At 43.0% G+C, this 57,671-nt stretch carries 52 protein-coding genes (1 of these 52 running past the window's edge); 22 read left to right on the forward strand and 30 right to left on the reverse strand.

Annotated elements, in window-relative coordinates; translation table 11 throughout:
- The first annotated feature begins 272 nt into the window (after positions 1 to 272).
- Positions 273 to 1,406 carry an ADP-ribosylglycohydrolase family protein gene (locus ABKW31_RS17550; protein ID WP_348617880.1) on the forward strand — a complete coding sequence of 378 codons (1,134 nt, stop codon included), beginning with the start codon at positions 273 to 275 and terminating at the stop codon, positions 1,404 to 1,406.
- Here ABKW31_RS17550 and ovoA read toward each other — a convergent pair.
- The 3 genes from ovoA to ABKW31_RS17565 all read right to left on the reverse strand — a co-directional run bounded on the left by ovoA (position 1,375) and on the right by ABKW31_RS17565 (position 5,045).
- Positions 1,375 to 3,540 carry a 5-histidylcysteine sulfoxide synthase gene (ovoA, locus tag ABKW31_RS17555; RefSeq protein WP_348617881.1) on the reverse strand — a complete coding sequence of 722 codons (2,166 nt, stop codon included), beginning with the start codon at positions 3,538 to 3,540 and terminating at the stop codon, positions 1,375 to 1,377. The genes ABKW31_RS17550 and ovoA overlap by 32 nt on opposite strands.
- Positions 3,541 to 3,668: 128 nt before the next feature.
- Positions 3,669 to 4,793: a PatB family C-S lyase gene (locus tag ABKW31_RS17560; RefSeq protein WP_348617882.1), complete on the reverse strand. Its 1,125-nt coding sequence runs from the start codon at positions 4,791 to 4,793 to the stop codon at positions 3,669 to 3,671.
- A 120-nt stretch (positions 4,794 to 4,913) separates the two neighbouring features.
- Positions 4,914 to 5,045, reverse strand: a complete 132-nt coding sequence (locus ABKW31_RS17565) for a hypothetical protein (protein WP_348617883.1) — start codon at positions 5,043 to 5,045, stop codon at positions 4,914 to 4,916.
- Between the two features lie 251 nt (positions 5,046 to 5,296).
- Here ABKW31_RS17565 and ABKW31_RS17570 point away from each other — a divergent pair, with 251 nt between their 5' ends.
- Positions 5,297 to 6,091: a glucosaminidase domain-containing protein gene (locus ABKW31_RS17570; protein WP_348617884.1), complete on the forward strand. Its 795-nt coding sequence runs from the start codon at positions 5,297 to 5,299 to the stop codon at positions 6,089 to 6,091.
- A 296-nt stretch (positions 6,092 to 6,387) separates the two neighbouring features.
- Here the strand turns inward: ABKW31_RS17570 and ABKW31_RS17575 are convergent, their stop codons facing one another.
- The 3 genes from ABKW31_RS17575 to ABKW31_RS17585 form a co-directional block, all read right to left on the reverse strand.
- Positions 6,388 to 6,948, reverse strand: coding sequence for a demethoxyubiquinone hydroxylase family protein (locus tag ABKW31_RS17575; RefSeq protein ID WP_348617885.1), 561 nt, complete (start codon positions 6,946 to 6,948; stop codon positions 6,388 to 6,390).
- Positions 6,941 to 7,081 (reverse strand): hypothetical protein, encoded by a 141-nt coding sequence (locus ABKW31_RS17580; protein WP_348617886.1) that lies wholly within the window; start codon positions 7,079 to 7,081, stop codon positions 6,941 to 6,943. The genes ABKW31_RS17575 and ABKW31_RS17580 overlap by 8 nt, the downstream gene beginning before the upstream one ends.
- 378 nt (positions 7,082 to 7,459) lie before the next feature.
- Complete coding sequence (locus ABKW31_RS17585; protein ID WP_348617887.1) at positions 7,460 to 9,139, reverse strand: response regulator; 1,680 nt, start codon at positions 9,137 to 9,139, stop codon at positions 7,460 to 7,462.
- A 242-nt stretch (positions 9,140 to 9,381) separates the two neighbouring features.
- On the opposite strand from ABKW31_RS17585, the gene ABKW31_RS17590 reads away from it, so the two are divergent.
- The 5 genes from ABKW31_RS17590 to ABKW31_RS17610 are packed head-to-tail and all read left to right on the forward strand — an operon-like array spanning position 9,382 to position 14,906.
- Complete coding sequence (locus tag ABKW31_RS17590; protein WP_348617888.1) at positions 9,382 to 10,875, forward strand: CoA-acylating methylmalonate-semialdehyde dehydrogenase; 1,494 nt, start codon at positions 9,382 to 9,384, stop codon at positions 10,873 to 10,875.
- 17 nt (positions 10,876 to 10,892) lie between these two features.
- Complete coding sequence (locus tag ABKW31_RS17595; RefSeq protein WP_348617889.1) at positions 10,893 to 12,050, forward strand: acyl-CoA dehydrogenase family protein; 1,158 nt, start codon at positions 10,893 to 10,895, stop codon at positions 12,048 to 12,050.
- Between the two features lie 19 nt (positions 12,051 to 12,069).
- Positions 12,070 to 13,221 carry an enoyl-CoA hydratase/isomerase family protein gene (locus ABKW31_RS17600; RefSeq protein ID WP_348617890.1) on the forward strand — a complete coding sequence of 384 codons (1,152 nt, stop codon included), beginning with the start codon at positions 12,070 to 12,072 and terminating at the stop codon, positions 13,219 to 13,221.
- Positions 13,222 to 13,223: 2 nt separating this feature from the next.
- Entirely contained in the window at positions 13,224 to 14,141 is a 918-nt protein-coding gene (gene mmsB, locus ABKW31_RS17605; protein WP_348617891.1) for a 3-hydroxyisobutyrate dehydrogenase, read from the forward strand.
- A gap of 3 nt (positions 14,142 to 14,144) precedes the next feature.
- Entirely contained in the window at positions 14,145 to 14,906 is a 762-nt protein-coding gene (locus ABKW31_RS17610) for an SDR family oxidoreductase (RefSeq protein ID WP_348617892.1), read from the forward strand.
- A 452-nt stretch (positions 14,907 to 15,358) separates the two neighbouring features.
- Here ABKW31_RS17610 and ABKW31_RS17615 read toward each other — a convergent pair whose 3' ends face one another.
- Together ABKW31_RS17615 and ABKW31_RS17620 are read right to left on the reverse strand one after the other, a co-directional pair.
- Positions 15,359 to 16,132 carry a hypothetical protein gene (locus ABKW31_RS17615; protein WP_348617893.1) on the reverse strand — a complete coding sequence of 258 codons (774 nt, stop codon included), beginning with the start codon at positions 16,130 to 16,132 and terminating at the stop codon, positions 15,359 to 15,361.
- Between the two features lie 283 nt (positions 16,133 to 16,415).
- The gene (locus ABKW31_RS17620) at positions 16,416 to 16,661 is read right to left on the reverse strand and encodes a hypothetical protein (protein ID WP_348617894.1); all 246 of its coding nucleotides are present in this window, start codon (positions 16,659 to 16,661) and stop codon (positions 16,416 to 16,418) included.
- 201 nt (positions 16,662 to 16,862) lie between these two features.
- On the opposite strand from ABKW31_RS17620, the gene ABKW31_RS17625 reads away from it, so the two are divergent.
- On the forward strand, positions 16,863 to 17,531 hold the full coding sequence (locus tag ABKW31_RS17625) for a hypothetical protein (RefSeq protein WP_348617895.1): 669 nt from the start codon (positions 16,863 to 16,865) through the stop codon (positions 17,529 to 17,531).
- A gap of 85 nt (positions 17,532 to 17,616) precedes the next feature.
- Here ABKW31_RS17625 and ABKW31_RS17630 read toward each other — a convergent pair whose 3' ends face one another.
- Positions 17,617 to 18,294 carry a hypothetical protein gene (locus ABKW31_RS17630; RefSeq protein ID WP_348617896.1) on the reverse strand — a complete coding sequence of 226 codons (678 nt, stop codon included), beginning with the start codon at positions 18,292 to 18,294 and terminating at the stop codon, positions 17,617 to 17,619.
- Positions 18,295 to 18,680: 386 nt separating this feature from the next.
- Here ABKW31_RS17630 and ABKW31_RS17635 point away from each other — a divergent pair, with 386 nt between their 5' ends.
- Together ABKW31_RS17635 and katG are read left to right on the forward strand one after the other, a co-directional pair.
- Positions 18,681 to 19,853 (forward strand): extracellular solute-binding protein, encoded by a 1,173-nt coding sequence (locus tag ABKW31_RS17635; RefSeq protein ID WP_348617897.1) that lies wholly within the window; start codon positions 18,681 to 18,683, stop codon positions 19,851 to 19,853.
- Between the two features lie 195 nt (positions 19,854 to 20,048).
- Entirely contained in the window at positions 20,049 to 22,277 is a 2,229-nt protein-coding gene (gene katG, locus ABKW31_RS17640; RefSeq protein ID WP_348617898.1) for a catalase/peroxidase HPI, read from the forward strand.
- A gap of 492 nt (positions 22,278 to 22,769) precedes the next feature.
- Here katG and ABKW31_RS17645 read toward each other — a convergent pair whose 3' ends face one another.
- From ABKW31_RS17645 to ABKW31_RS17670, 6 genes are all read right to left on the reverse strand, one after another.
- The gene (locus tag ABKW31_RS17645) at positions 22,770 to 22,928 is read right to left on the reverse strand and encodes a hypothetical protein (RefSeq protein WP_348617899.1); all 159 of its coding nucleotides are present in this window, start codon (positions 22,926 to 22,928) and stop codon (positions 22,770 to 22,772) included.
- A gap of 16 nt (positions 22,929 to 22,944) precedes the next feature.
- Positions 22,945 to 23,799 (reverse strand): hypothetical protein, encoded by an 855-nt coding sequence (locus ABKW31_RS17650; protein ID WP_348617900.1) that lies wholly within the window; start codon positions 23,797 to 23,799, stop codon positions 22,945 to 22,947.
- Between the two features lie 44 nt (positions 23,800 to 23,843).
- On the reverse strand, positions 23,844 to 24,611 hold the full coding sequence (locus ABKW31_RS17655) for a hypothetical protein (protein WP_348617901.1): 768 nt from the start codon (positions 24,609 to 24,611) through the stop codon (positions 23,844 to 23,846).
- On the reverse strand, positions 24,608 to 25,435 hold the full coding sequence (locus tag ABKW31_RS17660; protein WP_348617902.1) for a hypothetical protein: 828 nt from the start codon (positions 25,433 to 25,435) through the stop codon (positions 24,608 to 24,610). The genes ABKW31_RS17655 and ABKW31_RS17660 overlap by 4 nt, the downstream gene beginning before the upstream one ends.
- Positions 25,432 to 26,199 carry a DUF6090 family protein gene (locus ABKW31_RS17665; RefSeq protein WP_348617903.1) on the reverse strand — a complete coding sequence of 256 codons (768 nt, stop codon included), beginning with the start codon at positions 26,197 to 26,199 and terminating at the stop codon, positions 25,432 to 25,434. Before ABKW31_RS17665 ends, ABKW31_RS17660 begins: the two co-directional genes overlap by 4 nt.
- A 226-nt stretch (positions 26,200 to 26,425) precedes the next feature.
- Positions 26,426 to 29,797 carry a S41 family peptidase gene (locus ABKW31_RS17670; protein ID WP_348617904.1) on the reverse strand — a complete coding sequence of 1,124 codons (3,372 nt, stop codon included), beginning with the start codon at positions 29,795 to 29,797 and terminating at the stop codon, positions 26,426 to 26,428.
- Positions 29,798 to 29,980: 183 nt separating this feature from the next.
- On the opposite strand from ABKW31_RS17670, the gene ABKW31_RS17675 reads away from it, so the two are divergent.
- The gene (locus tag ABKW31_RS17675) at positions 29,981 to 30,853 is read left to right on the forward strand and encodes a putative RNA methyltransferase (protein ID WP_348617905.1); all 873 of its coding nucleotides are present in this window, start codon (positions 29,981 to 29,983) and stop codon (positions 30,851 to 30,853) included.
- Between the two features lie 28 nt (positions 30,854 to 30,881).
- Here ABKW31_RS17675 and ABKW31_RS17680 read toward each other — a convergent pair whose 3' ends face one another.
- The 5 genes from ABKW31_RS17680 to ABKW31_RS17700 form a co-directional block, all read right to left on the reverse strand.
- Positions 30,882 to 31,373 carry a RidA family protein gene (locus ABKW31_RS17680; protein ID WP_348617906.1) on the reverse strand — a complete coding sequence of 164 codons (492 nt, stop codon included), beginning with the start codon at positions 31,371 to 31,373 and terminating at the stop codon, positions 30,882 to 30,884.
- Entirely contained in the window at positions 31,370 to 31,963 is a 594-nt protein-coding gene (locus tag ABKW31_RS17685) for a c-type cytochrome (RefSeq protein WP_348617907.1), read from the reverse strand. The genes ABKW31_RS17680 and ABKW31_RS17685 overlap by 4 nt, the downstream gene beginning before the upstream one ends.
- Positions 31,960 to 33,546 carry an FAD-dependent oxidoreductase gene (locus ABKW31_RS17690; RefSeq protein WP_348617908.1) on the reverse strand — a complete coding sequence of 529 codons (1,587 nt, stop codon included), beginning with the start codon at positions 33,544 to 33,546 and terminating at the stop codon, positions 31,960 to 31,962. Before ABKW31_RS17690 ends, ABKW31_RS17685 begins: the two co-directional genes overlap by 4 nt.
- 423 nt (positions 33,547 to 33,969) lie before the next feature.
- On the reverse strand, positions 33,970 to 35,514 hold the full coding sequence (locus ABKW31_RS17695) for a DUF3413 domain-containing protein (protein ID WP_348617909.1): 1,545 nt from the start codon (positions 35,512 to 35,514) through the stop codon (positions 33,970 to 33,972).
- 9 nt (positions 35,515 to 35,523) lie between these two features.
- Complete coding sequence (locus tag ABKW31_RS17700; RefSeq protein ID WP_348617911.1) at positions 35,524 to 35,742, reverse strand: DUF1414 domain-containing protein; 219 nt, start codon at positions 35,740 to 35,742, stop codon at positions 35,524 to 35,526.
- A 147-nt stretch (positions 35,743 to 35,889) separates the two neighbouring features.
- Between ABKW31_RS17700 and yejK the strand changes: the two genes are divergently transcribed.
- The 4 genes from yejK (at position 35,890) to ABKW31_RS17720 (ending at position 39,766) form a co-directional block, all read left to right on the forward strand.
- Positions 35,890 to 36,912 carry a nucleoid-associated protein YejK gene (gene yejK / locus ABKW31_RS17705; protein WP_348617912.1) on the forward strand — a complete coding sequence of 341 codons (1,023 nt, stop codon included), beginning with the start codon at positions 35,890 to 35,892 and terminating at the stop codon, positions 36,910 to 36,912.
- A gap of 58 nt (positions 36,913 to 36,970) precedes the next feature.
- On the forward strand, positions 36,971 to 37,846 hold the full coding sequence (locus ABKW31_RS17710; protein WP_348617913.1) for a 6-carboxytetrahydropterin synthase: 876 nt from the start codon (positions 36,971 to 36,973) through the stop codon (positions 37,844 to 37,846).
- Positions 37,839 to 38,645, forward strand: coding sequence for a M23 family metallopeptidase (locus ABKW31_RS17715; RefSeq protein WP_348617915.1), 807 nt, complete (start codon positions 37,839 to 37,841; stop codon positions 38,643 to 38,645). Before ABKW31_RS17710 ends, ABKW31_RS17715 begins: the two co-directional genes overlap by 8 nt.
- Before the next feature lie 617 nt (positions 38,646 to 39,262).
- Positions 39,263 to 39,766 (forward strand): VC2046/SO_2500 family protein, encoded by a 504-nt coding sequence (locus ABKW31_RS17720; RefSeq protein ID WP_348617972.1) that lies wholly within the window; start codon positions 39,263 to 39,265, stop codon positions 39,764 to 39,766.
- A gap of 47 nt (positions 39,767 to 39,813) precedes the next feature.
- On the opposite strand, the gene ABKW31_RS17725 is transcribed toward ABKW31_RS17720, so the two are convergent.
- Complete coding sequence (locus tag ABKW31_RS17725) at positions 39,814 to 40,401, reverse strand: CBS domain-containing protein (RefSeq protein ID WP_348617917.1); 588 nt, start codon at positions 40,399 to 40,401, stop codon at positions 39,814 to 39,816.
- Between the two features lie 50 nt (positions 40,402 to 40,451).
- A complete protein-coding gene (locus ABKW31_RS17730; RefSeq protein WP_348617919.1) occupies positions 40,452 to 40,772 on the reverse strand; it encodes a hypothetical protein in 321 nt (106 codons plus the stop codon).
- Positions 40,773 to 41,072: 300 nt separating this feature from the next.
- Between ABKW31_RS17730 and ABKW31_RS17735 the strand changes: the two genes are divergently transcribed.
- The gene (locus tag ABKW31_RS17735) at positions 41,073 to 42,068 is read left to right on the forward strand and encodes a rhodanese-related sulfurtransferase (RefSeq protein WP_348617921.1); all 996 of its coding nucleotides are present in this window, start codon (positions 41,073 to 41,075) and stop codon (positions 42,066 to 42,068) included.
- A gap of 161 nt (positions 42,069 to 42,229) precedes the next feature.
- The gene (locus ABKW31_RS17740; protein WP_348617923.1) at positions 42,230 to 42,478 is read left to right on the forward strand and encodes an EF-hand domain-containing protein; all 249 of its coding nucleotides are present in this window, start codon (positions 42,230 to 42,232) and stop codon (positions 42,476 to 42,478) included.
- Between the two features lie 76 nt (positions 42,479 to 42,554).
- Here the strand turns inward: ABKW31_RS17740 and ABKW31_RS17745 are convergent, their stop codons facing one another.
- The 3 genes from ABKW31_RS17745 to ABKW31_RS17755 form a co-directional block, all read right to left on the reverse strand.
- A complete protein-coding gene (locus tag ABKW31_RS17745; RefSeq protein WP_348617925.1) occupies positions 42,555 to 43,730 on the reverse strand; it encodes a saccharopine dehydrogenase NADP-binding domain-containing protein in 1,176 nt (391 codons plus the stop codon).
- A 157-nt stretch (positions 43,731 to 43,887) separates the two neighbouring features.
- Positions 43,888 to 45,321, reverse strand: a complete 1,434-nt coding sequence (gene pyk, locus ABKW31_RS17750) for a pyruvate kinase (RefSeq protein ID WP_348617927.1) — start codon at positions 45,319 to 45,321, stop codon at positions 43,888 to 43,890.
- A gap of 215 nt (positions 45,322 to 45,536) precedes the next feature.
- Complete coding sequence (locus ABKW31_RS17755) at positions 45,537 to 46,388, reverse strand: MurR/RpiR family transcriptional regulator (RefSeq protein ID WP_348617973.1); 852 nt, start codon at positions 46,386 to 46,388, stop codon at positions 45,537 to 45,539.
- Between the two features lie 280 nt (positions 46,389 to 46,668).
- Here ABKW31_RS17755 and zwf point away from each other — a divergent pair, with 280 nt between their 5' ends.
- From zwf to ABKW31_RS17780, 5 genes are read left to right on the forward strand one after another with little or no spacing between them, the layout of a single operon-like run.
- Positions 46,669 to 48,159 (forward strand): glucose-6-phosphate dehydrogenase, encoded by a 1,491-nt coding sequence (gene zwf, locus ABKW31_RS17760; protein ID WP_348617928.1) that lies wholly within the window; start codon positions 46,669 to 46,671, stop codon positions 48,157 to 48,159.
- A complete protein-coding gene (gene pgl / locus ABKW31_RS17765) occupies positions 48,159 to 48,851 on the forward strand; it encodes a 6-phosphogluconolactonase (protein WP_348617929.1) in 693 nt (230 codons plus the stop codon). Before zwf ends, pgl begins: the two co-directional genes overlap by 1 nt.
- Positions 48,852 to 48,860: 9 nt before the next feature.
- Positions 48,861 to 50,687, forward strand: coding sequence for a phosphogluconate dehydratase (gene edd, locus ABKW31_RS17770; RefSeq protein WP_348617930.1), 1,827 nt, complete (start codon positions 48,861 to 48,863; stop codon positions 50,685 to 50,687).
- 13 nt (positions 50,688 to 50,700) lie between these two features.
- Positions 50,701 to 51,654, forward strand: coding sequence for a glucokinase (locus ABKW31_RS17775; RefSeq protein ID WP_348617931.1), 954 nt, complete (start codon positions 50,701 to 50,703; stop codon positions 51,652 to 51,654).
- Positions 51,655 to 51,659: 5 nt separating this feature from the next.
- A complete protein-coding gene (locus ABKW31_RS17780) occupies positions 51,660 to 52,301 on the forward strand; it encodes a bifunctional 4-hydroxy-2-oxoglutarate aldolase/2-dehydro-3-deoxy-phosphogluconate aldolase (protein WP_348617932.1) in 642 nt (213 codons plus the stop codon).
- Positions 52,302 to 52,377: 76 nt separating this feature from the next.
- On the opposite strand, the gene ABKW31_RS17785 is transcribed toward ABKW31_RS17780, so the two are convergent.
- The 5 genes from ABKW31_RS17785 to ABKW31_RS17805 all read right to left on the reverse strand — a co-directional run.
- A complete protein-coding gene (locus tag ABKW31_RS17785) occupies positions 52,378 to 52,725 on the reverse strand; it encodes a HopJ type III effector protein (RefSeq protein WP_348617933.1) in 348 nt (115 codons plus the stop codon).
- 92 nt (positions 52,726 to 52,817) lie between these two features.
- A complete protein-coding gene (gene argA / locus ABKW31_RS17790) occupies positions 52,818 to 54,128 on the reverse strand; it encodes an amino-acid N-acetyltransferase (protein WP_348617934.1) in 1,311 nt (436 codons plus the stop codon).
- Between the two features lie 31 nt (positions 54,129 to 54,159).
- The gene (argH, locus tag ABKW31_RS17795; RefSeq protein ID WP_348617935.1) at positions 54,160 to 55,536 is read right to left on the reverse strand and encodes an argininosuccinate lyase; all 1,377 of its coding nucleotides are present in this window, start codon (positions 55,534 to 55,536) and stop codon (positions 54,160 to 54,162) included.
- Positions 55,536 to 56,774, reverse strand: coding sequence for an argininosuccinate synthase (locus ABKW31_RS17800; RefSeq protein WP_348617936.1), 1,239 nt, complete (start codon positions 56,772 to 56,774; stop codon positions 55,536 to 55,538). The genes argH and ABKW31_RS17800 overlap by 1 nt, the downstream gene beginning before the upstream one ends.
- A gap of 45 nt (positions 56,775 to 56,819) precedes the next feature.
- Positions 56,820 to 57,671: the 3' portion of an ornithine carbamoyltransferase gene (locus tag ABKW31_RS17805; protein WP_348617937.1), read on the reverse strand. Its footprint extends 78 nt past the window's final position; only the last 852 of its 930 coding nucleotides appear in the window; its start codon lies off the right edge, out of view; the stop codon is at positions 56,820 to 56,822.

Consider the following 57,671-nt stretch of genomic DNA (forward strand, 5'->3'; position numbering starts at 1 on the left):
CTCTGTAAGCTCCTCTTGAATACGAAGCGGCTTCGTCATTTTTCTAATTATTTAAATACTTTTTAAGAGATTAGGACTGAGGTGGAATGGATTACAGCTTGTAAGGTTAATTTGCTGTAAAAAAAATCCAGTTTGCTTAGTTCACGTATCTACTATCTCAATTCAGTTCTAATCAATATTCACAGCCAAAGAAATAACGGGTCAAGTAGCCATTGCTGGGTTAACTGATGTGATTGCTAGTTATTTTTTTACGAGGTGATAGAGGCATACTCATGAACCACAATTCTTCACCATCACTTCGCGTAAACTTTGCGCTCAGAACAAGTTTTATTGCTGATGCTTTGGCTATGCCGGTACATTGGTATTATCAACCAATGGAAATAGAGCTTGCCTTTGCTGGTGGTATCCAGCGCTTTGAGGCCGCGCCTGAGTTTCACCCCTCATCTATTATGTCCTTGCACTCCAAACACAAAGGGGGGAGGCAGTCGAATGATAGGTCATCCAACGGACATTCATCGAAAGATAAGCCGCCGCAAGTGGTAGGTGATGTTATTTTAAAAGATAAGGCGCAGTTTTGGGACAGACCGAATGTGCATTATCATCAAGGCATGCAGGCTGGTGAAAACACCCTCAACGCACATTGTGCACGTGTGCTGATGCGCACCTTGGCGAGCTCGCCACAAGGCTATGACCGACAGGCATTTGTTAATGCCTACATTGACTTTATGACAATGGTCCCCCCAGCTCACCCCGATACTTACGCCGAATCCTATCATCGAGGATATTTTGCTAACTTGGTGCAGGGACGCAAGCCCGAAAACTGTGGAATGATAACTCACGACACGGCATCTATTGGCGCATTGGTGACAATAGCGCCTTTGGTTTTTTCAGAACGACTTAGGGGCGCCAGCGTAGCCGAGATAAAGATAGCCTGTCGAGCCCATCTGGCCCTGACCCATCCTGATGAATCCTTAATGCAGGTCTGTGATCGTTATGTGCAACTGCTGTGTGGTCTGATGGATGGGCCTGACGAGGCTGGCGTTAAGGCACTTTTACTTGAAGCAAGTAAGGGCTCAGCGAGCACTGATTTAGCCGGTCTGCTTAAACGTAACTTGCCCGACAATCAGGTAGTCGGGCAGATTTTTTCAAGAGCATGTTATATTTCAGATTCTTGGCCTGTCGTCTTGTATCTGGCCAGTAAATACCAAAATGATCCTTGGCAAGCGTTGCGAGTAAATACCAACCTAGGGGGAGACAACGTACACCGCGGCATGGTGCTGGGAACCTTGCTTGGATTACAAAGTGATACTGTGACCACCAGTTGGTTTGAACAACTGGCAGACCACAAATTGATTGCTCAGGAAATTGAGGCGCTTATCCCCGTGGCAAGCGCTCCCACACTGTAAGTTCAGACAAGGTATGTTGAAACTTATGCTGAGTTTCACGGATCACAAAGGGAACTTTACGCGGCTCACCTACCAACTTAAAGTGGCTTGATAGTTGATCTTTCAAGCCATCTAATGTGCTGTAGTTTTCGCCATCTTTTTTGAAGCCACCTATCCATTCTTCTTTGGGTGTATGTGCTTCCAGCCAAGTGTAGGGCGATGCAATAATAAGCAAGCCGCCATCATTGATACGCTGTGCCATATCAGCCAGAAAACGACTCGGTTGGTAGAGTCGGTCAATCAAATTAGCCGCCAGAACTAAATCATACGCAGTGAATTGGGGTTTTAGGTTACAGGCGTCGCCTTGATGAAATCCAACACGGTTTGCGTAAGTTTCTAAGCCTAGTTCTTGAAGGGTTCGAGTATGATAGCTAACCAATTCGCCCTCTTCGGCGCGGGCGTAACGCACTGCGCCTTGCTGTGCCATTTTAGTCGCTAGGCGGGTAAAGTTTGCTGAGAAATCAATACCGTCTACTTCATCGAACTGACGGGCCAACTCAAAACTTGCTCGACCACAGGCACAGCCTAAATCAAGCGCTTTGCCGGTGGGTTTGCCCTTCATCGCCTCAAGTGCAATATCCGCTAAAGCTTTGGGGAAATTCTCTACGCCATACCAGGTGTCACCAAAGTGAAACTCTGCATATTCTGACAATAACTGATCACTTTCGTAGTAAGCCTTAGGAGACGTCGCCTCAACTTCAGAGGCAATGTAGCGAAATCCGGCGTGCTGCGAAAAGTGACGCCTAAATGCATAACGCGCCCCAAGACGTGCTTCGTTGCCACTTGAAATCCATGAACCACCTTTGATCAGATTGTGTTTACCATCAAAAGTTGGGGTGGTGAAATCGTCGTACAGCGGATGTACTTTAAAGTTGTCGAAGGGATAAATAGGCGTTTCAGTCCATTGCCACACATTGCCCACCACATCATACCAATTGCCATGTTGATAGCGCGTTACGGGGCAGCATGATGCAAAATGATCCAGATGCAAATTAGCATTGGCGGCACTATTACCCAGCTCCTTAACGCCAGCTTGCGAGCAAAGGCGATGCCACTCGTCTTCAGTTGGCATGCGAATCTGTTGTCCAGTTTCGACCGTTTTCCATTCACAAAAAGCTTTCGCTTCATGATAGTTAACTTCAGCTGGCCAGTCCCAAGCCATATCAATTTCTTCAGTCATTAGGCGCAAACGCCAGCCATTATGCCAACGCCAAAAAGCCGGGTGCTTCGCCTCAGTAAACTGTCGCCATGCACGACCTTCATCACTCCAAAGCTGGTTTTTTTCATAACCACCATCCTCAACAAATTCAAGGAATTCTTGATTGCTGGCTAAATATTGGCTGGCTTTAAATTCGGCCACCTCTGCCTTATGTTGGCCGTATTCGTTGTCCCAGCCATAGAAGGCACTATCAAAGGATTTCCCAAGGCTAACTGAACCGGCGGGCACGCTTATAAGTTTGTTTTTTGGCGCTTGGCCTGTATCTTTGCAAGCAGGCCATTGAGGTAAGGGCTGGACCTTAGCCAGTTCATGTTGACGAATAAGTACAGACGACGTTTCAAGGTGAATACGCTCGTGTTCAATGCCCATGACGATTGGCCACCAAGTATTCTCCCAATCAATGGGTAGGGCAAGATCCAAAGTGTTGATTAGTTTTAATACTTTGGCACGCACCAAAGTGCGGTAATGTTTTACTGCAGAAACACTGGGCCAGTCGTAATTATCTTCGGACAAATCATCCCAGCTCATTTCATCAACACCCACTGCAAAAATTGATTCCATATGAGCGTCAATCCGCCCAGGTATCCGTTTTGCCAATAGTAGCTTGTTGATGAAAAAAGTTGCAGTATGCCCAAGATAGAAAATAAGCGGGTGGCGCAAGGGGATAGGTTTTTGATAGAAACCAGCATCGTCGCGCAAACAATCAAAAAGTCCCGTATAGGTATCAAAGGTGTTGGTGAAGTAAAGCGCTATTTCTTTGCGCTTATCATCTACAGTGCCACTGGTCAGTTTAGGGGGTCTGCGCAATGCTCTAGAGTCAACGAAAGTAGCAGATTGTTGAGCTATTTCTTGAGCATTTTCTATAGGTAATGTCATCGTGAAACACGTTCCTTTAATTTTTAATCTACAGTCATACGGATAAATACTGGATAAAGGCTTAACCTTTTTACCTTAATTAGATTTTATTTGCCAAAAAACCACTGTTTAGCCAAAAGTTTAAGGTCTTAGCCCTGCAGCTTTTTGATTGCTTCAACTAAATAATCTCGTGAGCAACCAAAGTTCAGGCGAAAAAAGTCTTTCTCACCAAAATCTCTGCCCGCTGATGGACCAATACCTTTGGCTTCACACCACGCTTGCGTATCTGTTACTTGCAAACCGCTAGCATCTACCCACAGTAAAAAAGTTGCGGCAGGTGAGATAGCTTTTAAACCTTCGATTTTGTTGATTTCAGTGACTAAATAATCACGATTTTCTCTTAAATAAGCCACTTGTTGTTGATGCCAATCATCGCAATGTCTAAAGGCTGCATTTGTGGCGGTCAGGCCTGTCACAGTTACCCATGGCACAATTCCGCGGGAGGCATGGTTAAAGGCTGCTCTTAATTTTGCGTTTGGAATAATGGCAAATGACGTACCTAAGCCAGCGACATTAAAAGTTTTACTGGCGGCCATTAGTGTTACTGAATGCTCTGCCAATTCAGGGTGGGCACTGGCGGGTAAATGAGGTAGGTCATCTAAAATCAAATCACAGTGTATTTCATCAGAGCACAGCATAACGCCGTGTTTTCTGCATATTGTTGCAATTCTGTTTAGCTCTTCCTGATTTAATACTGAGCCAAGCGGATTCATCGGATTACACATAATAAATAAGCTTGCTTTAGGATCTGCGGCGGCCTCTTCTAAGGCATTGAAATCAAGTGTCCATCGACCATCTACTTCAACTGTGCCTATACAAGTTCGATTTAGCTTATTAATTGCTGGTGCGGCTAATAAGGGCGGATAGTTGGGGGTTTGTACGATCACAGTATCACCCGCTTGACAATAAGCTTGAATAGCCACATTAAACGCAGGCACTACACCAGGAGTCCAGACTAGCCAACTTGGATCAATCTTCCAGTTATACTGACGTTGACACCACGCCACTACAGCCTCAGTGGCATCTGTATCGTGAGCCGGTAAGGTATAGCCAAATAGACCGTCTTCAATACGCTGATGTAAGGCAGATAAAATAGGCTCAGCACAGCGAAATTCGGTATCAGCAATCCACATAGGCAGGATATCTGTACCCTTATATTTTTCCCATTTATAAGCTTTTGAAGATGTGCGGTCAGGTTTATCACTGAAGTTCATTGGGAATCCTTTGATCATTAATTTGGCAGTCTGCAGAAAACAGACAACTTTGCCTGTTACTATCAACCTTTGTATTAGGTTAAAACACAAGTCGAAATAACCCAAGAACTTGTGGGAATATTACATGCTTTGTTTGTCTGCTGCGGCTGATAAGCAAATATCATGGTCAGCCTCAACAAATGAAGGATTGCCGTCATCCAAATTAACACTTTGCTGATAACATCCGTACTGATATGGGGTGAAATTTAACATGTATTGCTTATTACTCTGGGCTTGTTTTGGAGTTGACGGCCAGACACAGTGACTCAGGTGGATTTTGATCTTAACATTGAGTTGCTAGGTATAAACAAACTATATATTTATACCCTGTCTTTACTTGTCATATTTGAAGAAAGAACCAAAGTCGGTTAGTTTATGTACATGATTGTGTCAAACCTAGTGTTGTTATGAACAAGGTGTGCAATGCCATAATAAGACAAACAACCATGACCAAGGAGCGTTTAATGTACAAGATTAAAATTGTCTCGATATCTCTTATAGTGTTATTAGCCCTAGTATTTGGGCTTATCTACATGCAAGCAACTACCAATACCGTTAAAAACTTCCCTACCTTAGAATATGCAAGTGAGCCAGTACCAGACTTTAACCAATATGAGAGAGTGCAAGAGAAAAAACGCGCTTTTTTTGATTATTTAAAGCCAGCCATTGCCGCCCAGAATGAATATATAGCAACTGTTCGTTCGTTAATATTTGATTTTCAAGCTTTACACTTAGCTGACCAAGAGTTATCAGCAGCGCAACAAGAAGAGTTGGATTGGTTGATTACCGAATACCGAGTTAAAAATATTGAAGAGCCTGAAGCGGTATACACCGAATTACTGCGTAAAGTTGACGTAATTCCCGCAGACTTAGTCTTGGCTCAAACAGCTAACGAGTCTGCCTGGGGGACATCTAGATTTGCCCGCAAAGGCTATAATTTCTTCGGCATATGGTGTTTTGAAGAAGGTTGTGGATTTGTACCTAAACAGCGAAATGACGGCGCGGCTCACGAAGTTGCTAAGTTTGATGACCTGAGTGAGGGTATGTATTCATATATGCGAAATTTGAATAGCCATCCAGCTTATAAAGATTTACGTCTTATTCGTTTAGAACTGACTGAGGATGACAAAGAGGTGACTGGACATGCATTGGCTGAAGGCTTAATTAAATATTCTGAGCGAGGTGAAGAATATATTGAAGAGCTCCGCCAAATGATCAGAGTGAATAAGACTTTTATGGCTTCAGACACTGCCTCTTAACAAGCAATTTCTGTTGCTGAGAGCTTGCGCAACCATCGTTGCGCAGGTTCACTTTTGATTTTACCTGTAAACGCTATTGGCCTCCCCCTTAATTTCGCTTTTTGTACTTCCAAGTACCACCATATTGGTAGTATGTTTGGCTTTTTGCTTTCGATTGACATGCCGAACAAAGAAAAATCCAAGGTGAGAGTGCTTCCACTCTCACTCTATACAATAGTGGCTGCGACTTTTTGCACTGTTCACACTGTTTGAGTACTCGCTGTCTTTTCGCTTTTCCCATTACTAGCAATTTATTTTTAGAGTAACTTTGCAATCACAACAGCTCCATGGGAGCCGGCAGCGACAAGTTGACCCCAAATCCTCATCGCAAAATTGGGTTTGCCTACGATGGCATGCAGCGCTTCGTCTCTATGAGCTTGCTCATCGGCATTACAAGATGCCATCATTTGTATAATTTCAGTTTTGTCGGCAAAGTTAAGTTGTGTCAAGGTGCTTATTTGTCGCCGATAATGAACATCAACAAAAGTTTCTACTTTATAAATCGTATAATAAACCCAATTTCTACCCAGCATCATTGATAATGCTCCCGTCACAAACCCAGCTATTATCCAGAGCAAAAGTAGGCCACTGCCTCTAAATCGATGAATAAGGTTTTCAAAGCGAATGAGATGGTTTTTCTCTGTGGCTAAATGATGCTGGGCAAATTTTTCGATGGTACAATCACGCCTGAAACAATTGACCAACAAAATGCCCCGATATATCCAAACTGCACCTGTTTCTCCAGCATGGCTGGCACGAAGCTCAGCGCAGACAGAATGACTATACCGTATGTTATTTATGGCAGTTAGTTTATGCATCTTTATGTTGGCATTGCTCGTCAACCCTGGCTTGGGTATTTTTACGAGATAGTGACATTAGAACGATACCGAGACTTGCTATCATCGATACTGCCAGCCCAACAACTATATAGGCCACCCAAGCTTCACTCACAAACAACTCCTACTAACTAAACTGTATATAAAGGAAATTACGAAGTTTGATTAAAGAGGATCATTCAAATAATTTAGCTTGTTTATTTATTCAGCAGAAGACTGGAGTGTTATAAGTTTTTTGCCCAAAAAAAGGACTTGCGAGTCTTACCTTCGGTCAATATAACCTGATATTAAAATGTGCCAAGAAATGAAAACCACGCACTTTTTACATCAATATTAGATTTGACCACGCGATATTATTGTCTGCAAAAATGGATGCAAATGATTCGGCTACTTATAAACACGCTATTGCATATATTAAAGCCGGCTTCGATCAACGAAAATAAAATTGCATTAAGCAGGCAAAGGGTCAGCTACTGCAGATGATGACTGAAGCTTATTCGCCTTTGGAAACTGGGAGAGGTGAACCAACATTTGGCTTGGTCTGCTGTGGTGTTTTTTGCGCGGCTTTTTGCTTTTTATGCAAATTACGCAGAATTTCATCTAATCGTTTTTTATTGCCTGTATTTAGTTTGCGATTTTGTAATTCGTTGAGCAATTCTTGTGTTTCGATCTCTTTGAATTTTTCAATTTCAGCTTCGACCAGACTCTGCAGTATATTTAAACTAAAGGCTATTTCACGGGGAAATAATGAGTAGGCGCGATAAAACTCTTCTAGGGCTGCGACATAATTTTTTGCTGCGTATTTTTCTAAACCGCGTTTATTAATTTCTAAAGCTGTAGGCTTATGATCACCAATAGTTTCTTGGTTTTTGACCAGCAAAATTTTGGAAACAGTCTTCTCGTTTCCTTCTTCACTGGCTTTAAATTTACGCAGGCTTTGTTCTAATAAGGCTTGGGCCCGTTCGGTATTACCCACTATATGATTGGCATTAATGGCATCAAATAAGGTTGAAATCTCAGCATCATCGAGTTTATCCATGCCTGGACGTGCCAAACACTCGATTAATTTTTTGTGGTTGCCTTCTAAATGAGCAACGGTAGCATACATGTAGTTTTTTTGAATGGTCAGGCGGGCATCAACAGTTTTTCGACCTACAGAGCCAATCAGAAATTTGGCGATATGCAATTCGTTGGCTCTTTCATCGCTGGCTTTCTCTTCTGCCTCAAATAAGTAGCAGCGGGCTAAATCTAGGGTAATTTCCTCAAAGCGGTCACGCACTGTTCGGTTTGATTCGCGTTTGCGCTCAAGTAAGGATATCGCATCTTTGGGTCGCTCTAAAGCTTGGTAAATATAGGCTTTGAGCCTAGCGGCAGAAAGTGACAACTCTCCTTCACGAATTTGCTGCATATAAGTTTCGGCGCGACTGTAGTGATTAGCATTGACGCAAATTCGCGCCAACCATTCACTTGCACGGTTACTGGTTAATTGAGATTTGGTTAATTGGTGTAACAAGCTTTGGCTTTCTTCGATTTGGTTATCGAGAAAAAGATTTTGAATTAAGCCCCACTTGGCCCAAATAACTTTGTCTGAGCCTTGCAATATGTCGCGATACAATTTGCTTGCTTCTGCATAGCGTTCGAGTTTACTTAACAGTCTTGCCCGTAGTTTGATTAATGAATTTTGCTTGCGTGGATCTTCGTTGGAACTGAATAAGGTTTCAGCCATACTCAAGGCTTGAGCAAAATTATTTTGGTCCATCAATTCATAAATAGGGCGCAAGTAAAGATGTAATTTAACGCAGTTGCGCACATTTTTTGTGAAGTTACCAATAGTGTAGGGTTTAACAATTAACGCTTCTGGCTGAAGGTCAACAATTTGTCCAATGATAAGTGGCAGTCGGTCGGAGGTAACAAACATTACGCAGGTAATGTGCTTGAGCAAATGTAAGTGTCGTAAGTCTTGTACGACTTCCACGCCATTTTTATTTTGACCCAGATGGAAATCCATTAGCAGTAAATCAAATTTTCGTGTTTTGAGATTGGCTTTTAATTCTCGACCATTGGAGAACGTGGCTATCTCAGAAAATCCCATGTCGAGAAGATGATTGCGGATGTTGGCACGGGCCAATTCGTTATCTTCAACTACCGCAGCTTTTAGTTTTTGGGGCAACATAGTGACAGCGAAAAAATCCTTCCATATTCACGAGCATATCAGGCTAACACAAATAAACTAACACAAAGTTATATCAATTAAATCTCGGGTGTTAATTGTGCCTTCTGTATACAGAAGTTGGCAGTGAAATCGTTAAAATTTGGCACTTAACGTTAACGTAAAGGTAAAAAGTTTGCTACAGTTGCTAACAAATTTTTAACGAGCCATGTTTGCCTGGCTATTTATTCAATTGAAGGATTTTTATGCATCACGTTCCATTGCTTATTAATGGCGATTTTATTGCCTCTGAATCAACTCAATTTATTGAGGTTACAAATCCAAACAATAACTCAGTTATTGCTAAAGCTCCCTGTGCAACAGATGCAGAACTTGCCGCTGCTGTAGAGGCCGCTAAACAAGCTTTTTTAACATGGCGAGAAGTACCTGCATCAGAAAGAGCCCGCGTAATGATGCGCTACCAACAACTACTTAAAGATCACCATGATGAGATTGCGACCCTTTTAAGTCAGGAAACCGGTAAAACCTTGGCTGATGCTAAAGGCGATGTATGGCGTGGTATCGAAGTGGTTGAACAGGCGATGAATGTACCATCATTAATGATGGGCGAAACAGCCGAAAACGTGGCCCGTGGTATTGATACTTACAGCTATATTCAACCATTAGGTGTGTGTTTGGGTATCACGCCCTTTAATTTTCCAGCCATGATACCACTGTGGATGTTTCCCTTGGCCATAGCCTGTGGTAATACTTTTATTCTCAAACCTTCTGAGCAAGACCCGCTTACGCCTATGAAGTTGGCAGAGTTATTTATGCAAGCCGGCGCGCCCAAAGGCGTTTTGAACGTGATCCATGGTGGCAAAGACCAAGTGAATAAGTTACTCGCTGAGCCTGAAATCCGGGCGGTATCTTTTGTAGGCTCTGTGCCTGTTGGTCAGCATATATACAAAACAGCGACCGATAATATGAAACGCGCTCAGTGTTTTGCAGGTGCCAAAAATCATTCGGTTATAATGCCTGATGCCAGTAAAAATCAAGTGCTGAATAATTTGGTTGGCGCTTCAGTCGGTGCTGCAGGTCAGCGCTGTATGGCGATTTCTGTCGCGGTATTTGTAGGTGAAGCTAAAGAGTGGATCCCAGAATTAGCCGAGCTATTAAAGGCAGTTAAACCAGGCTTGTGGAATGATCCTGAAGCTGGTTTTGGTCCCTTAATTAGCCCGCAAGCGAAGCAGCGTGTATTGGCGTTAATTCAACAAGGAAAAGACCAAGGCGCCGAATGTTTAGTTGATGGCTCTGAGTTTAGTTTACCTGGTTACGAAGATGGTAATTGGGTGGGGCCGACCGTATTTACTAATGTTGATGAAAGCATGACGATATACCAGCAAGAAATTTTTGGCCCAGTGTTGTGCTGCATGGCAGTGGATACTATTGATGAAGCGATTGCACTGGTAAATCGTAATCCTTACGGTAATGGTACCTCAATCTTCACCAATAGTGGCGGCGCAGCGCGTAAATATCAACATGAAATAGAAGTAGGGCAAGTAGGTATTAATGTGCCGATTCCGGTGCCTTTACCGTTCTTTTCTTTTACAGGTTGGAAAAACTCCTTCTATGGTGATTTACATGCCTATGGCAAACAAGCTATTCGTTTTTACACCGAAACTAAAACGGTCACAGCACGTTGGTTTGATGAAGATGCGCAAGCCGGTGGCGCAAATATGACTATTTCATTGCGCTAATCCGGGAGCTTAAAACGATGAATTTCAATTTAACTGAAGATCAAATTGCTTTTTCTGACACCGCGAAACAGTTTGCTGAACAAGAATTAGCGCCGTATGCGGCCCTGTGGGACAAAGAGCATATCTTTCCTAAAGACACCATCCAAAAAGCCGGAGAGCTTGGATTTTGCTCTTTGTATACACCTGAAGATGTGGGTGGTTTAGGCTTAAGTCGTTTAGATTCTTCGATTATATTCGAGCAATTGGCTATGGGTTGCACAGCGACTACAGCCATGATGACGATTCATAATATGGCTACATGGATGATAGCTACTTGGGGTACTGACAGTGCCAAAGCCCACTACTGCCCGAGTTTGGTCACAGGTGAGCAACTAGCCTCGTATTGTTTAACCGAGCCGGGCTCTGGCTCAGATGCTGCTGCAATGCGTTCGACAGCCAAGTTAGATGGCGACAACTATGTGTTGAACGGCTCTAAAATGTTTATTTCTGGCGCCGGTGAAACAGACGTCTTAGTGGTAATGGCACGTACTGGTGCCGCTGGGCCTAAAGGCATTTCAGCCTTTGTGGTGCCTGCTAATGCTGCTGGAGTTATTTATGGTAAGGCAGAAGAAAAAATGGGTTGGAATGCCCAGCCTACGCGTTTAATTACGTTTGATAATGTGCAGGTTCCCAAAGAGCACTTATTAGGTGAAGAAGGGCAGGGTTTTACTCTCGCAATGAAAGGTTTGGATGGTGGACGTATTAATATTGCTACCTGCTCTATTGGTACTGCGCAAATGGCACTCAACACCGCAAAAAATTACATGCAAGAACGCACACAATTTGGCAAACCTTTAGCCGCATTTCAGGCCCTACAATTTAAGTTAGCTGATATGGCGACAGAGCTTGTGGCTGCGCGGCAGATGGTAAGATTAGCGGCTTTTAAATTGGATCAACAAGACTCAGAATGCAGTGCCTATTGTGCCATGGCCAAACGATTTGCGACTGATGTGGGTTTTGAAGTATGCAATCAAGCCTTACAGATCCACGGCGGTTATGGTTATATTAAAGAATATCCTCTTGAGCGTTATGTGCGCGATGTGCGAGTGCACCAAATACTTGAAGGGACAAACGAAATTATGCGCATGATCATCGGTCGCAGGCTGCTGACAGCGGGAGCCGGTGATATTCTTTAAATAAATGAGTGAAGGCAACATGACAGAACAAAACAAAGTCTTATTTTCTCTATTGCCTAGCCAAAACGGCTACAGTATAGGGCTTGCTACACTAAATAAACCCCAGGCATTAAATGCCTTAGACCGAGATATGATCGACTTGCTGAGTCCTCAATTATTGGCATGGCAGGCCGATCCTTTGGTTTGCATGGTGATCTTAGATAGTCAGTTGGATAAGGCGTTTTGTGCTGGTGGCGACGTAGTGGCTATGTATCAGGCCATGGTAACAAATAAGAGTGAAGGCGCACCCGCTGACTTGCAGGACTTTTTTAGCAAGGAATATCAACTTGATTATTTGATCCATAACTACCAAAAGCCCTTTTTGGTATGGGGTAATGGCATTGTGATGGGGGGCGGATTGGGTTTAATGAGTGGCGCCAGTCACCGCATTGTGACAGAAACCTCGCGTATCGCGATGCCAGAAATAAGTATCGGTTTATATCCTGATGTAGGTGGTAGTTACTTTTTAAATCTTATGCCTGCGGGCTGTGGCCTATTTTTAGGCCTAACCGGTGCCAGCATTAATGCTGCCGATGCGCTGTATTGTCAGTTGGCTGATTATATTATTCCCCATGCAAGTAAGGCTCAATTTATTGAAAAGTTGCAACAGATCGAGTGGCAAATGGATGAACAAGTCAATCATTTGTTGTTATATGCCCAGTGCCAAGCCTACGAAGATAAAAGCGTATTACCCCCAGAAAACATAGTCAATTATCAAGCCCTGTGCAACGAACTGGCCACTTGTAAACGAGTAGAAGACGTTGAAGAGCGTATTCTGGCCCTTGATAGTCAGCAAGACCCTTGGTTGGCCAAGGCCCAAAAAACCCTAAAAGCTGGTTCTAATATTACTAAGCACCTCGTTTTCGAACAGCTGAAAAAAGGTGTGGGCTTGTCTCTGGCGGAGTGTTTCAGAATGGAGTTGGTGATGTCTTGCCATTGCGGCACCGTGGGTGAATTTCAGGAAGGGGTGAGAGCGCTGCTGGTCGACAAAGATTATCAGCCTAATTGGTTATATACCCATATTGATGCGGTTCCATCTGAAGTCATCGAGGCATTTTTTGTCTCCCCTTGGCCGAGTGAAGCGCATCCACTGGTCTCCTTAGATAACAGTCCTCAACCATTAGAAGGTTAATAATGCAAAACAATCTAAAAATCGCATTTATCGGTTTAGGTAATATGGGGGGCCCTATGGCGCTCAACTTACTTAAAGCTAAATTTAAGCTCACTGTGTTTGATCTTATGCCTCAAGCAGTTGCAACATTAGTGGCACAAGGTGCGACTAGCGCCAAAACAGCAATTGAAGCTGTCTCAGGCGCCGATGTAGTTATATCTATGTTACCCGCAGGAAAACATGTTGATGCGCTGTATTTAGGCAGTGAAAACCAAGCAGGTTTGATAAGTGTGTTAGATAAAAAGTGCTTGGTTATTGACTCAAGTACTATTGATACTGCCACCGCGCAAAAAGTCGGTAAGGCTCTGGCTGAACAAGGTATTGCCTCTATTGATGCGCCAGTGTCTGGTGGTGTCGGTGGGGCAACAGCGGGTACCCTGACCTTTATCGTTGGCGGCGAAAAAGTTCATTTTGAACAGGCACTGCCAGTGCTGAATAAAATGGGTAAAAATATCTTTCTTGCTGGCCCCTTAGGTGCAGGCCAAACCGCTAAAATATGTAATAACATGTTGTTATCAGTGTTAATGGCGGGCACCTCTGAAGCCTTACAATTAGCCATAGATAACGGCCTTGATCCTAAAGTCGTCTCAGACATTATGCTGCAAAGTTCAGGGCGTAACTGGACATTAGAACTTTACAATCCTTGCCCTGATGTCATGCCAAACGTGCCGTCATCTAAAGGATATAAAGGTGGTTTTATGGTTGACCTGATGAAAAAAGACTTAGGCTTAGCCATGGATACTGCCACTAAAAGTCACTCTAGCACGCCTATGGGGGAGCTAGCCCAGCGTTTGTATTCCCAGCATAGTGAGCAGGGCAATGGCCAGCTCGATTTTTCCAGTATATTTACCTTATTTTCTAATCAATCTAAAAAGAGTTAAACCATGCAATTAAAAGATTCTGTTATTGCCATTACGGGCGCCGCCCAAGGTTTAGGTAAGGCCATGGCCCTAGAGTTTGCTGCTCAGGGTGCACATATTGCGCTACTAGATATGCAAGCTGAAGCACTTGATGCCACCGCCGCCGAACTCATCGCCTTAGACGTAAAAGCCAAAGGGTTTGTAGTTAACGTGACCGATGAGACGCAGGTAGAAAAAACCTTTGCCGCTATTGTCGCCGAATTTGGCCAACTCAATGGCTTAATTAATAGCGCGGGTATTATGCGCGATGGCATGCTGCTTAAAGTTAAAGAAGGCAAAGTAGTGGATAAAATGTCGCGTCAACAGTTTCAGTCAGTGCTCGACGTTAACGTTACCGGTACCTTTTTGTGCAGCCGCGAAGCGGCTGCACAAATGGTCGAAACCAAGAGTAAAGGCGTAATTATTAATCTGTCTTCAGTATCGCGTGCAGGTAACATGGGGCAAACCAATTATTCTGCCTCTAAAGCTGCTGTAGCTACCATGACAGTCAGCTGGGGAAAAGAGCTAGCCCGCTTTGGCATACGCACAGGTTGTATTGCACCAGGCTTAGTCGATACCGCCATGGCCCAACAAATGCGCCCCGAAATGCGCGAACTATTTATTAAAAGCGTACCTGCTGGACGATTAGCCGATGTCAGTGAATTAGCCCACGCCGCCAAGTTTATCTTCGAAAACGACTACTTCACCGGCCGCACCTTAGAACTGGATGGTGGTACAAGGGTGTAAACTCATCGAAACAAAATGCGAAGCGCAGCGACAACTGATTTTTGAGATGAGGTTTACACCGTCTTTGCCTTTGTTGTTGTTGCTCTGCAAACAGCTTCGCGGCTAAACCCGCTCCTACAATCGTAGGATCGGGTTTAGCTGAATAATCTACTCAGCGCTGCATCTGCCTGCAACAACAATGTAATAAGCAAAGAAATCGAGTAATGAAATAAAAATCATACTCTTGAAGACAATACCTCAGCCTGATACGAAGATGGGGTAAAATAGCGTGCCGATGATCAGTATGTTGCACTCGTAGGAGCGGCTTTAGCCGCGAATGGTTTAACAGGATAATCTGCTTACTATTGCCCCCCCCCCCAACATATTTTTAAATAACGCATTACTTTTAATCAATTTTTTTGGTACTCACAGTGCTGCCTCTACCTGCAATAACTTAGAATAAATCCCGTCGCTTATTTTTTACTATACAAGCTATCCATTCCTAGGGTGCGTAAGGCCGATTCGATATCGTATACTCTGCCTGCATTTTGTGCATTGCGAAGTTTTAAAGCGCGTAACAAGTTTCGATCGGCTCTTAAGGCTTCAACTTCTTTTTTTACTATTTCTTGGCTAAGCGCAGTTTCACATGCATATGACAGGGTCAATATATTGAGATTTTTACCGCCTGGATCGACTTCACGGTCCCCACACGTCTGACGCAAACTCTCGTGTGAAGCGGGTGTGAGCGTTTCACGAAATAGTTTGCGATAGTCAGAAGACTCTCCTTCCAAACGCATTAAATCAAAGATTGGCGTGCTATACATACCAATCGCAGCTTCTCTGAGTTGGGTATTAGTAATAAGCGAAAGTGCTCCCGAGCCGACAATTTCATCAAAAGCAGAGCGACGTCGCTCAAACCAATTGTATTGACTTGCTCTAAACGCATTGATGAGGATGATGTCGTCATTCAGTGGCTTTTCACCACTTAAACCTAAGTAAGCTATATTACCGGCTTCTAGTGTAGCGAGATGGTAATCGTAAAGTGACTTGGCATAATCATATTCAATCTTCAACTCTTCGAACAGGCGCTGCGAGTAAGTGTTGGCACGTTCTTGCTGTTGTTTTTCGGTATTCCAGTTGGATACCTGAAGTCCAATAAATACCCCCATGACTACGATGACAAAATCAATGCCAATAGATGTCCATTCTTGTTGACGGAAATGTTGGATAACACGGCGTAGGAGCATAATTTCTTCCTTGGGCGGGTGTGTCAATGGTGAAGAATGCTTTCAGCATCATCGACACTATCTGCGAATAATTTAAGCCTATCGTTAGCTTTACTGATTGGCAATATCTGATTAGTAGGTAAGCAGCTTCAGAGTTAAAAGTATCGCTTGCGGCAACTGTCATCCCGAAGGACCGCAGCGACGAGGGAGCTGGTGTTTTGTCTCGACGGTAAAGCAAGCTTTCTCACTTCGTTTCGGGACGAAAGGTGCATTACTTTGTATTGCGAATCAGCAATAGCAAAACTTAACCTCTTTCTGTACCACTGGTTTTGCGCCTAAGGCTTGGCAATTTACCGACAATAACAACGTAATAAGCAAAAAAACCGAGTAATGAAAAAATAATCATACTGATTGAAACGTACTGCCATCCAGTGAAGAACAGGGTATAAAACAGCATGCCTATCACCATTAACGTTGGGGTCGCGACTAGGGCTATCATCACTCTCACGTTGGCAGGTATCGGCGCTTTATTAGTATTTGATTGGTTCAATGTTAGGTTCTTTTTTCAGTTGTGATAATGAATACTCTGCAAGCTAAGCTTGCAACAATACTTTCAGTATAGTGACAAAGCTAGACTTTATTACTCTTTTCAATATTGCATATGGCTGATTAACTATTGTTAGCAAAGATTTAATTGAAATGATGGAAAAAATGCGATTGAATCAGCGCCCGCTCAAAGAGATGAAATATAATGAACTCAGTTTCAACTAATAAATTAGATAAGCTTCCAGATATAGAGGGCTTGAAAAGACTACTGCAATCTTTAGCCGTGTTGGATTTAATCATGTGTCCTGAGTGGGATAACAGGTATTACTCTTTTGATGCGCATTGGGGAGAAGGTGAGTCAATGGGTTCAATGCGTAATGGTTGCGGAGATTCTTTCACTGTTTTATTTAACGCCAGTGGTTGTTTTTTCAAAGGTTTTGCCCACGAATCAACATTATCTTCGTTGCATAAAGGCAAGCTAGAAGGTTGGAAAATAGCGCTCAGTAAAGTGCCTGCTGAATTCTCTAGTGCATTGTCTGAACCCGCTTTTGATATGAACAATATATCTTTTTGTTTTTGGCGTTTATATGCTCAAACAGAGTGGTCGTTTGCGACTTTAAAAACAACTGAAACCGATGATCCTGATGGTTCTTCGTTTTTGTTAGGCTGCCTAAATGGCGAACCCAAAGCTTATCAAGATTTTGCCGAAGATTATTATGAAACTGATATACCCTTATCAGCCATTCGCTTTGTTTACCATCATATGCCTTTGACTCAGGCAATTATTGAGCAACTGAATCCTGAGGTTGAACTAGACGAGATATATGATGATTTATTAGATATTGGTTATCCTCTAGAAAAATTACAGAGCTAAACCTATCCCTAAATTAGTCGGCAAGAATTAAACTCTGTACAGAGCTTGTATTACAGTGGCTTGAATCATCAATCAAAAATTTGCTTTACAGTTTTTTTGCTAAAAATATCGTGTGTTTACTGCCTTTACCGGGTCGAGAACGTACAATTCGCGTTTCTACTTTAAAGCCTATGTTTTTTAAGCGCACGCTAAATAAATAGTCGGGTCCAGCAGACCAAATAGCGAGTCTGCCATTGGCTTGTAGCATATTAAAAATAGCCTCTAATCCTGCCACAGAATAAAGCCAATTGTTGTCAGAATGGGTAAGGCCTTCAGGACCATTATCCACATCAAGTAAGATGGCGTCAAAAGTGGGGGTATTGCAAACTAATAATTGTTTTACATCGCCGATATGTACTTTGGTGCGAGGATCTTTCAGAGGGTTTTTTGCACAATTACCTAAGGGGCCTTCATTCCAAGTAACTACTTCGGGAATAAGTTCCGCCACTGTGACTTGTGAAGCGCTGTTTAATGCTTTTAGAGCGGCTGCCAAAGTGTAACCCATACCTAAACCGCCCACTAAGACTTGGGCATTATCTTTATTTGCAATGTGAGCACAGCCCAATTCGGAAAGTACTTTTTCTGAATTGAATACTCGACTATTCATCAACTCTCCACGTATACCCGAAAGACGAATAGAAAACTCATCTCCTCGTTGTGAGAATTTTAACTCACCACCATTATTGGGAATTTGTGCTGTACCTAATAGGGTCCAGGGGATCATATTTTGACCTGCTAACTAATTGAATGTAGGACGAACAATAAACGGAGCGCACATTAGCATATTTGATGCTTCAAGCCTTGGTAAAAATATTAAATTAGTAATTGCTCACTTGTTGTTGCTTTATTTTGAGCAAGTTTGTTCGACCTGATTTTACAAGCAGGATTGAAATCGCTGTTGTTACGATAATGTAAAATTGTTAAGTTGAAAAAAAATAACTATGATGAAGATAGCGCTTACATTAGGGCAGACTTGTGCCATAAGTGAGCCGGTAAATTTCTAGCCGATTTAAATCACTGAGGTTTGCACTTTTGTTGCGATTGATTTACTCAACTTTACTAATTGCTGTTGTTGGCCTTGTTGTAAACTTATTTTTAAGTACGAAGGCATTGAGCCTGACCATTGCAGTCGTGCACGATAATGTGACTGAACGTTACAATTTTATTGAAATTGAGCGCACCTTTAATCAGCAATTCCCCGGTATTCCAATTGATTTTATTGGTTTATCCTCTGTCAAATATAAACCGCAAATCATTGAATGGTTAGAGAGTGAAACGGGCCCTGACGTTTTGTTTTGGCATGGCGGTGAGCGCTTGATGCAATTTGTCCGGCAAGGTTATGTTGAAAATTTGGACGATTTAGTCAAACGATATGAATGGCAGAAAGAATTTTCAGCAGCAACTTTAGATACTGTCAGTTACCAGCAATCGATTTTTGCTATTCCACTATCTATTTATCAGTGGGGCATTTTTTATAATAAACCTCTACTCGAGAAATTTAATATTAGCCCCCCGCGTAATTGGCAAGATTTTGTTGCTGCCTGTCACGCCTTAAAAAGTAATGGAATTGAACCTATTGCTATCGGTAGTAATGAACCTTGGATACTAGGCGCTTGGTTTGACTATATTAACTTGCGCTTGAACGGCCTAGATTTTCATCAAAGTTTGTTAAAAGGCCATATAGCCTTTACTGATCAACGGGTGATTAAGCTATTTGAGTTTTGGGCAGAACTCGTGAATGGACGATACTTTTTATCGGGTCATGAGCAGCTAAATTGGAGTTCAGCTATGCCGTATTTATTGCGTAAACTTTCGGCTTTTACCCTGATTGGTAATTTCTTTTCAACCAGAATCCCGGCCAACCTAGAACAAACCATTGAGTTTATGCCCTTCCCAGAAATTGTGCCCAAAAATACAGCTTATGAAGATGCACCAATGGATGTCTTTTTTATCAGGGCAAGCAGCAAGAATAAAGACGATGCTAGAAAGTTTATTACCTACTTATCTCAAGCCGAAGTGCAAACGAACTACAACAAATATGCCGGTGGATTTCCACCAAATAAAGCAGGTACCACTTCTGATAATAAGTTTAATCGAGCAGGCTTGAGTTTGTTACAAAATGCTAAGGGCTTTAGTCAGTTTTTTGATAGAGACTCAGTGGAGGATTTTTCTAGTTTAGCTTTGGAAGTATTAGCGGAGTTTATGCAAAACTCAGATATTGACTCAACGGTAAAAAAATTAGAGCAACTGAGACAATCTAAACTGGTTAATAAAGCACATTAAACCTTGGCATAAGCAATGAGGTCTTATGTGCAACTAATCTTCCCTCATAAGCCTCAAACCAGTTTATTTTATTTTGTGAAATTACAATTGATTAACATTTTCGATTGAAGCAATCTGTTTTTCTCACTGCGGGTAATAGCTGCTTGGGTCTATAGTCTTGTTGTACATTTGGTGCAACACAACAGGACAAAGACTATGTTGAAAAAACGATTATACATGCTAACTGCCTTGTCACTGGCAATGGCCCCTTTACTCACCTCACATTCTGCTTTTGCTGAGGGTACGCCTAAAACCAATCAATTTTGGTGGCCTCAGCAGCTTAATTTACAACCTTTGCGACAAAATGATGCTAGTTCAAACCCTTTGGGTGAGTCTTTTGATTACGCAGAGGCGTTCAGTAAGCTTGATCTTGAAGCGATTAAAAAAGATATAACTACAACCTTAACAAGCTCACAAGATTGGTGGCCAGCTGACTACGGTCACTATGGTCCATTTTTTGTCCGTATGGCATGGCATAGCACCGGTACCTATCGTATGTCTGATGGAAGGGGCGGCGGTGCCGGTGGTCAGCAACGTTTTGAACCTCTCAATAGTTGGCCCGATAACGTCAATTTAGATAAAGCTCGCCGTTTATTGTGGCCAATCAAACAAAAATACGGCCGCAGTATTTCTTGGGCTGATTTGATGGTGCTCACCGGTAATGTCGCGATGGAGTCAATGGGCTTTAAAATATTTGGCTTTGCTGGTGGCCGTGAAGATGATTTTGAACCAGATCTTGTCTACTGGGGACCAGAAAGCGAATGGTTAGGCGGTGACAAACGCTACAGTGGTGAGAGAACTCTTGAAAAGCCTTTAGCAGCTGTACAAATGGGCTTGATATACGTTAACCCAGAAGGGCCAAATGGGAATCACGATCCTCTGTCGGCTGCTGCCGATATTCGTGAAACTTTTGGGCGCATGGCCATGAATGACGAAGAAACCGTAGCTTTGATTGCTGGTGGACATACCTTTGGTAAGGCTCATGGTGCGCATAAACCCGAAGAGTGTGTTGGTTACGCACCAGCTGCAGCAGGCGTAGAAGAGCAAGGGTTTGGTTGGAAAAACAAATGTGGTAAAGGCAACGCTGAAGATACAGTCACCAGTGGCTTAGAGGGCGCCTGGTCTGTGAGCCCTACTCAATGGACCATGCAATACTTAGATAACCTTTTTGGCTTTGAATGGGTAAAAACTAAGAGTCCTGCTGGCGCTACCCAGTGGATCCCCAAAGATGGTGCTGGAGCTAATTTGGTGCCTGATGCCCATGTAAGTGGCAAACGTCATGCACCCATCATGTTTACCACGGATATAGCCTTAAGAGAGGATCCTAGTTACAAGGCTATAGCTAAACGTTTTCATGAAGATCCTAATGAGTTTGAACTGGCGTTTTCCAAAGCGTGGTTTAAGTTGACTCATCGCGATATGGGACCAAGAGCACGTTATATTGGTAAGGATGCGCCAAAAGTTGATTTACTGTGGCAAGATCCTATCCCCGCAGTTGATTACAAATTGGTAAGTACTAAAGACATTGAACAGCTTAAAAAAGCTATTTTAAAGTCTGATATAACTGGCCCTGAAATGATTAGAACAGCATGGTCTGCAGCTGCGAGCTTCCGTGGTACCGATATGCGTGGTGGCGCCAATGGCGCACGCTTAGCCTTAGCACCGCAAAAAGATTGGGCCGCCAATAACCCACAAGAAGTCGCGAAGGTACTTGGTGAACTAAGCAAAATTCAAAACAACTTTAACAAAGGAGCAAGAGGCGGTAAGAAAATCTCTTTGGCTGACTTGATTGTACTTGCGGGTTCAACCGCAGTTGAAGAGGCAGCAAAACAAGGTGGATATAAAATTGCTGTGCCCTTTACACCCGGGCGTAACGATGCAACACAAGAGCAAACCGATGTTGAGTCTTTTGCGGTACTTGAGCCTCATGCTGATGGTTTTAGAAACTATTTTACCCAAGGTAATACTTCGTCTCCCGCGGAACTGTTGGTTGATAAAGCCAATATGTTGAGTTTAACCGTGCCAGAAATGACGGTTCTAGTGGGTGGTTTACGTGCCTTAGATGCCAATATAGCAGGCGCTAAACACGGTGTATTAACCACTAAACCCGGTGTATTGAGCAACGACTTTTTTGTTAACTTGCTAGATATGTCAACTCAATGGAGCAAATCAGCAAAGGTTGACGGAATTTATGAAGGATATGACCGTAAAAGTGGAAAACTGCGTTGGACAGCAACGCCAGTTGATCTGATTTTTGGTTCTAACTCCGAACTAAGGGCTGTGTCTGAAGTTTATGCCTCTGACGATGCTAAGCAGCAGTTTGCCGCTGACTTTGTCAAGGCTTGGACTAAAGTGATGACTTTGGATCGTTTTGACATGATGTAAGTAGAATGTAATGCACTTACTGAGTATTAGTTAAGTTGAAATTTTTGACTTGGCTGATACTCAGTTTCTACGCTCTACTCATGACGGAACTTGACCTATTATTGCGCAGAAAATTTGCGGTGGATGAATAAGGACTCGCGGTTTTATTGTATTGTGCCCATACCAGTCATGCCATTGGTTCTTTAAAGCAAAGTAGATAAAAGAAAAAATTGGCAGCACTGAGGACACAGAGTTAACAGAGGAAAATCAGCTAAAAAAGACAGTTATTATTGAATCGTCTAGTACCATATTGACAAAAGCCAATGAAGTGGCGGTGCAGATAGACAAAAGTATTGCTGCGCTCCAGCCATAAATTAGTAAGCGTCCAGAAAATCGATTTTTTATTTAGAACCCACTAATTTTATTAAGGACTCGACTTCTTGCTGCAGCAAGGCGATTGTCCAGCGAGGCTTCAATGTTATCTAAAGCCGCTAAATCTCCCTTGGCCTCTTCTTATAACCGATCAAGGGCTAACTGATAATCGTCAGCACTTTTGCGGTTCTTGTTCCAATTCGCTACCTGAATACCGATAAACACCACAATCACAAATTCAATACCAATAGCTGTCCATTCCTGGTTACGAAAGTGTTGGATAACTCGGCGAAATAACATACTTGTTTACCTGTCTCTATTTTGTATGGATTGTATCTGTGCTTTTTGCCCCCGAGGATTTAGCAGCAGTAGCCGCATTTTTGATATTTGTAATCGCATTAAAAATATCCTGGTTACTAAATACAAGGTTATTGTAATGGGTTCTGACATTCATAGCGCGCAACCGCAGATTTTCCACGATAGCTGGATTGCCGCGCAGTAGCTTTACTGCTATCTCAATTTGTTCTAGAGATAAGTCTGTGGTGCAGGTGTAGTTCAACTGGTTTTTAATATCATTAAAATCACCTGTCTGCACAAAGCGATCGCCACAATGTTGACTAATACTATCTTGGATTCGTGGTGGCAGAGTTTTTCTGAACGTCACGCGGTAGGCAGAATTAACGCCTTCATCACTGATTTGATCTAATATTATGGCGCCGTAGATGAGTGAAGCGGTATTCACTAAGGTTTTATCTGCGATAAAACCAATTTTTCCGGTAGAAATGAGTTCATCGTAGGTTGTACTTTGACTGACCCCGGCGTTATATTGCGTTGCCCGATAAGCCGCAATCAATAATTGTTCATCAGAGATGTCACTCGTGCCCTCCAATCCAGCTAGCGCTTTATCAGTGCTACTTTGCACATCCACGAGATACTCTATCAACGCAGCATAATTCCATGCCTCAACCACAAGATCTTCTTTGAGTCGTTCGGTAAATTTTTCGCCTGAGTGTTTATCGGTTTGTGCTTGATTCCAATTTGATACTTGAATACCCATAAATACACCGAACACCACTATTACAAAATCGATGCCGATGGCTGTCCATTCCTGGTTACGAAAGTGTTGGATAACGCGGCGTAGGATCAATTTTAGGTCTCCTTTTTTATTCATTGCATGTTGCATGAATAATGCTAATGGCTAATCAGCAGAATGATTTATTTACCCGTTTTTAATTCGGATTCAATCAGGCTTTTCAGGTACTCAGCCTCGACTATACGGTCTAAGCCAATTTTTGTTGCAACAGTCTGGGTAGAAATCCAGTAGCGTAAATCCGCAAGCAAGGTTTGGTTAGCAGTAAGATTGTTCAATATTTTATCGGGGTTCGCTAACTCCGGCGGAGGATCACAGTCGATTAAGCGCTGTTCCGATCCAACATCGGTTGCATGACAATGCTGCCAAATATAGGTTTGTATACTGATGGGGATCAAACCACGTACATTTTCACGATACTTGGGGCGTTCTGACAATGCAGGATTACCCGAATTGGTGTAGTAGTTGGTCACGGCATTTCGTATGGCTACATTTCCCAACAAGCGCAAATCACCGCCATTGGTAAGCTCATTATAGGTGGCCAGAGTGCTATAAAATTCCGATATTTGACTAGCTTGGAAAAAGGCTAATAACATTTCCCATTCCGATGATTCTTCATGTGGTTGATTTTCAGCATAGGCCAGTGCCTTAGTGCCATAATTTATGACCTTGTCCCAAAACACCATGCGATTGTTATAGTTAGCAATATCCGTTGCAACATCAAGCTGAATTCGCTTCAAGTAAGCCTTACCTAATGATGTGTCGGTTTGTGCCTGATTCCAATTCGCTACCTGAATACCCATAAATACCCCAAACACCACAATCAAAAAGTCGATGCCAATAGCAGTCCATTCCTGGTTACGAAAGTGTTGGATTACGCGGCGTAGGATCATAGTGCTGCCCGCTCTTTAAGTGCTTTTTCAAATTGCTCAGGGGTCATGCGCCATGGAGTCAACCTTTCGTCAAAAAACGCGATGGCTTTATTCGTCGTATCCATATCGATCATGCGAGCGCGCAAGGCGGGCACAAGCCCCCGAACCTCACGCAGGGCAAGGGCGGCAAGTTTAATCTGTTCGGCCGATACAGAAAGTGAGCAGGAATACTGCAGTATGCTGAAATCAGGTTCATAAAACTGAGTCGCTGCTGCATATGAATCGATGCCTAATAAGGGGTCTCCGCAGTTTAAGGCTGCGTCGCGCTGTATTGCCAAAGGAACCGTTTCTCGAAATAGTCGCCTGAAGCTCGACTCGCGGGATTCGCGCTCGGCATCATCTTGCCATCTTAGTTTGTAAAACTTGTCTGCCTCAGAAAAGAGTTTTTGGTCCTTAATCCTGTCTGTAATGCCTGCCTCAACAATATCGTCAAACGCGTATCTCCTGTATACATACTTTTTAAACTGCGTTGCACGAAAGGCTTTGATGATAAAATCCTCATCAGACAGTCTGTTTATGCTCGTTAGATCGGCCAAAGCTGCTTCGCCATTGGCTTGCACGTCGTAATAATAGATACGGAATGAGCGGAAACTGAGCGCTTCGTTTGCCATCTCAAAAACCAACTGGCGCTCAAGATTGTCGGCTTTGCGGTTCAGGGCCAGATCGGTGTTCCAATTGCCGATCTGGATACCCAAAAATACCCCGACAACCACAATCACAAAATCCAGCACTACCGCAAACCAGTTTTGATCTTTAATGTGTTGGGAAAGGCGACGCAGGCTCATGAGTTTACTCCCAGCTTTGTTTGGCGTTCATCAATCAGCCTGAGAATGAGCTTGTGTTGGTCAAGAATGGAACTGAAGCCCTCCAAGCGCAGCTGCCCATAAAGTGTTCTGTACAAAATAATATTCTTGAAGCGCTGAGACCTTAGTACTTTAGGGTTATATCCTGCGCCGGGCTGTTTAGTGATCCAAGGCAATTTATTTTTCAAAGAGCCCAAATCATGGATCAGAATATTGTTGAAATCACCTTCACCTATTAGAAGTGGATCAACAATTTTCCACGTGAATTGAAAGTCTTCGTTCTTGTCTACCTCTGACATATCGATTTTTGCGCTGAGCTCTTGCAGGGCTTTAACGAGCTCAGCGCTCTTGAGCACGGACATTTGGCCCGAGCTTTTCAATGTCTCGAATGTGGTTTGGTTAAGATCGGTCCGCGCCAATGAAAACAAGCCGTATGCTACGAGCTTATCCAACTCATCTGATTCCAGTACGGTGTCTGGATCTTGTTGGAATGTGTAGAGTACTTGACGGGCGTTTTGCTGGCGCTGTAAATCCGAAATCGAAAAGTTCAAAACTTGAATGGAAGATTCAACATCCCGCTTCATGGCACCGAGATATTGGATTTCCTTAGTGCGCTCAGCGCGGTTTTCGTTCCAATTAGTGATTTGAAAAGCAATCAGAATACCGATAACCACAATTAAAAAATCCAGACCCACCGCAAACCAGTTTTGATCTTTAATGTGGTGGGAAAGGCGACGTAGGATCATGGGTTGTCCTCAGTTTTAAAAATCTGGGGCTCGGTAAAATGAACGTCGTGGATTCGATGGACTATTCACCCAGCAGCAATTACTTAGTGTTTGTATGTGTTACTTGAGTAAAATAACTAGTGAACGTGTTGATTTTTTGAGCTTATCTGCAGTCATCTTAATAATCAACGGATAATCTTGAATAAAACCAAAAAGCGACTCTAGGGTCGCTTTTTGGTGTTTAACGCTAGGGTAAGATGTCTGTCGCCGGGCTAATATCCTTCGGTAAAGGCTTCGCTTTCAGTGGCTTAAAAGGATTTTTCTTAATTTCTTTTTTCAACAACTTAATGGCAGCATCAAGTTGGGCATCTTGGCCATTGAAGGTGGCATAGGGCAGGTTGTCCACTTCAATATCAGGTTCGATGCCGTGGCCTTCCGTGATCCAATGACCGTCCATTGCAAATACTGGATATTCAGCAACTCGGGCCATACCGTTATCACTTTGGCTATTACGACCAGTTAACCACACACCCGCCCCCGCAGTTTGTTTACCGATGACAGTGCCTAACTTAAGGGCTTTAATGCCAGCGGTGAAGGTTTCACCATCTGAGTAGGTAAATTGATCGGCCAATACCACTAAATGACCTCTAAAGGTTTGTTGCATATTGGTAAAGCTTTCACCATTACGAACTTGCCAAAACGACCACGCCCGGCGCAATAGTTTTTCGATGATCCAGCTATCAACATTGCCACCATTATTGCGCCTAACATCGATAATCAGCCCTTGTTTTTTATACTGGGCATAAAATTCACGTGCGAAAGTTTCAATATCACCACTGCCCATTGCACGCAAATGCAAGTAGCCAATTTCATCATCAGTTTTTTGGACTTTTTGTTGGTTTAGGGTAACCCAGTCGTAATAACGTAACATGTAGTCATCGCGCGCAGAGCCTGGGATAACTATAGCTTTAAGAGATTCATTGGCACGTTTTAAATCGAGTAAGACCTGTTTTCCGGCTTGGTTCAATAAAGCCATATTCAAATCTGCCAGGGTGTTAATAGGCATGCTATTGACCGCAGTAATTATGTCGCCTTCCTGTGTATTCACACCGGGTTTTGCAAGAGGGGCAAGTCGGTCAAGCACTTCTGGATCATTGCTGTATATGTGCGTTATTTTAAGGCCTTGGTTAGTTTGCTCGTATTGTGCTCCCAGCGTCGCTGTTTCTGGTCTACTTGGATCACTTGCAATAGCACCGCCGCGTACTTGCGAATGTAGGGTATTGAGTTCGCCCATCATTTGCTCGAAAATATCATTTAATTCATTACGCTCGGTCAGCCGGTCGAGCAGGGGTTGATATTTTTGTTTAACCGCTTGCCAATCGAGTCCACGCATTTTTGCATCAAACAAAGAGTCGCGGTGCATTAACCATGCATCGTGGAAAATTTGTTGCCATTCTTGTTTAGGCTGAATGTGCAATTTCCAGTCACCTGTTAACACTTTGCCATCGTTTGAAGCGCTAGAAAATTTAGCACTGGCAGAAACAATATACATATCATTGTTTGGGCCGATTTTACGGACAAACAATGACTCACCGTCTTTGGATAAACTGTATTCCGCGGTTCCCCCTAAGAAGGTATCAACTTTTATTTTATGACTTATTTTTATGGATTTTAAGCTTGCTTGGGCCCCAGGCTCGGTTACTCTGTCGATGACATACAAAAAGTTTTTATTAGCACTTAAATTACTGTAATTGCCAGCGGGCACGGGCACTTGATACAAACGTGCTGCAATGTTTTGCCAATCAACTAATTTCGTTTTACTCTCTTCTTTATTTTCTTCTGTAATGTCTTCTTTAGAATCTTCATTGGTGTCATCTTTGCTAGCCACATCATCGCTTGATTCTTGTTGGTCTTTATTTTCTTCATCAGTCTTTTCGGCTGGATTTTTCTCTGTCGTCGTCTTTTCTTTCGATTTCTGGTCATCCAATTCATTAGGTTTGGCAAAGGCAAACTTAGCTTCTTGATCCAAGGAAATCGCAAAAATTTGGGTACGACGATCAAAACTCGCCCCCATGTTTCGGTCACCCCAAGGCGCGCCAGGATAAGGATTAAAATCACGATCTGACAAGAAATACAGCCAGCTATCATCTTGACTAAATGTGGGCGAATAAGAGGCATACTTTTCACTGGTTAATACCGCAGATTGATCATCAGTAATATCAATTAACATGACTTGGCTGCGCTCACTGCCCAACGCTTCGCGGGTGATAGCCACGAGTTGACTATTGTGTGACCAACTGAGAGAACCAATGGGGCTCAAGCCGTTATTACGACTTGATATAAGGCGATTTTTGAGTGTATCTAAATTTAGCAACCAAAGATCGCCATTTTTGTCATCGTGAGCTAGCCACTTGCCGTCAGGGGAAGGGTAAATGTTCCATCGAAAGGTATTACCATCAAAGGTGAGTTGTTTAGCGCCAATACTGCCATCAGCAGGATATTGCCATAATTCCATTTCACCACTGCTATCGTTAAGGGCATAAATCCATTTGTTATCATCGCTTAACGTGGCTTTACGTGTGCGTGAAGTCAGTGGCGTGGCGATTTCGACTAAACGCGAACCATCAAGACTGGCTACTGCTACTCTGCCGCGGGCGGTAAGCACTACTTTTTTAGAACTAGTAGCTTGCTTGGCCGACGTTAAAAACTTCAAGGGTTGGTTTACCCACTGATCTCTGGTTTGGCTTAAATCAGAGGTTAATTGCAGATCCAATGTTTGGTTTCGATCGTTTTTGATATCGTAAACCACAATATCTGCAGCAAGTTGATAAACAATGCGTCCTGTATCAAGGCGAGCATCACGCACATTGAAGTCTTTATAATTGGTCAATTGTGTTTGATCGCGGCCATCTAATTTCATCGACCATAGATTGTCGATGCCACTTTGGTTACTGATAAAATACAAACGGTCTTGATATACCATGGGGCTGCGGGCTGAACCTTTATGTTTTTCAGTCAGGTGGTTGGCTTCTTTATTCGAACCCAGTTGATATGACCATAGCTCACCTTTTGCGCCACCTTGATATGCATGGGCATTGTCACTAGACACTTGCAAGCCAAATTGCGTGAAATAGACTGTTGTGCCCGAACTGTCGATACTGCCCTCTACCGCATCAGCCAGAGGAATGGATTCAACAACGAGGTTATCAGGGTTGACCAGGCGTAAGCTCCAGTTACCGGTTGGCCCAATACGGCCGTTATAGCTATACAATATGCGACCATCAGCAGTCCATCCATGCAATTTTACTCGAACATTTTCATGACTCACTTGTTTCGCCAGCCCGCCTTGTAAAGGCATCACATAAACTTCATCACTGCCTGTATAGTTAGCGACAAAGGCAACAAACTGACCATCATGAGAAATGGCTGCATGGCTTTCTTGTGCAATATGGGTAGTTAAGCGTTGCGCATAGGGTTGATCTAAGGTGGTTTTCCATAGATCGCCCTCCGCAGTAAAAACCAAAGTATCTCCATGCAATGCAGGAAATCGATAATAACCTTGAGTTGCGTGAGCGCTGATACAGAGCAGGCTAAGTAATAACGCGGTGAGTCTAAGCATGATAGTGAATTCCCCTGATAATATTTATAATTTTTATGTTTAAGTCCTTGAGTCGAGAGCCATTATAAGTAAGCAAGCACAAAATTAAAGCACCTTGGGTCTTGAGCGCGATGACTGCCTTAGTAAACGGGTTAAATCTGTTACACTGCGTTTTTTATAATAAGGCTTGCGAGTAGGAGCGACATGCAAATCAATGATGACAGGGCAGATTCATTTTGGCGATGTCCAAGCTGCCAACAAGCTTTGGCATGGCAGAATAATGCTTGGCGTTGTGACAATAAACATAGTTTTGACCGCGCGAAGGAGGGCTATGTTAACTTATTATTGGCTCAGCAAAAAAGTAGCAAAGATCCAGGTGACAACAAAGACATGGTGTCGGCCAGAAGAGCTTTCTTAGAACAAGAGCATTACCTACCTTTGGCCGAAAAAATGGCAAGCTTGATTTTAGCAAATCAAACTGATTACCCTGAGGCATTGTCACCAGTATTAAGCATTTACGATGCCGGCTGTGGCGAAGGTTATTATTTAGCTAAAATCAAAAAGTACTTAGCTAAGGCCGGTAAAAGGCTTGTCGCCAGTGGCAGTGATATTGCCAAACCTGCGATACAAAAAGCGGCCAAAAAGTACCCAGACATCCATTATGCGGTTGCTAGCAGTTTTAATTTGCCGGTTGCCAGTCACAGTCAAGATCTGGTGCTCCAGGTGTTTGCTCCGAGTAGCCCGTCTGAAATACAGCGGATATTGAAACTTGATGGACTATGGATGAAAGTCACACCTGCAAGCCACCATCTGTATGAATTAAAACAGTTTGTTTATGCGCAGGCTGAAACTCATGAGCCTGAAACTCAGATACCTGCGGGTTTTGAATTGCTCACATTAAGTCATGTGCCGTTTAAAATGAGTTTAACAAGCCCCCAGCAACGTGAAAGTTTATTAATGATGACACCGTTCTACTGGACCATTTCAGAAGAGAAAAAATTATTATTAATGCAGGATTTGACGACAGTAAGTGCTGACTTTAATATTACATTAATGCAAAAAAAGGCGGAAAGTTAGCTCCGCCTTGAACGCAGGATTAGGGTAATTAAGGTCTAAAAGCGATGACTTCAATTTCGACCAACATGCCAGCACCGGCTAAGCCAGCAACTTGCACGGCTGAGCGGGATGGCAGGTTAGGTTGCTCTTTAGTGCCAAAATAGCGGACATAACTTTTCATAAAACCGCCAAAGTCCATTTTATTATCCATTGCCGGATCGCCCACCAAAAAGACTGTCATTTTCATCACGTTGCTCATGTCCAGACCTTTGCTTTGCAGCGAGGCCTCTATTTGATCCAAGACACTATCAGTTTGTTGTTCAGTGTTGCCCCAGAACTCAGCACTACCGGGTTTTGCATCGGGATTCATTGGAGATGGCACTTTGCCACTTTCAAATACTAATGAACCTCCCTTAATTTCCACCGATGACGCAATGGGAAAGGTGCTGTTGTTGGGCAGTGGGTAACGGGTAACGTCTGCCGATTGACTCGTGGCACTGAACATCAGTAAGCCGACTGCACTCAGAATAGTTTTTTTCATTTTATCTCCGTTTTATTTGATTGACCTAAAAATTGACTCAGTTGTTTTATCTCTTCAGCGCTTAAAAGCAAGCTGGTTTGTCGCATTAGCTGGCCTGCTTCGTCAGCAGGTTCCATGCCTCGTTGACCCTCTTGATAATCGTGAAGCTGTTTAAACAGATACCAAGGTTGTTGGCCCATTATGGCCGGCGCGTTCAGAGAATCATTACCTTCACCATTTGCACCATGACATGCCACACAGGTCTGCCAACTGGCTGGTATGTTAGACGGCTTGGAGCTGGCGTTTGTTACTCTTAACTTTTTCACTAATGCCAGCGCTGCAGCTATTTCCTGCTGACTCAATTGCATAGCCACTACGCGCATATCTAAGCCTGCCTGATCCTTTGCAGACTTTGCCCGGAAAGCCTGTTTAAAGGCATTTAATTGCGCTTCAATGTAGTTTGTCGATAAGTTATTTAGTGCAGGCGCTCCAGTAACGACATTCCCTTGCAGGTGGCTACCGTGGCACATCTGACAATTCAGTTCACCACTTGTGGCAAAGGGCGTGACAAAGATTAAACTGGTCAGCAGAATTATTAGGATTTTCATCATTGAACTCCTGAGCTGGCCTGCAGTTCTTGGCGAATATGCGACATGGCCAACCAACTTGAACGAATCGCACCTTCTTGCCAGCCGGGTAGTAAATTCATTTGATCGCCTACCAAAAAATGCCGGCCTTCAGGCTGTTGTAACAAGGTAAAATGTTCCTTTATGTCATCAGGATGCCACTGAGAGCCGCAGCCTAATAAGTGGTTCATGCGCCGCCAGCAAATACTCACACCATTTTCGATATATTGGCGGTATTGTGGATGGATTTTTTCACCTTGTTTTAATGCGGTTTCAAGTCGTTGGGCATGAGTCATGTTCATAAAGCGGCTTGTGACATCTGGCTCCCAACTATAGGCGCCCAGCAGTACGCCTTTTTGTTGCATAAATCCATGTTCGGGGTACCACAGTTGCGTGATGTCCTGATTGGTCCAACTAATACCGGCAAAAATAAGTTCGTCTTCCCAAAATCGTTGTTTAGCCTGAAAGCCGATTTTGACTAGATTACCGCGCTGAATTTTACTGATAGCCTTAAGGTAGGGAGGGGAAAAGTTGTTAGTAATTCCAAGTAATATCTGGCTTGGGATCGCGTTGATGCAATAATCAGCTTGTAACTTTTTAATCACACCTTGTTGCTCATATTCAATGTCGACGGTGTTTTTATTGATCTGAATAGCGCGAACTGGGCAGTTAAGACGAATATCCACCAATTTAGGGTCGAACTTGTTTAGAAAACCTTGCACAACCTTATCCATGCCACCCACTGGGGTCATAACAGCCGGTGCCTGATCAGAAAAACGCATAAAATACATGGCTGCCAAACCAAAGTCACTGTGCAGTATATCTTCGAATTTTCGTGGTGTTTTTAACTTACCCGGCGCGGTTATCCCGCCCGACGCAAAGCCCGCGCGCTCGCTACCCATATAACGCAGGTCTTTATTGAGATCACCTGCTTGACGCACAAACTCCATCATACGTTCGAGTTCGACCTCGCCAATACCTTCATCCAGCATAGTCTGCTTGGATAAGTTTTTACCTAGTAGCTCGTTCATGAAACCACTAAGATCGGTTTCATACTCGCGGATCCTGATGGGCTTGCCAGAAAATGCTTTGTCGTCGTGGGTATAACAATTGGTGTTGTAGTTAGAAAATAGCTGTAATGGAATGGCCAGCTCACGACAATAATGCATCAGTGCAGTATGTTCTGCAGGGATTCTGGCGGGACCACAGTTAAAGTATAAGTGTGGTTCGGGGTCAAAGGGGCAAATCTGCGGATTGCCGATTTCATCAATGAAATCACCTGAACGCACAGTGAGATTGCGGCCTCCTACTCTTTGAGATGCTTCCAGAATAGTACAATGAAACCCAGCTTTACTCAGTTCAAGAGCCGCCGTTAAACTGGCTATTCCAGCACCTAACATGACCACGGACTTTTTTTGTCCTGAACCAGCTTTGAAAATTATGGGTGGGGCATTTCCTGGGGAAGAAGTAATACCTAGCACATTGGCTGCCTGCATGAGTGCCGCCGAGCCTCCAGCGAGTTTGGCAAACAACGTCAAACATTGTCGACGGGTCAGTCCTCTGGTCATCCTTTTTCGCTTCCTGTTAAGGGCAACTCCGATTTACACTTTAGTTCATTATGGCAGTAATAGAAAAGAATTAGACATTTTGAAAAAATGGGCACTGAGCAATGCGCTACAATAAAGAAGAATATCTGCTGTTGTTACATAGTTAAACTCGCAGCGCAGCACAAAGGAGCAGGTACGGAAAGCACTGCCTGAACTTCGTGCTTGTCAGGTAATAACGATAGAAAAATCACCTTACAGAATACCCAAATGGCTGATTGGCAGAACCTTTATGCACGCTATTTATCCATCCTTTATACACAGACAGAGCTCGGTGGTAAAACAGCTTATTTATTTTTTCGGTAGGGAAAATTTAACGCGTTTATATGATAAGTTTTTAGCAGGTGAGCTAGGAATAAGGGAGGCGAACCTCCCTTATGATTACTCTTAGTTTTTACGTTTGGTTGAAAAGCGGCTCAAACGTTTTATTGCTTGGCTAAGTAAGTTAGTGTCTACCTGATTAAATACTTCCTCCCCGGACTGCAGATCAAATGCCCGCACATTACCGTTACTTAAAACTTCAATGCGGGTAGTGGGGGTAAATAACATCACTTTATTACTTTTGGTACTTACTACGTAATCCGAACTGTTGCCCAATGTCAGACTCGTACCCGTACTGTAGGCTCTTGCGGGGGCATTACAGCCTAATAGTTTTAGGGCAGTAGGCGCTAAATCTTCACGGTTTGAAATGCTGTGATTAACACTAAAGTTAGTCATTAGACTTTGTGAAAAGTTAGCATTATTGGCAAAGGTACTGAGCATTATTTTATATTGATTAACAATATCGAGCTGCAGCAATTCTTGTAATTGCACTGAGTTAACAAATCCCACTGATAAGTCGCTACCATGAGTTGTTAAACCTTGTTTAAACTCAGCCCAGTCTCGTTTAAAGGATGACCAAGCTGTTGTTTGATTACTGTCTTTGACTTGGAAAACATCAACCTTTAATCCCTGCGATTGCGGCAAATCAAACAGAATAGGTGCATAGCCTTTAAGGGCGTCGTGATACAACTCGGGTAGGCCAAAGATCACTGAGTTAATAGCGTTGTCTGTCGTTGAATTAACCCCATAGTTATTTTCTACCCGCATTAAACCGGGAACACTAGCGGGTAAATCACCATCAGTGACAATTAAAATTGCGACTTTGTTAACTCGGTCGACAGGGCAATAAATCGGTTCGCTGGGATAGGCGATACCAGTGATATTTTGATTAAACTGCAATTCTTTGCGTTGTTGGTAATCTTCTATATCGAGTAAATTATATTTTGCTAATAAGGTCTTCGCTTTGGCCGGATAAGACAATGGAAACATATCATCTTGACGCACTATGGGTTGATACAAATTAGCGTCAGCCCATACGTGCATGGCGTGACTCGCAACAAAACATGATACAAAGAAGGTGGTGATCGGTAGACCTAACTTACGTTTTTGGAGGCGCTCTATGCGTTGCCATAAGGCATTGGCGACAATCAATTGAAACGATAACCACACTACAAACAGTAGGAGAAAAAAGCCCCACTGTTGCCAGCCGAATTCAGCCAGAGCGGTTTGTGCTTCATCGCGTATCAAGTTGGCAGAACTAAAACTTAAATGCACGCCATACTTGTTGTATAGCAGGGCGTCAAACGCGAGTAGAGCCAGTGCAAGCGCCGCTGTCACTGAGGCACAAATCTTAACCACTCTGGCGTTTGCGACCCAATAACACAAGGGTAGAATAAAGATTACAAAACCAAAAAAGGTTAGAAAGCCGATATGACTAAACCAATTAGTAAACAAAAAAAGTGTACCCAGTGGTGTGCCGGGCGCAGGGGAGTTTAATATGTATATCGCGGCAATAATAATGGCGATGATAATATTGAGTAAGGCAAACCAATGGCCCCAATTAACTAATTGAGTGACTAATTTGCGTCGTGGCGTTTCAACTAAAATCATATAACTTTTTTATTTTCCATTGATACTTTTCAGTAGCACTTGTGTAAACTGTTCGGCCATTTTAGCCCGCTGATTATCTGGCACTTGCTGTTGAAAAATGGTGGTGAGAACATTACCTAGTACCATAAGAGACAAATCACGATTTACTTTATGTTTTTCTAACACAACAATAATGTCATGCATGATAGTTTCAAACTGGTTGTCAGAATATTTTGATTGTTGTGGCATGTAAAATAACTCAGAAAATAATAGCGAGTGCAATTAGCGAGATAGTAACAATGGACGGGGGAAAATGCGAATAAACCTGACGTTTTGGCTAAACATTGTTTGCATACTTAATTTTAATCTATTCGTAATAGCGCAAAAGGATATACCGTGAGTGCTTTAATTCATCACTTTGTTGTACATCAACTAAGTATTAACCAACAGCAAGAGTTGGTACTAGTTCCTCGAAATAGCTGCTTTGATGTCAGTCCTGCGATTGAAGACCTAGCGCAGCAGATTAATCATGCCTTTAATGTTAAACCCGCAAAAGGGGTCGGTGGTTTTGTGGAGAAGACGGATGAGGAAGAAACACCACAGCTGCCTTTTTCAGCGATTCTAAAAGAAGCTATTAGTAGCGAAGGCGACTTTGTAAAATTCAGTGTGAATGCCAGTGAGCGCTTAAAAAAAGCCTTACTTGATACGGCAAGTGTCGAAACTGGTTTTGTGATTTTTAGTCACTATCAGTTTTTAGCTACAGATTATTTGTTGATTGCGATTATTAATACCAAGCAACATGTTGAAATAAATAGTGCCCTTGAGTTGACCGCCAGTGATCACTTAGATTTAGCTAAGATGCAATTGGCCGTGCGTATTGATTTAACTCAGCTAAGTGTGATGCCTGAGCACCAGCGTTATATCAGCTTTATTAAAGGGCGCATGGGACGCAAGGTATCTGACTTTTTTATGCAATTTCTTGGTTGTGAAGAATTAGTTGATATTAAACAACAGAATAAACAGTTGTTAAACACGGTTGATGCTTACTTAGCCGCTGAGCAACTTGATCCGCAAGAAAAAAACCAGGCTCGTCAAAAAGTGGCTGAATATTACAAAGAAAAACTTGAGCAAGGTGAAGATATTCAAGTTAAAGAGTTGGCCACTAAATTACCGGGTGAAGAAAATAGTTTTTATCAATTTAACCAAAGTGCAGAGCAACCGGTTGAAGAGAATTTTCAGGCTGATCGTAGTGTCCTTAAAACCTTAGCCAAATTTAGTGGCGCCGGTGGTGGTATTACCTTAAGTTTTGAACGTAGTTTGTTAGGTGAGCGTATCAGTTATGACGCTTCCAGTGATACCCTAATGATCCGCGGTATTCCGCCCAACTTAAAAGATCAACTAACTAAAGCACAAAACTGACAGAATAAAATGAATCGATATACTTGTGAATTAGTGACAGAGGACAACGGACGCAACCATGCAATTATTTGTTAACGATTTAACCGTGATGGATTTTTCTTATCTTTGCCCCGAACGCGGCATGGTGGGAGAAAGCTGGATAGTCGATGTGATCTTAAACGGTGACCTTAATGAAGAAAGCATGGTGCTGGATTTTTCAAAGGTCAAAAAACAGCTGAAGTATCTGATTGATTTACACATTGATCATAAATTATTGGTGCCGGTTGAGCATTCTTATAGTCATTTGGAGCGCGATAACAAAACTGATTACGTGAAAGTCGATTTTTTACGTCCAAATGGTCGCTCTATCCATTTGAACTGCCCGGCTGAAGCCTACGCTTTTGTGTATGCCGCGCAGGTCACGATGCCCACAGTGAGTGATTATTTAAAAGATGTGATTGCTACTCACTTGCCTGATAACGTAGAAGGTATCGAGTTGATGTTACGCGCCGAAGTGATCAATACGCCTTATTATCATTACACTCATGGTTTGAAAAAACATGATGGTAACTGCCAGCGTATAGCTCACGGCCACCGTTCAAAAGTCTTGGTATATACCAACCAACAAGAAAACAGTGAACTGGAAGCCTATTGGGCCAAGCGTTGGCAAGATATCTATATTGGCTCAAGCGAGGATTTGGTCGACGCTGAGCAGGTTTGTTTTTACTTAGCTGAAGGAGATTTTGCTGAGCACTGGTTATTTGCCTATGAAGCATCACAAGGGCGATTTGAACTCGCGATTCCGAAGGCCGAATCTGAAGTTATCGATACTGATACGACCGTTGAATGTTTAGCCCAGTTTATGGTCAATGAACATCAGCGTTTAGCGCCTGAGCAGAGCTACAAAGTATTAGCCTTTGAAGGTGTGGGTAAAGGGGCTATTGCCCATGCTTAAATACTTAGGTGCAGTGCTGTTGTTAGTCTGCAGCTTGAGTATTTCTGGGGCCGAACTGACATTACAAGGCGAACTCACTCAAGGTAGTCTGCTCAGAGGTACTTTAAGCGGTGGCAGTCAGTTGATGCTGAATGACAAGGCTTTGGCCCTGTCATCCGATGGGCACTTTGCCTTTGGTTTTAACCGTGATGCTGAATTAAATCACCAGCTTAGCTGGCTAGATGAGCAGGGCAAACAGCAGACTAAAGAATTAGTCTTGAGTTCTCGCCAATACGATGTGCAGCGCATTGAAGGCGTTGCCAGTAAATATGTTTCACCTCCACCTGAGGTCAGCGAGCGTATCCGCCAGGATAATGCCCAGATAGGCAAAGCCAGACGACGTAATGATGATCGCAGTGACTTTATGCAAGCCTTTATTTGGCCAGCTGAAGGTCCTGTAAGCGGTGTTTATGGCAGCCAACGGGTTTTCAACGGTACACCCAAAAACCCCCATTTCGGTTTAGATGTGGCTGGCCCAACAGGTACACCAGTGTATGCACCCGCGGATGGCATAGTTACTATGTTTGTGCCGGATATGTATTACTCCGGAGGCACCATGATTATCGATCATGGTATGGGAGTATCTTCAACCTTTTTGCATCTGAGCGAAGGTTTAGTTGAGCCAGGGACAGTGGTCAAACAAGGTCAATTAGTCGCTAAAATTGGCGCTACAGGCCGAGTGACTGGTGCCCACCTTGATTGGCGTATAAATTGGTTTGGTGAACGGCTAGACCCGGCGTTGTTGGTGCCTAAACGCTAACAAGCTAAATTATCACTGCGCGATTCTATTTATAGCTTTATGCAAGCAGTTGTAATTGTAGGAGCGACTTCAGTCGCGAAGATTTTGTAAGCTAAAACTAAAAGACTATTCGCTGCACGACTGCCATCCGTGGACTTCTTGTAACTACATCCATGCTATCCGAGCATACTTTTTTACAACAGCCCCTCACTAACAAGGCCAGCCAGGATCGCCTCCTGCTGTCACTTGACCTTACTGCGTTGTTCGGTCGTTATTGATGGCGTCAATTCAAAAAAATGCTTTTCTTCTCGACCCATTGCTTCCCGAGCCCCGCAGATTTTGAAAAGACAAAGTGCATGGATGCACTTTGAGTGAGAATGATGTAGGGAACATCTGCTCACGGCCTTTCTTGCTTACTTACTTCTTTCGGCTACAGGAAAGCAGTGAGTTGAGCCAATGGATTAGGCTTAAGAAAAGCAATGGATTGCGGTCGCGAAGCGATATCTTGATGGTCACAGGCCATACTTCGTCCCTCAGCGATAATCTTTTAGTCTTCAAAAAACCAAACAAAGCCCTCAAGTATAAGCCCTATACATCGATACAGTAGTTAGTCATTGGGGGAGAGTCATTTGCAAGATGTGAATCAAGTACAGGGTGCTGAACCAATAATCAGCGCCAAGCTACATGATATTGAATACAATGGTGAACTTAATCGTGCCACACAACAAGGTGCTAAGTTTGCCCTGTTGTTATCGATGCTTGAGCAAAATGCCTTGTTTCGCCCCCACATTGCGCCTGATCCCAAAGTCGAATTAACCTCAGACATGCAAAGTCTGTCTTACTATCGCAGTGCGCCCATATCAGCAACGTCGGCTTACTGGCATGAAGTTGTGCAAACTGAACATTTTATTCAAGCAGGTGAGTTAGACAATGCTAAGCTTTGGTTGGCTATGCATCCAGAGCCCTTGTCATTGTTGAATGATGCTAAGCATATTCCGCAGGAAGTGTTTGAAAACTGTTCTTTGGCCGTGCGTAATCGTATTGCAAAAGCCAATAGCAACGAAGTACAGCAAGAGCCCGCCGGTTTGTACGATATATTGCAAGAGATTGAGCAATCACAGCCTCAATACGTTAGCGCCTAATAATTAGCAAGAGAGCCGAGGCCCTCTTGCTTGTCTGTATGTAAGTACTAAGCTAATTCAGTATGCTCATGAATTACATTAAAGATATCTTTAAAGCTATGTGCTGTGGCATTGATGTCGACGGGGATGCGCAATGCTCGGCCAATATCAACTGCTGAGATAACACCACGAATATGTTTATCATTGTCATAGACCAGTAAATGTTGCTCGCCTAAATTACGCATGGTTGCTAATACGTCGCCAATGTTTGAGGTTTGGATTTTCTGCAACTTAACCGCATGCAACTCACTTACTTTGACCATGACATCTGTAACCAAAATGTCCGCCCGCTTAACACCTTTTTGATTGGCGCTCATTAACACTTTACGGCTCAATAAGTCCGCTAGATTAACAATCCCAATTAAATTAAGATTTTTATCAACCACTAATTTAGACCGCACATGAATTTTATTCATGATGTTAATAGTTTCATCAATACTGGTGTCTGCATCAATAATACGCGGACTACGACGACTGAAATCCGTCATTACAAAGGTGGCAGGACTCTCAAGTTCTAGTGGTTCAACCACATCATTTACTCTTAATGTTTTGACCTCAGATAAAGAAATTGAGGTTAATGCTTTAAAATTGTTCATGGTAACACTCCGACGATAACTAAAATAAAAAGTGAATTAGTACATACAGGTCAAAGTGATTTGGGTGGCGCTCTTGAATAAGGAAGTGCGGTCTGGCGTAAATACAGTGAAGGGATAACACTGAAGTTTGGGCTGGTCGTTGTTAGCGTGAACTTGAATGATGATTCAATTGGCACTGTCCAATCAAAATCATGATCATCAATGCTGACATCGACAATTGGTAGAACATTTTGCTCAACGCTGATACAAGCAACTTCGCTTGCATTAGTTTTGAAGCTGACATGCCATGAGAGTAACAGCATGACAATAGTACTCGAGACAAAACCGGCGAGGGGCACACGTTTGTTTGCTATCACTGCAAGTACTTTCATTTTTGCCTTAACTTAAAAGGTTTCCTACTCTCATTCCATTACTAGTGCGAGTAGAGCCTTAACCTAACTATAATGTTACAAACTTTTCTTAACTCAGTATTAAGGAATAGGGGCAATACATAAAATAATCAACTAATAAGCGCGATTTTAATTAAATTGCATCAATTAAAAACAAAATCTCTAGCAGGTTGTTGAATTTTCGCTCTATTGTGGTTCTTGCTGGTATCGTTTTAGACTTTTTGTTATATTCCTCGCCCTTTTTTTGCTCTGGGATTACGCCCCAATTCGCAAGGTAATATTATGTCAAAATTTGTTGTTTGTGCTTTATATAAATTTGTTACGTTGGAAAACTATGAAGAGTTACGCCAACCACTGCTCTCGTTCATGGAAGAAAAAAATATCAAAGGTACCTTATTGCTTGCCTCAGAAGGCATCAACGGGACTGTATCTGGCACGCGTCAAACCATCGATGAACTGCTCAATTACTTAAACCAAGACCCGCGCATGCAACCTATTTCCTTCAAAGAATCTTTGGATGAGACTCAACCTTTCCACCGAATTAAAGTTAAGTTGAAAAAAGAAATTGTCACCATGGGCGTAGAGGGCATAGATCCTTTAAAAACCGTAGGAACTTATGTGCAACCAGCAGATTGGAATGCGCTTATTTCAGACCCCGATGTGTTGGTCATCGATACGCGCAATGACTACGAAATAGAGATCGGCACCTTTACTCACGCGGTCAATCCTAATACCGAATCATTTCGTGAGTTTCCTCAGTACGTAAAAGACAATCTTGATCCTAACAAAAATAAAAAAGTGGCCATGTTTTGTACTGGTGGCATACGCTGCGAAAAATCTACTGCCTATTTAAAAGAACAAGGTTTTGCCGAGGTTTATCATTTAGCTGGTGGCATTCTGAAATATTTGGAAGACGTACCGAAAGACCAGAGTTTGTGGCAAGGTGATTGTTTTGTATTTGATAACCGTGTGGCGGTTAATCATGACCTACAAAAAGGCCATTATGATCAATGTTATGGTTGTCGTTTACCTATTACTGAACAAGACAAGCACAGCCCAGAGTTCGAAAAGGGGGTGAGCTGTCCGAAATGTCATGGCACACATAGTGAAGAGCAACTTGCGCGTTTTCGTGAGCGGGAAAAACAAGTTAATCTGGCTCATGCTAGAGAAGAAGAACATTTGGGCTCAGAAGCACGTAAGGCGATTAAACTTAGGCGCCAACAAAAAGCGGCTGGGCGCCGCGCACAGCGCACTGCACTAGGGAAAAGTAATGCTTAGTTATAGTTGCGTTTAGTGCCATGAAAAGCCAGTGAATGCATGGTATTGTGTGCCCATACTACCTCGAAATCACTAAGGGTCATTTCGAAGCCGTATGGGTATAGACACTCGCTAGGCTTAAACGGTAAACTCACTGTAACAAAACTAAAGTTGAATTGACTATGTCTGAACAAAATACACTTTCCGCTGAAAAAATCGCAGAAATTCGTAAAGAATTTGATTTTTTTGATACCGATGCCAATGGTCAAATTGGCCTTGCCGAGTTTGTCGATTTACTTACCATATTGTCGCCAAAAACCAAGGCTAGCCATGTGGAAGAAGGGTTTAACTTAATTGATGAAAACCACGATGGTGCGATTGATTTCGAAGAATTCTTAGAGTGGTGGCAACAGTCTTGGTGGGAATACTAAGCCACTCCAGCTAAACCAATAAAAGCAAGCCCAACTTTTTGATTGGGCTTTTTTGTATTAGCTATTTAGATTCTTATTACTCTTGTTTAAATGTTAATCCAGCATTCTCAGTCAGACGCTTGATTAATTTATCACCCATAGCGGGTGCCGTGGTCCAAATACCCCCTTGTGTGTCTTGCGCATCTTTTACTAAACAAATTGCACTCTCAGCAATCATGCGTGATGTTGATCCATAGCCGGGATCAAGCTCGCCTGAGACGCTAACTTTAATTTGCTTACCATTTTCATCAATACCCACAAACAAGGCGTCATAAAAACCGGCTTCTCGTTCTTCTTTACTCGGACCTTCGCCGGGTTTTGGCCCTTTGTCTCCTGACATGCTCTTATCAGAAGCAACGGCATTGGCTATTGCCTCACCTTTTTCACCCGGGCCGGTCATCAGCATTTCGTCATAAACAAAATCTTTGCCGTAAGCATAGTCAAGTAGATGATTTGAGCGATGCACATTACGAGTATTGATCGCCGCCATGATAAAACTGGTTACCCAACTGCCGAGATCTTCATCGTAATAGGGTTTGTTGCCATGAGGTTGCTCTGCCCCTTGAAATCCGGGTGTTAAAGAAAATGGGTTGAGCAATAATTGCATTTTTATAGGGTCTTGTTTAGCTGCAATTAGGGTGGCTTTTAAGCTAGCAGCGGTGCCGCCCGAAAAGGTACCACGCATTTTACGCACTCGACCTTTGACCCTAGCAACAGTATGACCCAATTGTTTTTTGGCGAGTTCTTGTAGGTGGTAAACACCTAAATCGAAGGGGATAGAATCAAAGCCGCAAGAAAATACGATACGAGCCCCACTTTTTTGTGCAGCTTGGGCATGGGCGTCAATCATTTCACGCATCCACACTGGCTCACCGCAGAGATCAACATAATCGACACCTGAATTAGCACACATCTCAACCAAGTCTGAGCCATACAATTGATAGGGCCCAACCGTGGTTAATACGAGTTTAGTAAGCGCTAACATATCCTCCATGCTGCTGGCATCACTTGAGTCTGCCACTACGAGTGGAGTATCCGATGGCGCACCAATTTCATCTCGAACTTGCGCTAATTTTTGCTCACTGCGACCGGCCATCGCCCAACGTAAGCTAGTATCATTAGCGTATTGTTTGACTAAATATTCGGCGACTAAACGTCCAGTAAATCCAGTTGCGCCATATACAACTAAATCAAATTCTTTTGTATTTTTCATTGAAGCTTCCTAATTCTAAACAGTACTTGATTCTAAAACGCATTAACTATCATCTTCATTTATTTACATAATATAGTTCTATAATTCGAATTGATTGCTGTTTTTTTCGCAAAAAAAAGCGAACTCACTGAGTTCGCTTTAGGATATTGTAGCCAAATTAGGCTGTCACTATCTTACAGGCATTGGTGCCACCAACCGTTTCCATTGCATCACCATAAGTCATGATGAACTGATCACCTTTCTCAATCAGGCCTAGTTCTAACATGATGCTCACTACGTCATTTTTCAATTGCCCAGGATCGCTGCCCCTAGAATCAAAAAATACCGGCTTAACACCGCGATAAAGCGCCATAATGTTTAATGTTGATTCATGGCGAGATAGGGCAAATATGGGTAGAGATGTAGTAATACGCGACATCAATAAGGGCGTGCTGCCGCTCTCTGTCAAAGCCACAATCGCTTTAATGGTTTTTAAGTGATTCGCCGCATAAACAGCACTTAATGCCGTTGTTTCACTGATTGTATTGAAGTTTTCATCCATACGGTGTTTAGATATTTTAATACTTGGATGGGTCTCCGCTCCCTGACAAACCCGCGCCATAGCCGCTACGGTTTCAACAGGATATTCGCCGGCAGCGGTTTCCGCTGATAACATGACCGCATCGGTTCCATCTAATACTGCGTTGGCCACATCCATGACTTCCGCACGTGTTGGCATGGGACTGGTGATCATCGATTCCATCATTTGCGTGGCGGTAATAACCACTTTATTTAATTGACGTGAACGTGAAATGAGTTTTTTCTGGACTCCGACTAATTCGGCATCGCCAATCTCAACCCCTAAGTCTCCACGAGCAACCATCACGGCGTCAGACGCCTCAATGATGTCATCCATGGCTTCATCACTAGCCACAGCTTCTGCACGTTCAACCTTAGCGCACATCATGGCGTTACAACCGGCTTCAACAGCAAGGCGGCGAGCATAACGCATATCGTCACCATTACGTGGAAATGACACAGCAAGATAATCAACCCCGATAGTGGCGGCTGTTTTAATATCTTCTTTATCTTTTTCTGTCAGAGCTTCAGCAGATAAGCCACCACCTAAACGATTAATACCTTTATTATTTGATAACTTGCCCGCAACCGTCACTTCGGTATTGATTTTGTTACCTTGCACATCAATCACTCTTAATTGGATACGCCCGTCATCCAAAAGCAATAGATCGCCTGCGCTGACGTCGCTTGGTAATGCTTTATAATCAATGCCTACTGCTTGTTGGTTGCCTGCATTACGATCCATATCGGCATCTAAAATAAAGGAGTCACCCATTTTTAGAATGATGGAATTATTTTCAAATTTGGCAACACGAATTTTAGGCCCCTGCAAATCACCTAAAATAGCGACATATTTGCCAAGCTTTTTGGCAGCTGCGCGCACTCTATTGGCACGATTAATATGGTCTTGTGCAGTACCATGAGAAAAATTCATTCTAACGACATTGGCGCCAGCCACAATAATGGCTTCTATTTGTTCAACGGTGTCAGTAGATGGACCTAAAGTTGCGAGTATTTTTGTTCGTCTTAACATGATTATATTGCCCTGTATTAATGGCGATTATGGTGCTTATATTTGATCAGCAGTAAAAATCGTGGTTTTTTGTTAGGCTTCGTTGTCTAACGTAACCGTTATAAACTATCATTTATGTAATTTTATTACAGAATGGTAGTTTATTCATAAGCTAAAGTGAAATTTTTCCCTTCATTTCTTTAATATAATGTGAAAAAACAGCCTTTGGGGGCTGTTTAGTCATTTTTCTTATCAAAACGTGAACCGCGCAAGGTGTCTTTAACACGTTTTAAGTTTTCTCTAAATTTATTACCACGGCGCAAAGTGAAACCTGTTGCGAGTATGTCAATTAGGGTTAATTGCGCAATTCTCGATGCCATTGGCATATACATATCTGTATCTTCTGGCACATCCAGCGACAATACTAGATTGCATTCTTTACCCAAGGGGCTGTCTTTGGAAGTTATACCCACCACGGTAGCATCATTACTGCGGGCTATTTGCGCTATCTCTACCAAACTCTTAGTGCGGCCCGTGTGTGAAATTAACACCACAACATCGTCTTCTGTGCAATTCATACAACTCATACGCTGCATCAGGATATCTTCGAAATAAATTATGGGCACATTGAAACGGAAAAATTTATTTAAGGCATCATGAGCAACAGAGGCCGATGCCCCTAATCCAAAGAATGAAATTTTCTGCGCCTGCGTCAGTAAATCGACCACTCGATTGATAGTCGGGATATCAACTGATTGTCTTGCAACTTCAAGTGAGGCCATTGTCGATTCAAATATTTTCTTGGTATATTCTTCTGGACCATCATGCTCTTCAACATGGCGGTTAACATAGGGCGTGCCATTCGCTAAACTTTGTGCAAGATGTAATTTGAAATCAGGGTAACCTTTGGTATCCAGACGTCGACAAAAACGGTTAACCGTCGGTTCGCTAACATCGGCCATTTTAGCTAGAGTAGCAATGCTACTGTGAATGGCTGTTTGTGGATTAGCCAAAATGACTTCAGCTACTTTTCGTTCAGATTTACTAAACGCGGCGTTGTGTTGAGTTATTTTTTCTAGAATATTCATACTTGCGTCAAAAACTTCATTATAATTGTTTTTTGTAGCCATACTTTAACACTGTAAATGACTACTCGGGTACTAGAGTTGTAATTTATTAACAGGAATAGATCCAGTTTACGCCACTTTTTTACGAAATACAGGGGTAATTGTGGGATGAATGGGTGTATTAAGTTGTAAAATTACTACATTTAATGTTAACTTTTAGCACAGATTCTTATTGTTTGTGGTCTTACTTGATTAAGTCACTGCAATCATTCAATTCGTTTAAGCAGATAGGCAGATAAAAATGGTTTTGGAAAATTCATTCGAACCTTGTGATTTTGTTTTGTTCGGCACAAAAGGTGACTTGGCACGTCGCAAACTTCTTCCTTCTTTATATCAACTCGAAAAAGCTAAGCTGATGCATGCGGACTCCACTATTATTGGTGTTGCACGCAATGAGCAGACAGATAGCGAATATATTGCGATGGTAAAAGAAAATGTTGAAATGTTTACCAAGGAACCTTTGTGTGAGGAAACTTGGAAGCGATTTTCATCAAAACTGGCTTATGCTTGCGTTGATATGAAAAACCCGAAGGGGTATTCAGCCTTTAAAGCCCATTCGAAAACTGGACGTTTAATGGTGTGTTATTTCGCCACTCCTCCGTCGATTTTCGGTGATATATGTCGAGGTTTAAAGGCCGCTAATGTCATCACTAAAAATATGCGTGTTGTATTAGAAAAACCCATTGGCCACGATTTGGCGTCTTCTAAAGTGATTAATGATCAGGTTGCTGAGTTTTTTGATGAAACACAAATTTACCGTATTGACCACTACTTGGGTAAAGAGACCGTACTTAATCTTATTGCCCTGCGCTTCGCCAATTCTATTTTTGCGACAAATTGGGATCATAATTGTATTGATCATGTGCAAATAAGTGTGGCCGAATCAGTGGGTATTGAAGGGCGGTGGGGCTATTTTGATGAAGCCGGGCAAATGCGTGATATGGTGCAAAATCACCTGTTACAAATACTGACCTTGGTTGCAATGGAGCCGCCAGCAAACTTAGATGCCGACAGTATTCGTGACGAAAAGTTGAAAGTACTTAAATGTTTGCGGCCAATTAACTCATCAAATATGCGTGAAAAAACCGTCCGTGGACAATATGTTGGTGGTTTTGTTAAAGGTAAAGAAGTCCCAGGCTATCTTGATGAGCCTGACGCCAATGTCAGTAGTAAAACTGAAACATTTGTTGCCATTAAAGTTGAATTAGACAACTGGCGTTGGGCGGGCGTGCCTTTTTACTTGCGCACTGGCAAACGTCTACCTGGAAAAACCAGTGAAGTGGTTATTTTCTTTAAACGTCAACCACACAATTTGTTTAAAGACAGTTTTCCACAATTACCACCTAACAAACTCACTATCAGACTGCAGCCCGATGAAGGTGTTGAAGTGACGGTAATGAATAAAGTACCAGGTTTAACAAGCACCGGTTCAATGGATTTACAAAAATCTCGTTTGAATTTGAGCTTTTCTGAGACGTTCAAAGGCGAACGCATCGCTGATGCTTATGAAAAGTTATTACTTGAAGTCATGTTAGGTAATCAGGCTTTATTTGTGCGTCGCGACGAAGTTGAAGCCGCATGGAAATGGGTGGATGGAATTTTAGATGCATGGCGTTCAAGCAATGAGCCGCCTGAACCCTATCAAGCCGGAACCTGGGGCCCTACTGAATCGATCGCCCTGATGGCACGGGAAAACCGTTCTTGGTATGAAAGTAAGATTGGGAAAAAATAATGCCTTTACGTCAGTCTTTGTATGAAAACACAGATGCGTTAAATCAGGACTTTTGCCAGCGCATTGCTTCGATTTTACAGCAGGCCATTGAGACAGATGGTCGTGCTAGTCTGGTTGTTTCGGGTGGAAGAACACCTGCAGCCTTGTTTGATGCCCTGTCAAACATTAACTTAGATTGGAACAAGGTTGATATTAGTTTGGCCGACGAACGTTGGGTTGATACAGACAACGACGCTTCGAACGAAAAAATGCTTCGGACTAAGTTATTAGTTAACAAAGCCGCGTTGGCCAATTTTGTCGGTTTAAAAACACCGCATATTGATGCTGCAGATGCTATTGACGCTTGCACGACCAACTTTGCTCATTTTAAGCGGCCTTTTGATGTACTGATCCTGGGTATGGGTGAAGACGGACATACTGCATCTTTGTTTCCGTGTTCAGAACAAATTTCACAAGGATTGGATCTTGATTCAGGCAAAACCTTTCTTGCTGTGCAACCTACGACTGCTCCTAATCAGCGTATGACCTTTACCTTGCCAGCCTTGATTGCCAGTAAACATGTGTTTTTGCATTTAACTGGAGACAGTAAAAGAGAAGTATTGGCTAAGGCTTTAGCTGATAACAATGAATTAGAGATGCCCATCCGCGCAATATTAAACAATGCCAACGTCGAACTAATGTGGGCACCATAGGAGAACATCATGAATACGCTTATTCAGGAAGTAACACAACGAATTATTGAACGTAGCCAAGCACCACGGGCCGCTTATTTAGCTAAAATTGAAAAAGCACGTCTACAAGGACCGCATCGCGGTGTTTTGTCATGTGGTAATTTAGCCCACGGCTTTGCCGCTTGTGGTACTGAAGAAAAAGCTGATTTGCGTAGCATGGTAAAAGCCAATATTGCCATTGTATCTTCTTACAATGATATGTTATCTGCACACCAACCCTATGAAGCTTACCCAGCAAAGTTAAAAAAAGCCATTGTTGAAGTAGGTAGTGTTGCTCAGTTTGCCGGCGGTGTTCCTGCCATGTGTGATGGGGTGACACAAGGCAATCCAGGTATGGATTTAAGCTTGATGAGCCGTGATGTAATCGCTATGGCAACTGCTGTTGCACTGTCACATAATATGTTTGATGGCACGTTAATGTTAGGGATTTGCGACAAAATCGTACCCGGTTTATTAATTGGCGCTTTAAGTTTTGGTCATTTACCTACGGTATTTGTACCTGCGGGTCCTATGCCTTCAGGTCTTCCTAATAAAGAAAAAGCCCGAGTACGCCAAGCTTATGCAGAAGGCAAAGTGGGTCGTGAAGCATTACTTGAAGCCGAATCACAATCATATCATTCTGCTGGTACCTGTACTTTTTATGGTACCGCCAACAGTAATCAATTAGTGGTCGAAATGATGGGGTTGCACTTACCTGGTTCATCTTTTGTCAATCCAGGTACGCCTTTGCGCGATGCCCTGACTGATGCGGCTGCACGTCAGGTTACGCGAATTACAGACTTAGGCGACAACTATATGCCCATTGGTCATATAGTTGATGCGAAATCATTGGTTAACGGCTTAGTCGGTTTGTTGGCAACAGGTGGCTCAACTAATCATACTATGCATTTGGTGGCAGTAGCGCGCGCTGCGGGTTACATCATCAATTGGGATGACTTTTCGGATATTTCAAATGCCGTACCTTTATTAACGCGTATCTATCCTAATGGCTCAGCCGATATTAATCACTTTACGGCGGCGGGTGGTATGGCGCTGTTAATTAAAGAGTTATTGGGCGCAGGTTTATTGCACAACGACGTTAACACCATATGTGGTAGAGGCTTGGATGCATATACTAAAGAGCCATTCCTGAATGATGGCGTTTTGGAGTGGCGTGATGGTCCTACTGTATCTTTTGATAGCAACGTAGTGGCGAGTGTCGCTAAGCCTTTCAAACCAGATGGTGGTTTATCAGTATTACACGGTAACTTAGGCCGTGCAGTGATGAAAACCTCAGCTTTGCGCGAAACTCATTGCATTATTAAAGCACCTGCGGTGGTATTTGAAGACCAGTTTGAACTTGCTGCTGCATTTAAAGCTGGCGATTTAGACAAAGACTGTATTGTAGTTGTGCGTTTCCAAGGGCCTTCAGCAATCGGCATGCCTGAGTTGCATAGCCTCACCCCACCACTAGGTGTATTACAAGACAAAGGTTTCAAGGTTGCACTAGTGACTGATGGGCGAATGTCTGGTGCTTCTGGCAAGGTACCTGCAGCTATCCACGTGACACCAGAAGCGTGTAAAGGCGGCCTGATTGCTAAAGTGCAAAGCGGTGACATGATAGAGCTCAATACACAAACTGGCGTAATGAGCCTGTTAGTCGACACGCTAACCCTTGAAGCTCGCGAACTCAAAGTGACTGATGTGGCTCAACATCAAATCGGTATGGGTCGTGAAATGTTTGCGGGCATGCGTTCGACCCTAACCGGTGCTGAAGAAGGCGCTTGTTCATTATTTTTTGGTCAAGAATTTAACTAGTCAGGACACACTTATGAGTGCATGTTTTGTTGCCGATGTAGGCGGAACCAATATTCGCTTAGCACAAATTGAAGATGGCAAATTAAGCCATATAAAAAAATATTTGTGCAGTGATTACAGCTCGATTGATGCTGTTATTAAGGTTTATTTTAAAGAATTTCCAGAAGTTAAATTCGCTGCTGGTTGTTTAGGTGTGGCTTGTCCGGTCAATAGTGACTTTATCTCAATGACCAACAATCAATGGCAGTTTTCAATCACTACCCTGCAAGAGTCCCTAGGCTTAGAGTGGTTAGGTGTTGTAAACGACTTTACCGCAGTGGCTCATGCTGTAACGGTATTAAATCAACAACAAAAAGCTCAGGTCGGACGCGGCCAAGCGGTAACGACTGATAATATCGCCGTATTTGGCCCCGGCACGGGTCTTGGCGTAAAACACCTAACCTATACTGCTGAGGGCTGGCTAGCCCTTGATGGTGAAGGTGGTCATGTGGACTTCGCGCCAGTTGACGAAGACGATGTGGCTATTTGGCGTTTTCTGACTAAAAAATATGGTCATGCATCTGCTGAAGAAGTGATGTCAGGCCGAGGTTTGGTGCAGATTTATCAAGCTTTAGCTGAAGATAGAGGCTTGCCTGCCGTATTTGATGATCCTGCAGATATCACGGATCGCGCTTTGGACGGTAGCTGTGCCCTCAGCCATGCGACGCTTACCCAGTTCTGTCGAATTATGGGCAGCTTTGCCGGTAATCTAGCACTTAACATGGGTACCCGCGGTGGTGTTTACATCGGTGGCGGTATTGCACCACGTTTTCTTAACTTTTTGAAAGACAGTGATTTTCGACAACGTTTTGAAGCCAAGGGGCGTTTTCGAGATTACGTAGCCAGTATTCCCACTTTCATTATTACAGAGCCAGATCACGGTTTAATTGGTGCCATGGCCTATTTAGTACAAAATTTTAAAAGGTAATTGTCATGACAAAAAATTGGAAAATAAGCTCTGCAGAAATCTTTAGTCAAGGTCCTGTAGTACCCGTTCTAGTGATCAAAGATGTTGAACATGCTGTGCCGTTAGCTAAGGCACTTATTGCCGGTGGTATTCGCGTGCTAGAAGTTACTTTGCGCACGCCTGCCGCCTTAGCAGTAATTGCCAAAATAGCCAAAGAAGTACCAGAAGCCCTAATAGGCGCCGGTACGGTGACCAACCGGGCGCAACTTAAAGAAGTGCAGGATGCCGGTGCAATGTTTGCAATAAGTCCTGGTATGACTCCGGATTTGTTAGAAGCAGGCAATGAAGGCAATATTGCCTTAATTCCGGGTATCTCCTCTATCTCAGAACTGATGAAAGGTTTAGATCACGGTTACACCCATTTCAAGTTTTTCCCAGCAGAAGCATCGGGTGGCGTGAAAGCTTTAAAAGCCATTGGCGGGCCATTCCCAGATGTGGCATTTTGCCCTACAGGTGGGATTAGCCCAAGTAACTATTTAGAGTACTTGGCCTTACCTAACGTGCATTGTGCAGGTGGTTCTTGGTTAGTGCCTGAGGGCGCCTTAGAAAATGGTGAGTGGGATAAAATTACTGAATTAGCTAAACAAGCGGTTGCTGGCGCCAAATAAAATCAAGCAGTAAGTTGTTGTAACCTAAAAAAGCCGCTAGATTAAGCGGCTTTTTTATTATCGGTAAAAGCATCACTCAGTCACGTTCGATTAAGGCCTGACCTGCAAAAATAATCCCCTGCCAACCAGTTGCCATGAAGTTACGAATATTGCCATGGTCGCTACTGTTTGCATGTTCTAGTACATCTTTACGGTAATAATCACCAAATAATTGCAGAGTTTCTATTGCACTTAATTGATGTATTTGCGCGAAGTAGAAAATCTTGCAAGACCCTTCGTTTGTGCCTGGTGCATTGACTAACTCACCATTGCTAAAACGGATGGGTTGATAATCATAATGCTCGGTAATGACTTCGATTACCTGATTAAATTGAATGTTCTGCGGATTATTACGCAGCAGTAAAATTAATGCACTGGGCTTCATTTTTGTTCCTGATCTTACAGATCTAGACTTGTCTGGAGAAAGGGGTCAATTCAAATGAGTGTGCTAATGAATTTAATAGCACACTCTAGATTTTATAGCTGCAAGATAAAAACCTTCGATTTACGTTGATAGTTATACAGTTCTTTCTTCTTGGCAGGGAGGTCATCCAAGCTCGCTGGGACAAATCCTTGTTCTAAAAAAAAGTGCCCGGTAACCGTGGTTAGTACAAAGATCGATTTCAAACCTTGTTGTAGGGCTTGAGCTTTAATGGCTTGCAGCAAACGCTCTCCGCGGTTACCTCCGCGATAGTCGCTATGGGTAGCAACACACGCTAACTCGCCCATTTCGTCTTCAGGATAAGGATAGAGGGCGGCACAAGAGATGGTCATACCGTCGCGCGCAATCAAGGTAAACAAGTGAATTTCACTTTCCAGTCGCTCTCTTGAACGTTTAACTAATATACCTTTTTCTTCGAGCGGGTTAATTAACTTCAATATGCCACCCACATCTTCAATATTGGCAGTGCGTAATTGTTCATAAGAGCGTTGTGCAACCAGTGAACCTGCTCCGTCTCGCGTAAATAGTTCTTGCAATAAAGCGCCATCCTGACGGTAACTTACACAATGGCAGCGACTAATACCTGATTCCAAACTGGCAGCAATTGCTTGCAAAGAAAGTTTTTGACTGGAATAAAAGGGATTGTTGAGCATGCCATATAATTGATCAATCTCAATGTTACGCAGTAAATGACTATCTTCACTCATAATGCCATCATCCGGCGTGAACAGGATAAGTTTGTCCGCTTTGAGCGAAATAGCGGCATTGGTGGCCACATCTTCATGGGATAAGTTAAACACTTCCCCAGTAGGTGAATAGCCCATAGGTGAGAGCAGTACAATTGAGCCATCATTAAGATGATCATTGATACCGCTAACATCAATACGGCGAACCATACCGGTATTTTCAAAATCCACACCGTCACGCACACCAATGGGCATAGCAACCACCAAATTACCTGAACACACGCGGATATGTGAACCATGCATGGGGGAGTTGGGCAAACCCATCGTGAGCAAAGCTTCTACCTGAGCTCGAACTGATCCAGCTGCGTCTTTAACACATTCAAGGGTTTGTTTATCAGTAATGCGAATGTCGTCTTGAAAGCGAAAGGGCAGTTGACGTAATTGTACTCGCTGGTCAATTTGTGGCCGAGCGCCGTGAACCAGTACTAACCTAACGCCCAAACTATTAAGCAAGGCAATATCATGAATAATGTTAGCGAAGTTAGTGTCTTCAATAGCTTCACCTCCGAACATCAATACAAAGGTTTTACCTCGATGAGCATTGATATACGGGGCTGAATTACGAATAGTTTTGACACTATCTATATGTGAAACGACCACATTAATTCCTTATGTCGGCTATACGAGGCGATTATTGTTTATTGAAAGCAATGGCATTGGCTAAGGCTTGTTTGACCGGCTCTATGCCAGTGCCACCTAAGATTTGGCGTTTATTAACCAAATATTCCAACTGTAAAATGCCATATACATCGTCTTCAATTAAGGCCGAATACTTTTTAAGTTCAGTTAAACTGAGTTCTTCGATGGCTTTTTTCTGTGCAAGGGCACCCAGTACCACTTGACCTGAAATATCATGTGCCGTTCTAAAGGGAATGCCCTTTGCCACTAAATAATCCGCTAACTCTGTGGCATTGGCATAACCTTCACGGGCGGCTTTGGCGCAGCGCTCTTTATCTAGTTTGATGGTGTCGATCACTTCACTGGCAATGCATAAACAAATATGCCACTGGGTCATTGCATCAAATAGGCCTTCTTTGTCTTCTTGCATGTCTTTGTTATAGGCCAGAGGTAGACCCTTCATGGTCACTAACATGGCTTGCAAGCTACCGAACACACGACCACATTTACCGCGGATCAGTTCCAGTGCATCTGGATTTTTCTTCTGTGGCATCAGTGATGAGCCAGACGTCACTTGGTCACCTAAGGTAATAAAACCCGCTTCCCCGGTATTAAAGAAAATTAAGTCTTCTGCCATACGCGACAAATGCATCATGCTAGTACTGGCAGCGAATAGTGTTTCCAATACGTAGTCACGGTCTGAAACCGCATCTAAGCTATTTAAACATGGGCTATCAAAACCGAGTTCAGCGGCTATTTCATAACGGTCTATGGGATAGGTTGTGCCTGCTAACGCACCACTGCCCAAAGGGCACTGATTTAAACGCACTTTAAGATCGTGTAAACGACTCAAATCGCGTTTAAACATTTCAACATAAGCTAAACACCAGTGCGGGTAGCGCACTGGTTGAGCCCGTTGCAAATGGGTATAACCAGGTAAAATGACATCTAGATTAGACTCAGCGGTATTGAGCAATGAGCCAATAACCTGATGTAAATCTTGACTTAGTAATTCAACATGCTCGCGACACCACAAACGAAAATCAGTGGCAACCTGATCATTGCGGCTGCGACCCGTGTGAAGTTTGCGTGCCACATCGCCTAATTGTTCAATAAGGGTAGCTTCAACAAAACTATGAATGTCTTCCTCACTACTTGCATCAAAATCAAGCTCACCCGCATTGGCTTTAACTAATAAGGTATTTAAAGCACTTTCGAGCTGATTTTGCTCGTCTTGGCTGATGACCCCAGCTTTGCAAATAGCGCGTGACCATACAATAGAGCCACGGATATCTTGGCTGGCTAAGGCTCGGTCAAAGGGAAACGAATCGTTTACCCGTCTGAACATTGCACTGCTGCCATCTTGAAATCGACCACCCCATAAACTCATTAGGCTTTACCTGCTTTAAGGGCGCGAGCTTTTTGGTTAAGTGTGCTAATACGACTTGATAAGCTATACAAACGAATGAATCCCTCGGCATGGCTTTGGTCGTAAACGTCATCGGCACCAAAAGTGGCAAAGTCTTCTGAATATAGACTGTTAGGTGAACGGCGTTGTACCACTGTCGCTTGACCTTTATATAATTTCACGACGATGTCACCAGTCACTTTTTTGGCAAAAGAGGCGGCACCGGCCAATAAGGCATCATTCAATGGTGTGAACCATCGGCCGTCATACATAACATGTGAAAACTCTAAGCCAATTTGTTCACGGTATTTTAAGGCTGCTTTGTCCAATACAAGGGTTTCTAGAGCTTTATAAGCCGCAATAATTACCGTGCCTCCCGGGGTTTCATAACAACCACGAGACTTCATGCCAACCAAGCGGTTTTCTACGATGTCAATACGACCGACGCCATGTGCACCAGCAATAGCGTTTAATTTTATGACGGCTTGATAAGGTGACAACGCTTCACCATTAACGGCGATCAATTTACCTGCGTCAAAACTCAACATCACTCGTTCAGCTTGATCAGGTGCATCTTCAGGATCAGTGGTTAACGTCCATACACCTTTGCTTGGCTCACACCATGGGTCCTCTAACTCTCCACCTTCGTGGCTTATGTGCCAAGCGTTAGCATCGCGGCTATAGATTTTGGTGGCAGAAGCGGTGGTTTTAATATCACGCGCGGCCAAATAAGCTAACAAATCTTCCCGTGATACCATGTCCCACTCTCTCCAAGGGGCAATCACGGTTAACTCAGGTGCTAGGGCAGCAAAGGTGCCTTCAAAACGTACTTGGTCATTACCCTTACCGGTACAACCATGGCATAGGGCATCAGCCCCTACTTTTAATGCGAGCTCAACTTGAGCTTTGGCAATAATTGGCCGTGCCATTGACGTGCCCAACAAGTATTCACCTTCATAGACAGCACCTGTGGTGATAGTCGGGAATACATAGTCAGCGATAAACTCTTCTTTAAGATCAACGATGTAACATTCGCTAGCACCGGTTTTTAAGGCTTTTTCACGCAAACCCACTAATTCTTCTTCACCCTGACCGACGTCAGCAGCAAAGGCAATGATTTCACAACCCTCATAGTTTTCAAGTAACCAAGGGATAATTGCAGAGGTATCTAAACCACCAGAATAAGCGAGTACCACTTTTTTAATTTGTTTTTTGGCCATTGTTATTTGTTCCTGCTCTGAGTCGTTTTCTAAAGGTAATTGAGTTTAGTTAGCGGGCTTAAAATTAGCCGCTAATAATTGTACTAAGATGGCATTTTGCCCATGCATACGATTTTCTGCTTGCTGCATGAGTAACGATTTTTCACCGTCAATAAGACTGCCACTGATTTCTAAATCACGATGTGCTGGTTGACAGTGCATCACATAATCTGCGCCTGTGAGTTCCATCAGTGCCTCATCAATTTTATAAGGGTCAAATACCGACTTTATTTGTTCTATGGGAGTAGTGTCACCCATGGATATCCACGTATCGGTATACAATACCTGCGCACCGATAGCGGCATTAATATCGGTGCTAACCGTTAATTTCCCACCAAATTGTGTTGCACGTTGTTGGGTTAATTTTACAATTTCAGCATCAACTTCATAACCTGGAGGGGTAATAACAATCACTTCACAGCCAAGGGCAACGCCAACTAACATTAGAGAGTGGGTGACATTGTTACCATCGCCAATATAAGCGAGTTTTACCTGACTTAGTTCAGGGTAATGTTCACTGATGGTTAAATAATCTGCTACGGCTTGGCAAGGGTGATATTTATCACACAGTGCATTAATGACCGGCACCTTTGCTGACTCCGCTAGCTCTTCTAGGGTAGAGTGTGAGAACACCCGAGCCACGATGGCATCAGCCCAACAGGCCAAATTAGCTCCCATGTCTTTCACATCTTCACGACCCGCCAATTTATTTGACTGGCTATCTAAATAGACTAAATGTCCGCCTAACTTATGAATACCAATATCAAAACTGACACGGGTGCGTAGGGATGGCTTTTCAAATAGTGCCACTATGGATTGACCATCTAAGGCCTTACGATACCCTTTTGGATTGCTTTT

Source organism: Paraglaciecola sp. 25GB23A (genome assembly GCF_040012495.1).
Taxonomy (GTDB): domain Bacteria; phylum Pseudomonadota; class Gammaproteobacteria; order Enterobacterales; family Alteromonadaceae; genus Paraglaciecola.

What these genes read in the sequence shown, in the direction of transcription:
- ABKW31_RS17550 (WP_348617880.1), top strand. Translation starts at nt 273, where the DNA reads ATGAACCACAATTCTTCACCATCACTTCGCGTAAACTTTGCGCTCAGA.
- ovoA (WP_348617881.1), bottom strand. Translation starts at nt 3,540, where the DNA reads ATGACATTACCTATAGAAAATGCTCAAGAAATAGCTCAACAATCTGCT.
- ABKW31_RS17560 (WP_348617882.1), bottom strand. Translation starts at nt 4,793, where the DNA reads ATGAACTTCAGTGATAAACCTGACCGCACATCTTCAAAAGCTTATAAA.
- ABKW31_RS17565 (WP_348617883.1), bottom strand. Translation starts at nt 5,045, where the DNA reads ATGTTAAATTTCACCCCATATCAGTACGGATGTTATCAGCAAAGTGTT.
- ABKW31_RS17570 (WP_348617884.1), top strand. Translation starts at nt 5,297, where the DNA reads ATGTACAAGATTAAAATTGTCTCGATATCTCTTATAGTGTTATTAGCC.
- ABKW31_RS17575 (WP_348617885.1), bottom strand. Translation starts at nt 6,948, where the DNA reads ATGCATAAACTAACTGCCATAAATAACATACGGTATAGTCATTCTGTC.
- ABKW31_RS17585 (WP_348617887.1), bottom strand. Translation starts at nt 9,139, where the DNA reads ATGTTGCCCCAAAAACTAAAAGCTGCGGTAGTTGAAGATAACGAATTG.
- ABKW31_RS17590 (WP_348617888.1), top strand. Translation starts at nt 9,382, where the DNA reads ATGCATCACGTTCCATTGCTTATTAATGGCGATTTTATTGCCTCTGAA.
- ABKW31_RS17595 (WP_348617889.1), top strand. Translation starts at nt 10,893, where the DNA reads ATGAATTTCAATTTAACTGAAGATCAAATTGCTTTTTCTGACACCGCG.
- ABKW31_RS17600 (WP_348617890.1), top strand. Translation starts at nt 12,070, where the DNA reads ATGACAGAACAAAACAAAGTCTTATTTTCTCTATTGCCTAGCCAAAAC.
- mmsB (WP_348617891.1), top strand. Translation starts at nt 13,224, where the DNA reads ATGCAAAACAATCTAAAAATCGCATTTATCGGTTTAGGTAATATGGGG.
- ABKW31_RS17610 (WP_348617892.1), top strand. Translation starts at nt 14,145, where the DNA reads ATGCAATTAAAAGATTCTGTTATTGCCATTACGGGCGCCGCCCAAGGT.
- ABKW31_RS17615 (WP_348617893.1), bottom strand. Translation starts at nt 16,132, where the DNA reads ATGCTCCTACGCCGTGTTATCCAACATTTCCGTCAACAAGAATGGACA.
- ABKW31_RS17625 (WP_348617895.1), top strand. Translation starts at nt 16,863, where the DNA reads ATGAACTCAGTTTCAACTAATAAATTAGATAAGCTTCCAGATATAGAG.
- ABKW31_RS17630 (WP_348617896.1), bottom strand. Translation starts at nt 18,294, where the DNA reads ATGATCCCCTGGACCCTATTAGGTACAGCACAAATTCCCAATAATGGT.
- katG (WP_348617898.1), top strand. Translation starts at nt 20,049, where the DNA reads ATGTTGAAAAAACGATTATACATGCTAACTGCCTTGTCACTGGCAATG.
- ABKW31_RS17645 (WP_348617899.1), bottom strand. Translation starts at nt 22,928, where the DNA reads ATGTTATTTCGCCGAGTTATCCAACACTTTCGTAACCAGGAATGGACA.
- ABKW31_RS17650 (WP_348617900.1), bottom strand. Translation starts at nt 23,799, where the DNA reads ATGAATAAAAAAGGAGACCTAAAATTGATCCTACGCCGCGTTATCCAA.
- ABKW31_RS17655 (WP_348617901.1), bottom strand. Translation starts at nt 24,611, where the DNA reads ATGATCCTACGCCGCGTAATCCAACACTTTCGTAACCAGGAATGGACT.
- ABKW31_RS17660 (WP_348617902.1), bottom strand. Translation starts at nt 25,435, where the DNA reads ATGAGCCTGCGTCGCCTTTCCCAACACATTAAAGATCAAAACTGGTTT.
- ABKW31_RS17665 (WP_348617903.1), bottom strand. Translation starts at nt 26,199, where the DNA reads ATGATCCTACGTCGCCTTTCCCACCACATTAAAGATCAAAACTGGTTT.
- ABKW31_RS17670 (WP_348617904.1), bottom strand. Translation starts at nt 29,797, where the DNA reads ATGCTTAGACTCACCGCGTTATTACTTAGCCTGCTCTGTATCAGCGCT.
- ABKW31_RS17675 (WP_348617905.1), top strand. Translation starts at nt 29,981, where the DNA reads ATGCAAATCAATGATGACAGGGCAGATTCATTTTGGCGATGTCCAAGC.
- ABKW31_RS17680 (WP_348617906.1), bottom strand. Translation starts at nt 31,373, where the DNA reads ATGAAAAAAACTATTCTGAGTGCAGTCGGCTTACTGATGTTCAGTGCC.
- ABKW31_RS17685 (WP_348617907.1), bottom strand. Translation starts at nt 31,963, where the DNA reads ATGATGAAAATCCTAATAATTCTGCTGACCAGTTTAATCTTTGTCACG.
- ABKW31_RS17690 (WP_348617908.1), bottom strand. Translation starts at nt 33,546, where the DNA reads ATGACCAGAGGACTGACCCGTCGACAATGTTTGACGTTGTTTGCCAAA.
- ABKW31_RS17695 (WP_348617909.1), bottom strand. Translation starts at nt 35,514, where the DNA reads ATGATTTTAGTTGAAACGCCACGACGCAAATTAGTCACTCAATTAGTT.
- ABKW31_RS17700 (WP_348617911.1), bottom strand. Translation starts at nt 35,742, where the DNA reads ATGCCACAACAATCAAAATATTCTGACAACCAGTTTGAAACTATCATG.
- ABKW31_RS17710 (WP_348617913.1), top strand. Translation starts at nt 36,971, where the DNA reads ATGCAATTATTTGTTAACGATTTAACCGTGATGGATTTTTCTTATCTT.
- ABKW31_RS17715 (WP_348617915.1), top strand. Translation starts at nt 37,839, where the DNA reads ATGCTTAAATACTTAGGTGCAGTGCTGTTGTTAGTCTGCAGCTTGAGT.
- ABKW31_RS17725 (WP_348617917.1), bottom strand. Translation starts at nt 40,401, where the DNA reads ATGAACAATTTTAAAGCATTAACCTCAATTTCTTTATCTGAGGTCAAA.
- ABKW31_RS17730 (WP_348617919.1), bottom strand. Translation starts at nt 40,772, where the DNA reads ATGAAAGTACTTGCAGTGATAGCAAACAAACGTGTGCCCCTCGCCGGT.
- ABKW31_RS17735 (WP_348617921.1), top strand. Translation starts at nt 41,073, where the DNA reads ATGTCAAAATTTGTTGTTTGTGCTTTATATAAATTTGTTACGTTGGAA.
- ABKW31_RS17740 (WP_348617923.1), top strand. Translation starts at nt 42,230, where the DNA reads ATGTCTGAACAAAATACACTTTCCGCTGAAAAAATCGCAGAAATTCGT.
- ABKW31_RS17745 (WP_348617925.1), bottom strand. Translation starts at nt 43,730, where the DNA reads ATGAAAAATACAAAAGAATTTGATTTAGTTGTATATGGCGCAACTGGA.
- pyk (WP_348617927.1), bottom strand. Translation starts at nt 45,321, where the DNA reads ATGTTAAGACGAACAAAAATACTCGCAACTTTAGGTCCATCTACTGAC.
- ABKW31_RS17755 (WP_348617973.1), bottom strand. Translation starts at nt 46,388, where the DNA reads ATGAATATTCTAGAAAAAATAACTCAACACAACGCCGCGTTTAGTAAA.
- zwf (WP_348617928.1), top strand. Translation starts at nt 46,669, where the DNA reads ATGGTTTTGGAAAATTCATTCGAACCTTGTGATTTTGTTTTGTTCGGC.
- pgl (WP_348617929.1), top strand. Translation starts at nt 48,159, where the DNA reads ATGCCTTTACGTCAGTCTTTGTATGAAAACACAGATGCGTTAAATCAG.
- edd (WP_348617930.1), top strand. Translation starts at nt 48,861, where the DNA reads ATGAATACGCTTATTCAGGAAGTAACACAACGAATTATTGAACGTAGC.
- ABKW31_RS17775 (WP_348617931.1), top strand. Translation starts at nt 50,701, where the DNA reads ATGAGTGCATGTTTTGTTGCCGATGTAGGCGGAACCAATATTCGCTTA.
- ABKW31_RS17780 (WP_348617932.1), top strand. Translation starts at nt 51,660, where the DNA reads ATGACAAAAAATTGGAAAATAAGCTCTGCAGAAATCTTTAGTCAAGGT.
- ABKW31_RS17785 (WP_348617933.1), bottom strand. Translation starts at nt 52,725, where the DNA reads ATGAAGCCCAGTGCATTAATTTTACTGCTGCGTAATAATCCGCAGAAC.
- argH (WP_348617935.1), bottom strand. Translation starts at nt 55,536, where the DNA reads ATGAGTTTATGGGGTGGTCGATTTCAAGATGGCAGCAGTGCAATGTTC.
- ABKW31_RS17800 (WP_348617936.1), bottom strand. Translation starts at nt 56,774, where the DNA reads ATGGCCAAAAAACAAATTAAAAAAGTGGTACTCGCTTATTCTGGTGGT.